This is a genomic window from Haliscomenobacter sp. (genome assembly GCF_033763495.1).
In the GTDB taxonomy this organism is placed as follows: domain Bacteria; phylum Bacteroidota; class Bacteroidia; order Chitinophagales; family Saprospiraceae; genus Haliscomenobacter.
This window is the reverse complement of record NZ_JANRKL010000066.1, coordinates 1-50,297: the sequence shown is the minus strand read 5'-3', so window position 1 is coordinate 50,297 and position 50,297 is coordinate 1. Positions and strand designations below refer to the sequence as shown.

At 47.3% G+C, this 50,297-nt stretch carries 38 protein-coding genes and 1 pseudogene; 17 read left to right on the top strand and 22 right to left on the bottom strand.

The features are described from left to right. Positions 1–124: 124 nt before the first annotated feature. The 4 genes from SFV55_RS07855 to SFV55_RS07840 all read left to right on the top strand — a co-directional run bounded on the left by SFV55_RS07855 (position 125) and on the right by SFV55_RS07840 (position 3,637). Entirely contained in the window at positions 125–418 is a 294-nt protein-coding gene (locus SFV55_RS07855) for a hypothetical protein (RefSeq protein WP_320028934.1), read from the top strand. 27 nt (positions 419–445) lie between these two features. Next, complete coding sequence (locus SFV55_RS07850) at positions 446–1,297, top strand: mechanosensitive ion channel family protein (protein WP_320028933.1); 852 nt, start codon at positions 446–448, stop codon at positions 1,295–1,297. A gap of 14 nt (positions 1,298–1,311) precedes the next feature. Continuing rightward, a complete protein-coding gene (locus SFV55_RS07845; protein WP_320028932.1) occupies positions 1,312–2,346 on the top strand; it encodes a DUF3078 domain-containing protein in 1,035 nt (344 codons plus the stop codon). A gap of 373 nt (positions 2,347–2,719) precedes the next feature. Further along, complete coding sequence (locus SFV55_RS07840; RefSeq protein ID WP_320028931.1) at positions 2,720–3,637, top strand: UDP-3-O-(3-hydroxymyristoyl)glucosamine N-acyltransferase; 918 nt, start codon at positions 2,720–2,722, stop codon at positions 3,635–3,637. A gap of 17 nt (positions 3,638–3,654) precedes the next feature. Here the strand turns inward: SFV55_RS07840 and SFV55_RS07835 are convergent, their stop codons facing one another. Further along, the gene (locus tag SFV55_RS07835) at positions 3,655–4,191 is read right to left on the bottom strand and encodes a hypothetical protein (protein ID WP_320028930.1); all 537 of its coding nucleotides are present in this window, start codon (positions 4,189–4,191) and stop codon (positions 3,655–3,657) included. 117 nt (positions 4,192–4,308) lie between these two features. Between SFV55_RS07835 and SFV55_RS07830 the strand changes: the two genes are divergently transcribed. The 3 genes from SFV55_RS07830 to SFV55_RS07820 all read left to right on the top strand — a co-directional run bounded on the left by SFV55_RS07830 (position 4,309) and on the right by SFV55_RS07820 (position 9,427). After that, positions 4,309–6,189, top strand: a complete 1,881-nt coding sequence (locus tag SFV55_RS07830) for a CBS domain-containing protein (RefSeq protein ID WP_320028929.1) — start codon at positions 4,309–4,311, stop codon at positions 6,187–6,189. A 151-nt stretch (positions 6,190–6,340) separates the two neighbouring features. Further along, complete coding sequence (locus tag SFV55_RS07825; RefSeq protein ID WP_320028928.1) at positions 6,341–7,792, top strand: DUF1800 domain-containing protein; 1,452 nt, start codon at positions 6,341–6,343, stop codon at positions 7,790–7,792. 30 nt (positions 7,793–7,822) lie between these two features. After that, positions 7,823–9,427 carry a DUF1501 domain-containing protein gene (locus tag SFV55_RS07820; RefSeq protein ID WP_320028927.1) on the top strand — a complete coding sequence of 535 codons (1,605 nt, stop codon included), beginning with the start codon at positions 7,823–7,825 and terminating at the stop codon, positions 9,425–9,427. 109 nt (positions 9,428–9,536) lie between these two features. Here SFV55_RS07820 and SFV55_RS07815 read toward each other — a convergent pair whose 3' ends face one another. Both SFV55_RS07815 and metF read right to left on the bottom strand, forming a co-directional pair. Next, positions 9,537–12,062: a M14 family metallopeptidase gene (locus SFV55_RS07815; protein ID WP_320028926.1), complete on the bottom strand. Its 2,526-nt coding sequence runs from the start codon at positions 12,060–12,062 to the stop codon at positions 9,537–9,539. A gap of 147 nt (positions 12,063–12,209) precedes the next feature. Further along, positions 12,210–13,166 (bottom strand): methylenetetrahydrofolate reductase [NAD(P)H], encoded by a 957-nt coding sequence (metF, locus tag SFV55_RS07810; protein ID WP_320028925.1) that lies wholly within the window; start codon positions 13,164–13,166, stop codon positions 12,210–12,212. 303 nt (positions 13,167–13,469) lie between these two features. Here metF and SFV55_RS07805 point away from each other — a divergent pair, with 303 nt between their 5' ends. After that, entirely contained in the window at positions 13,470–15,215 is a 1,746-nt protein-coding gene (locus SFV55_RS07805) for a D-arabinono-1,4-lactone oxidase (protein ID WP_320028924.1), read from the top strand. An 84-nt stretch (positions 15,216–15,299) separates the two neighbouring features. On the opposite strand, the gene SFV55_RS07800 is transcribed toward SFV55_RS07805, so the two are convergent. The 3 genes from SFV55_RS07800 to SFV55_RS07790 all read right to left on the bottom strand — a co-directional run bounded on the left by SFV55_RS07800 (position 15,300) and on the right by SFV55_RS07790 (position 18,375). Continuing rightward, complete coding sequence (locus tag SFV55_RS07800) at positions 15,300–16,541, bottom strand: 3-phosphoshikimate 1-carboxyvinyltransferase (protein ID WP_320028923.1); 1,242 nt, start codon at positions 16,539–16,541, stop codon at positions 15,300–15,302. Between the two features lie 138 nt (positions 16,542–16,679). Further along, a complete protein-coding gene (locus SFV55_RS07795; RefSeq protein WP_320028922.1) occupies positions 16,680–17,093 on the bottom strand; it encodes an OsmC family protein in 414 nt (137 codons plus the stop codon). 262 nt (positions 17,094–17,355) lie between these two features. Next, on the bottom strand, positions 17,356–18,375 hold the full coding sequence (locus SFV55_RS07790; RefSeq protein ID WP_320028921.1) for a PhoH family protein: 1,020 nt from the start codon (positions 18,373–18,375) through the stop codon (positions 17,356–17,358). 310 nt (positions 18,376–18,685) lie between these two features. On the opposite strand from SFV55_RS07790, the gene SFV55_RS07785 reads away from it, so the two are divergent. The 4 genes from SFV55_RS07785 (at position 18,686) to SFV55_RS07775 (ending at position 20,286) form a co-directional block, all read left to right on the top strand. Beyond that, entirely contained in the window at positions 18,686–19,456 is a 771-nt protein-coding gene (locus SFV55_RS07785; protein ID WP_320028920.1) for an SAM-dependent chlorinase/fluorinase, read from the top strand. A 5-nt stretch (positions 19,457–19,461) separates the two neighbouring features. Next, positions 19,462–19,755, top strand: coding sequence for an antibiotic biosynthesis monooxygenase family protein (locus SFV55_RS07780; protein WP_320028919.1), 294 nt, complete (start codon positions 19,462–19,464; stop codon positions 19,753–19,755). A gap of 62 nt (positions 19,756–19,817) precedes the next feature. After that, positions 19,818–20,054 carry an element excision factor XisH family protein gene (locus SFV55_RS30170; RefSeq protein WP_413776695.1) on the top strand — a complete coding sequence of 79 codons (237 nt, stop codon included), beginning with the start codon at positions 19,818–19,820 and terminating at the stop codon, positions 20,052–20,054. Further along, positions 20,023–20,286 carry a XisI protein gene (locus tag SFV55_RS07775; RefSeq protein ID WP_320028918.1) on the top strand — a complete coding sequence of 88 codons (264 nt, stop codon included), beginning with the start codon at positions 20,023–20,025 and terminating at the stop codon, positions 20,284–20,286. Before SFV55_RS30170 ends, SFV55_RS07775 begins: the two co-directional genes overlap by 32 nt. Positions 20,287–20,288: 2 nt before the next feature. On the opposite strand, the gene SFV55_RS07770 is transcribed toward SFV55_RS07775, so the two are convergent. The 6 genes from SFV55_RS07770 to paaE all read right to left on the bottom strand — a co-directional run bounded on the left by SFV55_RS07770 (position 20,289) and on the right by paaE (position 25,112). Beyond that, positions 20,289–21,416 (bottom strand): 3-hydroxyacyl-CoA dehydrogenase NAD-binding domain-containing protein, encoded by a 1,128-nt coding sequence (locus tag SFV55_RS07770; protein ID WP_320028917.1) that lies wholly within the window; start codon positions 21,414–21,416, stop codon positions 20,289–20,291. Between the two features lie 30 nt (positions 21,417–21,446). Further along, on the bottom strand, positions 21,447–21,947 hold the full coding sequence (paaD, locus tag SFV55_RS07765) for a 1,2-phenylacetyl-CoA epoxidase subunit PaaD (RefSeq protein ID WP_320028916.1): 501 nt from the start codon (positions 21,945–21,947) through the stop codon (positions 21,447–21,449). Between the two features lies 1 nt (position 21,948). Next, positions 21,949–22,731 (bottom strand): 1,2-phenylacetyl-CoA epoxidase subunit PaaC, encoded by a 783-nt coding sequence (paaC, locus tag SFV55_RS07760; RefSeq protein ID WP_320028915.1) that lies wholly within the window; start codon positions 22,729–22,731, stop codon positions 21,949–21,951. A gap of 9 nt (positions 22,732–22,740) precedes the next feature. After that, positions 22,741–23,025 carry a 1,2-phenylacetyl-CoA epoxidase subunit PaaB gene (gene paaB, locus SFV55_RS07755; protein WP_320028914.1) on the bottom strand — a complete coding sequence of 95 codons (285 nt, stop codon included), beginning with the start codon at positions 23,023–23,025 and terminating at the stop codon, positions 22,741–22,743. Positions 23,026–23,093: 68 nt separating this feature from the next. Next, positions 23,094–24,041 carry a 1,2-phenylacetyl-CoA epoxidase subunit PaaA gene (paaA, locus tag SFV55_RS07750; protein ID WP_320028913.1) on the bottom strand — a complete coding sequence of 316 codons (948 nt, stop codon included), beginning with the start codon at positions 24,039–24,041 and terminating at the stop codon, positions 23,094–23,096. A 6-nt stretch (positions 24,042–24,047) separates the two neighbouring features. Continuing rightward, on the bottom strand, positions 24,048–25,112 hold the full coding sequence (gene paaE / locus SFV55_RS07745; RefSeq protein ID WP_320028912.1) for a 1,2-phenylacetyl-CoA epoxidase subunit PaaE: 1,065 nt from the start codon (positions 25,110–25,112) through the stop codon (positions 24,048–24,050). A 220-nt stretch (positions 25,113–25,332) separates the two neighbouring features. Between paaE and aroB the strand changes: the two genes are divergently transcribed. From aroB to SFV55_RS07720, 5 genes are all read left to right on the top strand, one after another. Beyond that, a complete protein-coding gene (gene aroB / locus SFV55_RS07740; protein ID WP_320028911.1) occupies positions 25,333–26,397 on the top strand; it encodes a 3-dehydroquinate synthase in 1,065 nt (354 codons plus the stop codon). A 39-nt stretch (positions 26,398–26,436) separates the two neighbouring features. Next, positions 26,437–29,004 (top strand): transglycosylase domain-containing protein, encoded by a 2,568-nt coding sequence (locus SFV55_RS07735; RefSeq protein WP_320028910.1) that lies wholly within the window; start codon positions 26,437–26,439, stop codon positions 29,002–29,004. Between the two features lie 97 nt (positions 29,005–29,101). After that, positions 29,102–31,123, top strand: a complete 2,022-nt coding sequence (locus tag SFV55_RS07730) for a peptidylprolyl isomerase (RefSeq protein ID WP_320028909.1) — start codon at positions 29,102–29,104, stop codon at positions 31,121–31,123. A 72-nt stretch (positions 31,124–31,195) separates the two neighbouring features. Continuing rightward, on the top strand, positions 31,196–32,329 hold the full coding sequence (gene gcvT, locus SFV55_RS07725; RefSeq protein WP_320028908.1) for a glycine cleavage system aminomethyltransferase GcvT: 1,134 nt from the start codon (positions 31,196–31,198) through the stop codon (positions 32,327–32,329). Positions 32,330–32,392: 63 nt separating this feature from the next. Continuing rightward, the gene (locus SFV55_RS07720) at positions 32,393–32,893 is read left to right on the top strand and encodes a GbsR/MarR family transcriptional regulator (protein ID WP_320028907.1); all 501 of its coding nucleotides are present in this window, start codon (positions 32,393–32,395) and stop codon (positions 32,891–32,893) included. A 125-nt stretch (positions 32,894–33,018) separates the two neighbouring features. Here SFV55_RS07720 and SFV55_RS07715 read toward each other — a convergent pair whose 3' ends face one another. The 10 genes and pseudogenes from SFV55_RS07715 to SFV55_RS07670 form a co-directional block, all read right to left on the bottom strand. Beyond that, complete coding sequence (locus SFV55_RS07715) at positions 33,019–34,596, bottom strand: DUF1501 domain-containing protein (protein ID WP_320028906.1); 1,578 nt, start codon at positions 34,594–34,596, stop codon at positions 33,019–33,021. Positions 34,597–34,620: 24 nt separating this feature from the next. Beyond that, complete coding sequence (locus SFV55_RS07710) at positions 34,621–36,309, bottom strand: DUF1800 domain-containing protein (RefSeq protein ID WP_320028905.1); 1,689 nt, start codon at positions 36,307–36,309, stop codon at positions 34,621–34,623. 211 nt (positions 36,310–36,520) lie between these two features. Further along, positions 36,521–36,862, bottom strand: a complete 342-nt coding sequence (locus tag SFV55_RS07705) for a XisI protein (protein WP_320028904.1) — start codon at positions 36,860–36,862, stop codon at positions 36,521–36,523. Next, a pseudogene (locus SFV55_RS07700) lies at positions 36,850–37,265 on the bottom strand (element excision factor XisH family protein). The gene SFV55_RS07705 and the pseudogene SFV55_RS07700 overlap by 13 nt, the downstream one beginning before the upstream one ends. 94 nt (positions 37,266–37,359) lie before the next feature. After that, a complete protein-coding gene (locus tag SFV55_RS07695) occupies positions 37,360–37,779 on the bottom strand; it encodes a hypothetical protein (RefSeq protein ID WP_320028903.1) in 420 nt (139 codons plus the stop codon). Between the two features lie 286 nt (positions 37,780–38,065). Next, a complete protein-coding gene (locus SFV55_RS07690; protein ID WP_320028902.1) occupies positions 38,066–38,284 on the bottom strand; it encodes a heavy-metal-associated domain-containing protein in 219 nt (72 codons plus the stop codon). A 60-nt stretch (positions 38,285–38,344) separates the two neighbouring features. Further along, complete coding sequence (locus SFV55_RS07685) at positions 38,345–38,983, bottom strand: hypothetical protein (RefSeq protein ID WP_320028901.1); 639 nt, start codon at positions 38,981–38,983, stop codon at positions 38,345–38,347. 126 nt (positions 38,984–39,109) lie between these two features. After that, on the bottom strand, positions 39,110–46,039 hold the full coding sequence (locus tag SFV55_RS07680; protein ID WP_320028900.1) for a PKD domain-containing protein: 6,930 nt from the start codon (positions 46,037–46,039) through the stop codon (positions 39,110–39,112). Between the two features lie 24 nt (positions 46,040–46,063). Then, complete coding sequence (locus tag SFV55_RS07675) at positions 46,064–48,538, bottom strand: hypothetical protein (protein WP_320028899.1); 2,475 nt, start codon at positions 48,536–48,538, stop codon at positions 46,064–46,066. Between the two features lie 68 nt (positions 48,539–48,606). Next, positions 48,607–49,710, bottom strand: coding sequence for a PorP/SprF family type IX secretion system membrane protein (locus SFV55_RS07670; protein WP_320028898.1), 1,104 nt, complete (start codon positions 49,708–49,710; stop codon positions 48,607–48,609). Between the last annotated feature and the right edge of the window lie 587 nt (positions 49,711–50,297).

Sequence of the window (50,297 nt, the reverse complement as noted above, 5' to 3'; positions counted from 1 at the left end):
TCAAAGACATTGCCGAAATTTTGAACAAAACCGAAAGCGCGGTGAAAATGCAAATAAAACGTGCCAAAGAAAAGGCCCAAAAGGTCAAGGAAGATCTGATGCCGGCCACAAACTAATTCGGCTTATGAATCCTAATAACTTTCAAAGGATGTTCGATGAGGACGCCAACAACATCCCACCTGAAAAGTACGAGCGAATTCTGCACAATGTGTGGGGAAACCTCGGTTTCTTGAGGATGTTAGGCGACGTCGCCGACTTGTACATGTCCCAAATGGTTGGGGTCATGGTCATGGCCGCTGGCGGTAACGACCCCGATCATTCCCAAAATCCCAACCACATTCCACCCAACACCCCGGACCGCCCAGACAGCACTGGCCCCACTGGTGTAGGCCCTCAAAGTCCTGAAATCATTCGATAATAAATCCTTCAACCTAAGCCATCAATTATGAACCTTTTTTTACTAAACATCTCCGACTGGTTCAATGAACTTTACAACAAATATCAACCCATGTTTGACCAATTCTTCATGGGTATGATTGCTTTTGTTCCCAAATTCATCGGCGCTTTGTTGCTCTTATTTTTGGGCTGGTTTCTGGGTAGAATGATTTCACGCTTTTTCCAAAAACTGTTGGAGCGCATTGGTGCGGATAAATTGGGAGACCGCCTCAATCAAATTGATTTTATTGCTCGTTCTCCAGTAAAACTCAAGCCTTCCGCCATGGTAGGCAAGTTTTTGTACTACCTGATCTTTATTTTCTTCTTTATGGCTGCAACCGATACCATGGGCATTACTGCCGTATCGGATATGATCAGCAAAATATTTGAATACCTTCCACGCATCCTCTCCGCATTGGTGGTTTTTGTGATTGGCATCCTGTTTGCCGATATGCTCAAGAAATTGGTACATACTGCTTGTGCATCACTCAATATTCCAGCGGCAGGCCTGATTGCGAATTTTGTCTTTTACTTTGTTTTCATCAATGTGGCCATGATTACATTGTCGCAGGCTGGTATTGATACAAACTTTATCCAGGACAACCTTTCCATCATTCTAGCGGGTATTGTCGGTGCTTTTGCGGTAGGTTACGGTTATGCTTCCCGGCCTTTAGTGGGCAACTTATTGGCAGCCTATTACAACAAAAATAAAGTGAAAGTGGGCGACATCATTTCTATTGATGGCGTAAAAGGTAAAATTGTTGCCATGGACAATTCCACCATGACACTTGATGCCGATGACCGCAAAATAGTCGTACCCCTTAACAAATTGTCCAGCGAGAAATACGAAATATTCAAATAATCCAAAGAACCACAATGAAACAATCACTACGCTACAAACTGCTTTTCCTGTTTGTATGGATTGCCTTTGCCAGTTATGGACAAGAAGCAGCTGTAAAAGACACTTCTTACTGGAAAAGTGGCGCTGGCCTGGCGCTGGCATTCGATCAGTTGCTCAACATCAACCCCCGGCAAGGTGCTGCACAAGATCGCCTGGGATTTGGCGGCGGTATCAACGTATTTGGGAACTACCAAAAAGGACGGGTAGCCTGGAGCAACCTGGGCCAATGGAACTTTGGCGTACAACGCCTGGGTACTGGGGTGGTGCGCATCAACAACACTGCAGCGAACGTACCTTTCCAAAAATCACTGGACGAATTGGTGGTCAGCTCAAAATTGGGCTTCAAAACTGCTGAAAAATCCAAGGTGTTTTATGCTGCTGACTTCAACTTTTTGAGCCAGCTAACGCCCACTTACCAGGGTGGCAGTAGTTTCCCCGGGCTTTTTCTGAACAATGTTGAAGGTTCTTCCCGCCTGGCGCAGCTGTTTTCACCAGCCATCATCAACCTTGCGCTAGGGGTAGATTATAAGCCTAATGCCAAGTTTTCACTTTTCTACTCGCCATTGGGAGCCAAGTGGGTAATCGTGAGTAGCGATGCCATTGCCCTGCGTGGTGTACATGGTAACCCGGTGACCAAAAATGCCCAGGGCAACATCATTGCTGCCGAGAATGTGGATGCGCAATTGGGTAGCCAACTGCGTGCAGTGTACACCAGCAAATTTTTGGGCGACAAACTGGCTTACACCTCCAACCTTTTGTTGTTCAGCAACTACCTGAAAAACCCCCAAAATGTGGACGTAGATTGGCGCAACAGTTTGTCCTGGACCCTGTTCAAAAACTTCCAATTGGGACTGCTCGTCAACTTCTTCTACGACGACGACATGAATATGTTTACTTCTGACTTCAACGCCATCAACGGCATAGAGGTAGATGGCGGCGGCAAGCCTGTAACCGGGCCGCGGCTGAGTGTTACGCAACAGTTGTTGTTGAAGTACGCGATAACTTTTTAAGCAAAACCAGATTTGGTTAAACAAGAAAAGTCCGATGGGCAATTACGCTGATCGGACTTTTTCATTGGTCGTTTTCCCACTGGCTAACAGGCACATTTATTGATAAGGTCCAACTCGAAAAAGGAAAATATAGTAAAAGGAAAATCAAAATGCTCAGGCTACTCAATTCCTCAAAACCTAGTAACCTGAGCTTACATGTCTACCAACTTCACGAGGAAGCTTGCAGAATGCTAATGAAAGTTCCCCCTATTTACATTTTGAAAAGTCGGTTACAGAAGATATTACGGAGGTAATTCAGGAATTGGATTTTGAATCCTGAAAAAAAATTATTCTTTTTTGATTTTCTTTGCAGCAAGCAGTCAAACCAAGATCCATGACCTTCGACCAACCCATTCCAATCCAGGAAATTGCCAAAAAGATCAATGCCGAAATCATTGGCGATGCCACGGCTATTGCTACTGGCATCAATGAGATTCACCAAGTGCGTCCTGGCGACATCACTTTTGTGGACGTAAAAAAGTACTTTGAAAAATCGCTGAGTTCGGCTGCCACTTTTGTGATCCTGAACGAACGGGTCGAAGCCCCTGCAGGCAAAACCTTATTGCTTTGTGCAGAGCCTTTTACGGCCTACAATAACCTTGTGCTGGAGCATCGCCCCTATCAGCAGCAGCACAACAGCATCAGTCCTTTGGCTGAAATTCATCCGAGTGCCATCATTGAGCCCAATGTGGTGATTGGGCCTCATGTGAAAATTGGTCCCAACAGCCACATCATGTCCAATGTTACCATTGCCGAACATACCTTGATTGGGGAAGGGGTAATCGTTCAACCCGGTGCAATCATCGGCACCGAAGCCTTTTATTTCAAACGCAGTGCTGAAGGATTTTTCAAATGGCGTTCAGGGGGGCGAGTGATTCTGGAAGATCGAGTAGATGTAGGCGCTGGATGTACCATCAACAAAGGAGTTTCCAGTGACACCCTGATTGGTGCAGGGACCAAACTCGATAGCCAGGTGCACATTGGCCACGATGTTGTAGTAGGAAAACGTTGTTTGTTTGCAGCTCAGGTTGGGATTGGGGGCAATTGTGTGATTGGTGACGATGTCATTTTGTACGGACAGGTCGGCATAGCCCAAAACCTGCATATCGGAGACAAGGTGGTAGTTTTGGCGAAAAGCGGGGTCTCCAAAGATCTGGAGGAAGGTAAAGTTTATTTTGGCTATCCTGCACAGGAGGCAAGAAACGCCTACAAAGAACTGGCGATGCTCAGAAGAATCACCAATGAAAAATAAACCTGTTGGCAATAAGCCTATCTCACTGCTTCAAAAATCATGTCTAATCTGGTCGGAATTGCAGTAGGAGATACCGCTCCCGGTTTCAGATAAAACAATATCTCCAGTTTGTACCGATCCCGAATCAGGGTACGTCGCAAGTTGGGTAAGGAAGGATTTAAATTGATGCGGGAACCGATCTTCCGCTCATCGTAATATTCTATATAAAAAGCTTCATCGGTAGCGTTGCATACTGTAGACCCGCTCCGACACACCCGAATGGCCACCTGACTTAAAAAGGAATAATCCGCATTGCCTTGGATGGCTTGCAAGGTAGCAGCACGTGGCCGTATTTCCACAATGGTCGCCGTATCGATACCCGCATTTTTAGCCAGTGCGACTACACTGGAGCTCAAGTTGTCCAAGGCAAATACTCTAGGCAAGCCACCACTCAATCCCGCTGGAATCTCAAAGGTAATGTTGGGGACCAGGATTTCAAAAAGGCGCTCCCGCTTGTCCTTTTTACAAGTGGCTAGGAGTAAAAGAAGCAAGATAAAAAGGCAAATTTTGCGCATGCTGGAAAATGTTTTCATCCCTTGTCAAACGTGGATTGAGGATTAAAATTTTTGCATGAACAAGGAATAACAACAATCCTTATTTTGCAGCAAAACTAATTGGCTAAGTCTACACCAATGCTAAACTTTATGCGGGCCTTACTGGCCGACATTGAGGCCATCGAGTACATGCTGGACCACCATTGGTTCGAAACAGGAGTATCCCGCATCGGTGCCGAACAGGAAATTTGTGTAGTAGATGCCAAGACCTATAAACCCCTACCCCTGGCCGTTGAAATTTTGGAAAGTATGCCCAATTGCCCCTGGCTGGACAACGAACTGGCCCGGTTCAACCTGGAAATCAATCTCCAACCCCAGGATTTCACTGGTAACTGTTTTCAAAACATGGAGCAGGAAATCCTGCAACGCCTACAAGAAATTCGCGACAATCTGGGGCCTTTCGACGCCGAACTCCTGCTCACTGGTATTTTGCCTACCATCCGCAAAAACGACCTAGAGCGCCACAATCTGACCCCGCGTGAGCGCTACAATCTCCTCATCGATGCCATGACCGCCCAGCGCAATGGGCAAGCCTTTGAGTTTCGTTTGCGGGGCATTGATGAACTTCAAGTGCGCCACGATACCCCTTTGCTGGAAGCTTGCAACACCAGCTTCCAGATTCACCTGCAAGTCAACCCCGGGGAATATGCCAAGATGTATAATTTTGCGCTGGCCTTGGCTGGCCCTACTTTGGCCCTGGGAGCCAATTCTCCGATCGTTTTCGGGCGCAGATTGTGGCACGAGAGTCGCATTGCTCTCTTTCAGCAGGCTCTGGATGTGCGCACCACCCATGACCACCTGCGCGAACGCAGTACCCGCGTCAATTTTGGCAACAACTGGGTGGAACACTCCATTTTGGACATTTACCGGGATGATCTGGCCCGATTTCGCACCCTGATCGCCCGCGAAAGTGAAGAAAATGTAGAGGAAAAAATTCGCCGGGGTGAAACCCCTCTACTACTCGCGCTGCGCCTGCACAACTCCTCCATCTATCGTTGGAATCGACCTTACTATGGCATCAGTCCAAATGGGAAGCCCCATCTGCGCATCGAAAACCGAATTTTGCCAGCCGGGCCTAGCGTAGTGGATCAAATGGTGAATACCGCGTTTTGGACGGGAGCGATGATTGGCTGTGAACTCCATTACCCCGATGTGCGCCAAAAAATGAGCTGGGAGGATGCACGTTCCAATTTTGAAAAAGCCGCGGCGTTTGGGCTGGACTCCAAATTTTCCTGGTTTGATGGCCAAAAAATCAGTGCGCGGGACCTGTTGCTGCAAGAGTTGATCCCCTTGGCGCGTTTGGGCTTACAGGCCCGCCAGGTAAGCAGTGCCGACATCGACCAATACCTGGGCATCGCCGAAGCGCGGATGAAAGCACATACCAACGGTGCCATCTGGCAGCTCAATAGCTACACCGCTTTGCGCCGCAAGTTACGCGAGGACGAAGCCCTGGTTACCCTTACTGCTGCTATTCATAACCGTCAAAAACAAAACTTGCCTGTGCACGAATGGACCCCACCAAGCGCTCAGGACTTGCCACATTATCGGGCGAACAGCCTCAAAGTGGAAGAGTTCATGACCACCGATTTGTTTACGGTGCAAAAGGACGATCTGATTCATCTGGTTGCCAAATTGATGGACTGGCGACGTGTCCGCTACCTGCCAGTAGAAGACCAAAAAGGACACTTGTGTGGGTTGATTACGGCTCGCCTGGTTTTGCGGCATCTGGCCAAACAAACCGAGTTGGAAGACCCCAGTCTTCAAAGGGTGCAAGACATAATGATTGCCCAACCCGTTTCGGTACACCCGTCCATGCTGATTCTGGATGCCATTAAATTGATGCGGGATAAAAAAATTGGCTGCCTGCCCGTGGTACAAAATGGAGAACTGGTAGGTATCATTACTGAAAATGACTTTTTAGACATTACTGCACGCTTGATTGAGCAGTGGGAAGTTTAAGCAAGGCTACTTGATGATTTAATAAAATTCTGGTAACTTTTTTCCTGTCGTATCTCGTCTCTTTTTTAATTGAACAATAAAATTAACCGTAAAATACAAAAAGAACCTTTGCCGTTTCTAAATCAATCGATTCAATACCAACCTATTGCCTATGAATACCCTTGTCAATTGTGCGGCGGGAACCCTGAGTGTTTATGCTCCCCGCACAGCCAAGCCCTGGGATCGCCGTCGAGTTCAGCACTTGTACCGCAGAATGGGGTTCGGAGCCCAGCCTTCCGAAATTGAAGCAGCCCTCAAGCGAAAACCCGCCGAACTGGTTGACGAGCTGGTCAGTAGCGCGTTCAACCTCGCCTTACCCCCAGCTCCTGCTTGGGCCAATATGCAATACAGCGACTACCAAAATTTTGATCAACAGATTGGCCCGCAATACATTGAGTGGGCTACCCTCTGGATGCGCGACATGTACAAAAATGGGTTTCGGGAAAAATTGGCGCTGTTTTGGCACAACCATTTTGTAACCCAAGGTGAAACGTACGTGTGCCCCTCTTATTTGTACGCCTACCACAAAATTTTGCAGCAATTCTGCCTCGGCGACTTTAAAGCCTTTGTCAAAGCCATAGGGACCACCCCGGCGATGTTGATTTATTTGAACGGGGTACAAAACAATCGCTTTTCTCCCAATGAAAATTATGCCCGGGAATTGTACGAATTGTTCACCCTGGGGCGAGACAATGGATATACCCAACAGGATATTGTGGAAAGCGCCCGGGCCCTGACTGGCTGGAATGGGTTTACCGCCATCTGTGCGCCGATTGGATTTACGAACCAGGGTTTTGATCCGGGCAATAAAACCATTTTTGGTAAAACGGCAGCTTTCAATTACAATACCCTGCACGACCTGCTCTTTCAGGAGCGAGCCGTGCAAATCTCAACTTACATCTGCCGCAAAATTTACCGTCACTTTGTCCACCCCGAGGCCGATGAAAGTATTGTAGAAGGCCTGGCAAAAACCTTCCGCGACAACAATTTCCAAATCGCCCCGGTCTTCCGCCAACTGCTCAAAAGTGAACATTTTTTTGATGATGAAGTCATTGGTACCATCATCAAAAGCCCCATCGAAATGATGGTCAGCTTTTTCCGGCAGGGGGGCTTCGCTTTTGAAGCGCAGGATACAACCCTGGGAGTGGTTTATTTGGCTGGCGAATTGGGGCAACAAATTTTCCAACCCGTTGATGTAGCCGGTTGGCCGGGCAACCGAGCCTGGATATCGAGCGCAACCCTGACTGGACGCTGGGCCTCCATGGATTTGGGCTTGTATGGTTTGTACAATTCCGAACCGGAAACTTACCGCAACCTGGCCAAGGCGCTCAGCCCCAAACACAATGATCCGGAACTCACCGCGAGGGCTATTGTCGACTTTTGGTTACCACGTGGTTTGTACCGTGATGCGGATTATGCATCAGCCATCAAAACCTTCAAATGGGAAGTGCCCGAAACCTATTATGCCAGCGGCTCCTGGAACCTGGATTGGGAATACGTACCCGCACAAGTCGCCTTGCTGATCCAACACATTTCGAGATTGCCAGAGTTTCAATTGGCCTAAGCGTTTATTAATGCTCTAAAACGAATTCACATGCTCAATTATAAAAAAGGCATTTCGCTGAACGACCCGCAGGCCCATGCCCTTTCTCACGAAGCCTGGAACCGTCGCACTTTCCTGCGTATGTTGGGACTGAGTGGTGCGCGCTCCATACTTTTGGGTGGCAACCCGGTTACGGCTCTGGCAAGTTCCAAACTGGCTTCCCTGATCAGCGCCATGGAAGGAGACCGCATCCTGGTGCTCATTCGCCTCAAAGGTGGGAATGACGGCCTCAACACAATCATCCCCGTGTTTGATTACAGCACTTATAAGGCCCTTCGCCCCGGAATTGCCATTCCCGCCAACCAGATCATCAACCTCAATGCCTCCTTCGGCATTCAAAACCGCATGGGGGCACTGGAAAAAATGTGGAAAGATGGCGACATGAAAGTGGTACACAGCGTGGGTTATCCAGAACAAAACCTCTCGCATTTTCGCTCATCCGATATTTGGGCTACTTCGAGCGACGCTCAGGTAGTGGAAACCAGCGGTTGGTTGGGGCGTTGGCTCGAGGATGTCAACCCGGATTACCTGACCAAACCACCCAAAATGCCTCCGGCCATTCAAATCGGTGGTGCGGGCAACCTGGCCTTTACCAACACCAAAAATGACAATATGGCTGTGGTGGTGAACGACCCGGAGGAATTGGCCAGAATTGCCCAAAATGGCCGCCTGTACGATCCAAGCGATGTGCCTGAATGTTATTACGGTGAACAGTTGACTTACCTGCGCACCCTTACCAATGCGACCTTCACTTACGCGCAAGGCATTGAAACGGCCTATAAAACGGGAAAAAACACCGTCCAATACCCCGCTAACCTGGGCGCACAACTGGCCTTGGTGGCTCGTTTGATCAAAGGTGGATTAGGCACCCGTTTGTACATGGTAACCCTGGATGGTTTTGACAACCATGCCGATCAAAACCAGAACCATCCGGCCCTGCTCGAAAACATTGCCCAATCGGTGAGTTTGTTTTATCAGGACTTACAAGCAGGAGGCTGGGCCGAAAAGGTATTGGCAATGACCATTTCCGAATTTGGTCGCCGCCCCGAGCAGAACGCCTCACAAGGAACGGATCATGGTGCAGCTTCACCTTTGCTATTGTTTGGCCCTGGTTTGAATGGTAATGGTTTTGTGGGCCAAAATCCCAACCTAAAGGACCTCGATCAGGATGGCAACTTGAAATTCTCTACCGATTTTCGGCAAATTTACGCTACTGTTTTGGAAAGCTGGTTGTGCATAGATGGGAGCGAGGTAGACCATGTGATGGGCCGAAAATTCAATCGACTGCCTGCCTTGGGGCTTCAATGTTCGGTAAGCACGGGAACCAATGCCGTGCAAACACGTCGGCTCGCACTTAAAGTCAGTACTGCGCCTCGGGAATTGCGCTTGCAATATGAGTTGCCAGAAAGTAGCAATGTGCAGCTGCGGATCGTGGGTGTGACCGGACAGGTGTTGCAGGAGCAAAGCCTGGGCTTGCAGATGGCGGGCGCGCAACAAAGTGCGCTTAGGTTAAAAGACAATATCTTGCCCGGAATCTATATCGTTCAGCTTGCAGCGGGGAGCTGGATGGGAACGGAGAAGGTCTTTTTGCACTAGATCCCTGAGGTGTACCTTCAGTGCCTGAGGTTTCTTAGGTGGTGAAAGAATATTTTTTTACCACCTAAGAAACCTAAGAAACTGAAGAATCACCTTAGAAGCACTCCGATTACCGCATGAACACCGCGTTCCCCATCACCAGCTTTCCATTTTCCCAGAAAGCCCGGAACAGCGGATTGTCCACCAGGTACACCACTGCCCCCGCGCCCTTTTGCTCCTGCGCAAAAACGACGGTATTTTTCTGTTTTTCCTTCGCTTTTGCACCCGCAAAACCAGAAACCATCAATTGCCCACCAATGGTACCCACGTTGGCTGCCCCTTTGAGTGGCTGGTACGCCAGGTCATTGGTTTTGAGCGAGAAATACGTATCGGACAAGCCAAAACCCAGTGGGTGCGTATTGTCAATTTTTACCTTAAAAATCGCGCCAGGGATATTGCTGCTTTGGGCCCGGCGCTCTTCACCAGCATAATCCAGCAAGCGGGCGGCCATGGTGGCTTCGTCTGCAGCACGTTCAGCTTTTTTCTTGTCATCATCATTCGCAAAACGAGTCAGGGCAAAACCTTTACGCTCCTGCAAGCTACCCAAGGCATCTCCGATGGCAATCAAACGGCCCCCAGCGCTGACCCAAGTGCTGATTTTTTCCAAAACTGCATCGCTCAAACGGTAACGACCTTCTGGCATAATGAGGGTATTGTAGGCACTCAGGTCCAGGCGATCCAGGCGGTTGGCGTCCAGTACGGTGTGTGGGTACTGCAATTCCTGGTCAAAGTAATACCAGACCTGGCCAAATTCGTTGTTGGACGTTTGATCCCCGCTCAGGATGGCCACTTCGGGGCGCTGGATGAAGCTGTAGTTGCTGGAGCCAAAGTCGCTGCCACTGTCAGCAAAACCTGTATTTACGGAGTTTAGCTCCTGATCAAACTGGCGGGCCGCAGCCTCTACAATCTGACGGTAAGCTGGCGACATTTTGCGGTTGTCCCCTTCCGAGATCACCAAGGTACCCCTGCCGTAACTTTTGCCTTCCACACTAAAGGGCGACTGAGCATAACGCACCTTCACGCCTTTTTTCAAAATAGCTGCCAAAAACTTGACGTTGGTGCTGCTGTGCCAGGAGGCCAGGTAGGCGTAAGGTTTGGCGTTGCTTGGAATGGGGTTCGTGGTAAAAGTATAGTTGCCATCGGGATCGAGCCGTTGGGTGCTGGCATATGCTTCCAGCCCATAGGCGTAGGGTAGCGCCCAGGCAGTGATGTCGTAGGTCAAAGAGTCGACCAAATCGGCAGCTGGTTCCAACAGAATTTGGGCGAGGGTGCCTCGGGTCTGGTACGCACTTACGACCAAATCATTGGGTTCAACCTTCAGGGTGACCGTTTTGCCCGTTTGATAATCATAGGCAGTCAGGCTACTGGTTTTGCCTGCCTTACCGTATTTGACCTGATTGCGGTCGAGCAACTCGCAGAAGGTTTTGATCCGCCCTTTCGCGTTGGTGCCTTTGATTACAAAACTTTTGTACTGCCCTGGAGGATTGGTCCGCGCCCGCTGGAAGAACTCAATAAAGTTTTTGTTCAGTTGCGCGGTGTTTTTAGAGGCGGTTTCAATGGTGGCAAGGGAAGCCGTATAGTGGTGCATCACCCGATCTTTCAGCTTAAGGGTGTCGCCATTGCGCAGGGTAAGCGCCAGGCCAGCCCCAATTCCACCTTGCTCGTAAGTCATACCAATAGCACCATTGTACATCGGATAAGTGTCGCCGTAGCTGGGATACAACAGGTCGAACACCTCTTTGGTGAAGTACAACCAACCTTCCTGGTCAAAGTATCTGGCGTTGTTTTTGCCAATTTGCACCTGAAAATCCCGCTGCCACTGGGTAATGTAGCGGTGATAAGGTTGGGCTGCAGGTGCAAAATAATAAGGGCTATTGGGGCCTTGTTCGTGTACGTCAACGTGTACCTGAGGCATCCACTCGTTGTATTTGATGAGGCGTTGGCGGGTTTCCACCTGTGTTTGCCAGGCCCAGTCGCGGTTGAGGTCAAAGTTGTAGTGGTTGACCCGACCACCAGGCCATGGCTCCTGGTGTTCGCGGGCGTTGAAGTTTACGTTGGGCGAAGTACCCACTACGTTGCGGTACCAGTGGGTATAACGGGAGTTTCCATCCGGGTTAATACAAGGATCAATGATGATGAGGGTATTGTTGAGCCAGTCTTTGGTAGAGCGGTTTTGGGGATTGACCAATTCATAAACCACTCTCAAGCAGCTTTCGGCACCAGCAGCTTCATTACCGTGTACAGAATAACTCAACCACACAATGCTGAGATTGTCCAGACTGGGATCGGTATTGCCCTCAAGCAAGCCAGCCCGGCGCAGGTTGTTTTGGCGAATGGCTTCGAGTTTGGCCAGATTGGCCTCAGTAGAAATAAACGCCAATTGCAGCAGGCGCTTTTGGTTGGTATAGCCATAAGGCTGCAGGATGATGTTTTTGCTGTTGGCAGCCACGTGTTGGTAGTAACTGACCTGCATTTCGTGGGGGGTAAAATGTTCACCCCATTTGTGGGGTAAAAACTGGTCGGGAGATTGCAACTGGGCTTTGGATACCTGAAGAAGGCTAAAAAAACAGAGGAGGAGGAGGAGAAGTGGTCTCATACGAATGTTGGTTTTTTAGACCTTCTGATTGGAAAGTCTATTGGTTATGCCACAAATAAAGAAGACACTAAGCAAAGCATTTTTCGCTTTGTTTCTTAGTGTCTTCAAGGTTAAATGTCAAAAATGACAGCTATTTTCCTTTTTCGATTAATACACACTTTCCACAATTTTGCGGATAGTAGGTGCGTCGCCCATCGTATAATAGTGCAAACAAGGCACCCCGGCCGCTTTAAGCTCTTTGGACTGCGCCGAACACCATTCCACGCCCACCTGACGGCGAGCTTCCGGCGTTTCTGCTTTGGAGAACTCTTTCACCAGTGCCTCGGGCAAGTCGATGAAAAAATGCCGGGGGATGGAGCTCAATTGGTACTGCTTGGTGATGGGTTTTAAACCCGGAACAATAGGGATATTGATGCCTGCAGCCCGGCAATTGGCCACATAGTCAAAGTAATGCTTGTTGTCAAAAAACATCTGGGTGACGATGTAATTTGCTCCAGCGTCTACCTTGGCTTTGATCCAGGCCAATTCGGATTCGATATTGGGTGCCTCAAAATGTTTTTCGGGGTAGCCCGCGATGCCAATACAAAAATTGGTGCGTTGCCCATTTTCGATATTGGTATCGAGGTACTTGCCATGATTCATGTCGTCGATTTGTTTGACCAACTCCAGTGCATATTCGTGGCCCCCGGGTTCAGGTTCAAACTTGGTATCGAACTGCCGGGCATCACCACGCAAGGCCAGGACGTTTTGCACATTGAGGAAGTTAAGATCAATGAGCGCGTCTTCCGTTTGCTCGCGGGTGAAACCTCCACAAAGCAGGTGAGGTACAGCATCTACTCCATAACGGTTCATGATGGCCGCACAGATCCCTACGGTACCTGGACGTTTGCGGATGGCCACTTTTTCATAATAACCCGCCGGGTTTTGCTTGTAGACATATTCTTCGCGGTGATAGGTCACATCGATGAAGGGAGGTTTGAATTCCATGAGGGGATCCAGGCCTTTAAAGATGTCCTGCATGCTACCGCCCTTGAGCGGAGGAAGAATTTCAAAAGAGATGAGGGTTTGCCCCTGCGCTTTTTCGAAGTACTCGGTGACTTTCATCGGTGGTACAAGTGTCGGTGATGCCTGACGATACGGTCATTGGCGGAGCAAAACTAGGCAGGTTTGTGGGGAAATGCTAGGTTTAAGGGGAGTTTTTTAGTTATTTATTAAACAATAGGCTATTATCGGTTGAAAACCTTGCAAATTTGTATAGAAAAATTTAATTTTATAGTGCATAAAAATGCACGGTATTGACATAATGCAATGACAATAGTATATACGGACAAAAGCTGAAATATAAAATTTTTGCTGATATTCACTGATACAACTCAACTTATTCATTAATACTAAAACCCAAGTACCATGTCTTTTTTAAACATAGACCCTGGCGTCGATAGCGATGACGCATTCTTCAACGCATTTGATCAGGAAATACAAAAGAAAAAAAAGGAAAAACCTGATCCCGAACCGAGAGATCCACGAAAACAAAAAACCAGACCACACGATCACATTCCCGATGTACAGGTGATTGATGCACCAGCCTTTTCGATTACCAATCCGTCCGAAACCTGGGAAACCACGGTTTCAGAATACTGCTTTCCGCTCACTTTGGAAGCAACGGTGGCATTGGTGAAACTAACCGAAACTGAGAACAAAAAAGTACGGGCAATTGGACAGCGACACTCTTTTTCTCAAACCTGTTTAACCGATGGTGCCTTTATTGACCTCTCCAAGGCACATCCATACAACCCCAAAAAACACAATGATACCGTAGATAAACTCGACCAGTCCAGTTTATCCCTGCTTAAAGACGATGTAGATGCAAGAAACTATTTTGATGTGCCTGGCGGGATGCAGATTTTTATGATCAACAAAATCCTTTGTCCTGAACATAAAGGAGACAAAGTATTAGGCGGCATGCGACGCCGCATGTTTAATATGGGAGGAGGGGATGTTCAATCTTTTGCAGGTGCTTTTTCTACTGGAACCCATGGCTCGGGTGGTATTCACAGTGCTTACCACGATATGGTTCGATCCATTCTTTTGGTGGCTGGAGATGGTAAAGTATACCGGATAGAACCCGAAAATGGCCTTACTGATCCATCCAAACATGCTCAGTTTTATGATAGCAGAATTGAATTAATTCAGAATGACGATAAATTCTACTCCGCACTGGTTAGTTTTGGCTGTTTTGGGGTTATCTATTCCGCAATCATTGAAACAAAACCAATGGTTTTTTTGCACAAAGAAATCATTTATCAATCCGGCGGATGGAGCGAACAGGTGATTAAAACAACAATCGACCTAGTAATGAGTAGCTTAAAGGATCGAGAGGAAATCTTCCATTTCCTCTATTTTAATCCCTATCCCGTTGGGGACAACCTGCACCCTTCCTACTTGACAAAAACATTAACCGTGGTGGAAAACGAGGAAAAAGTGGAAGGAAAAGATGAAAACATCCAAAAATGGCCTGCTGCTTATACCAAGTGGCCTTGGGTGGGAGATTTTATAAGAATTTTGACCAACCATAAATTGTCGCCTCCTCGTCGACTAATTGAGTCCGTACTCAAAATGCAAAGGAAAGATAACGGCAGGCGGGATCTTGCTTACCGAATTTGGAACGCAGGAACCAGTGGTCGCTTGATGACGATTGGAACAGGCATTGAGTTTGCTTTTCCAGTGGAAGAAGTCCCCGAAATCCTTAAATCAATTACCGCGCACTTGAATCAGATAGGCAATCAGGATCGCGGGTTCTATGTAAATGGCCCCATCGCCTTGCGTTTTGTTAGGGCATCCAAAGCCTTTTTGGCCCCCAATTGTGCCAAATTTAAAACCAAGGAATACGATTGGTGGTGTTTCATTGAAATTGTACGCATCAATAGCAGCGATCGGGAAGCCGATAAAAGAGAAATGGAACTATACAAACATTTGCAAAAAATCCAGGCGACAAAAGGAAGGCCGCATTGGGGGCTTAACTTCGAATTTCCTTTCGATCTGAATTTTTTAAAAGAAAATTACCCTGATATCGATAAATGGATTGCTGCCAAGCATTTTTTTGATCCCAAGGGGGCTTTTGAAAGCAGGTTTGTTGAGTTGTGCTTGGAGTAAGGAAGGTTGTTTGGGCAATTTTCTTGCTTCATAAGGTTGAGGAAGGTTGATTATCAATTGCCGAATAATCAACCCTCCTTAAATCTACCCAACTATTTCAAATCCAACCTCTTGTAAGTCTCGCCAAAAATCCGGGTACGACTTCACTACCACTTCCGGTTCATGGATTTTTATTTCCCCCAAATAAGCCAGAGGAGCAAAAGCCATGGCCATACGGTGGTCTTCATAGGTGGCAAACTCCGGAGCAGGGCCAGGGATCTGAGCCTGACCTTCAATGCGGAAATACTCTTTACCGTCGCTTGCTACACCTTCTTCTACTACTTTAACCCCCACCTTTGCCAATTCTTGATTCAGGGCAGCAATCCGATCCGTTTCTTTGATGCGCAGGGTTTCCAAACCAGTAAAACGGCCAGTTACACCCAAGCCAGCACAAACAACAGCAATGGATTGAGCCAAATCGGGGCAAAGCAAAAAATCGTATTCAAAAACGCTTGGCAATGGCAGACCACTTTTACTCAGGTGAACGCCTTTGTCATTAAAAGTTGTTTTTACTCCCAGATGCGCCATAATTTCAGTCAAAACGGCATCTCCCTGCAAACTTTCGGCAAACAGACCATTGAGTTGCAAATCCACTTCTTTCGCAAAAGCAGCCATGATGTAATAATATGAAGCAGCCGACCAATCGGCTTCCACAACAAATGGCCGTGCCTGGTATTGCTGGGGTGCTACCCAAATGTACTGCCCGTCCCATTCGTGTTCTACCCCAAAATAAGCCATCTGGGCCAGGGTCATCTCGATGTAAGGCCGCGATACTATTTTTCCTACCAATTCCAGCTCAAGGCCGTTAGGTAAAGTAGGCGCAATCATCAGCAATGCCGAGATGTATTGGCTACTGGTGCCTGCCGAAATCTGTACTTTATTGTTGACCCCAAAATTATCTGGTGGCCCAATGAGCAAAGGCGGATAACCTTCATTCTCCAGGTATTCAATATGGGCTCCTAATGACCGCAGCGCATTGACCAGAACACCGATAGGGCGTTGCTTCATCCGCTCGGTACCGGTCAGGGTTTGTGTGCCGGGCTGGGTAGCCAGGTACGCGGTCATGAAGCGAAAGGTAGTGCCTGCAGCACCTGCGTCCCGAACCGGGTCGGTGCTGGCCAATAGGCTTTGCAAAAGGTCGGTGTCTTTGGCGTTAGCCAGGAGGACAATAGGGAAATCTTCGCCGCACAATGCCCGAATAATCAGGCTGCGGTTGCTGATGCTTTTGGAACCAGCAAGAGTGATTTCGCCAGATAAAGTAGTGTTGGTTTTGCGTATAGCGTACATGATGCTTGGGTATTCTAGCTCAGCACCCACGATTAAAGTCTGTAGGGTGAGGCAAAGTGTGGACTCCCACAACCCACGATTTAAAGTGTGGGATTCCCGTGGGTTGGCGGTATTCCATGACCATAGCCATTTAACAGATTAGGCTGAAGGCCAGATAAAGGTGATGGCCTGCTCGATATCAGGATGCAAACTTTTGGCAACGGGACAATTGTAGCCAATTTGCTCTAAAATTTGCTTTTGTTTTTCATCATAGGTTTTGCCCTCAGGAAAAGTGATGGTCATTTCAATTTTAGAAATGCGCCGAGGGTTGGCAGCCATATGTTTGGTGATGCTGGCGTGTGCACCATCCATGTCGATGCCACGCTCCCGCGCCCCGATGCCCATCACCGTGAGGGCACAATTGGCCAGTGCGGTAGCAACCAGGTCGGTTGGAGAAAAAGCCTCTCCTTTGCCGTGGTTGTCCACTGGTGCATCGGTGATGATGCTGTTGGATGAAGCCAGGTGGGTGGCAGTGGTGCGTAGCTCACCCAGATAGGTAACTGTTGAAGTCATGCTGCTATTTTTTAAGGCAAATTGACTATCAGGCAATTGAAATAATGCCTAATGATTTTGACATAAGACTCTTTCGAGTTACGAGTTCCGAATACATGAGTTTAGAGATTAGAAGTGAGCTGCCGCAGCGACTCAGGCAAGCTCTAGTCAAAGTCGCTGCGGCAGCTCGCCTCTAATCTCTAAAACTCATGTACTCTAAACTCGTTACTCAAAAAAGAAAATCATTAATTGCTTGATAAACACCTCGCCTCAAGTCTATTAGTTACTCCTCTTCACTGGGTTGTTGTTCTTTCTGCGCGGCTTTTTCTTCCCGCTCGGCTTTTTCCCGCAATGCCTTGTCCGATTTTTCGTAGGCATTGATGATTTCTTTAACCAGGCGGTGGCGAACTACGTCGTCGGCATTGAGCTCCACTTCGGCAATACCATCTACATGGCGCAGAATATGGAGTGCCCGGTACAAACCCGATTTTTGGTTAAAAGGCAAATCGATCTGTGACAAGTCCCCCGTGATGATGCATTGAGCACTCGGCCCCAAGCGCGTCAGGAACATTTTGAGCTGAAGCGTGGAGCAGTTTTGGGCCTCATCCAGAATGATGAAAGCATTGTCGAGGGTCCGCCCACGCATGAAGGCCAAAGGTGCAATCTCGATGATGCGATTGGTCATGAATTGGGCCAGTTTGTCTGGTGCAATCATGTCATCCAAGGCATCGTAAAGTGGGCGCAGATAAGGATCGATTTTTTCCTTGAGGTCGCCTGGCAAAAAGCCCAGACTTTCTCCTGCTTCTACCGCCGGGCGGGTCAGGATGATCTTTTTAACCTTACGGTTTTTGAGTGCCCGCACCGCCAGAGCTACTGCGGTATAGGTCTTACCCGTACCTGCAGGACCTACTGCAAACACGATATCGTTGTGCTCTGTAGCCTCAACCAGCTTTCGCTGATTCACCGTTTTTGCCTTGATGGGTTTGCCATCCCGGGTATGCAGGATGGTTCGATTGTTGTCCGACTCGGGCAAGCGGGTTTCCCACAGGTTTTCACCCATCAATAGATCTTCGACTGCTTGTGTTGAAAGGGCATGTTGTTCTTTGAGCAACTTGACCATCATTTCGAATTTGGCTTTAGCAGCCTGGGTGAATTTCTTTTCGCCAGCCAGTTTCAGGTTATTACCCCGGGAGGTAATGGTGATTTCCGGAAATGCCTTGCGCAAGAGGTTCAGTTTTGCGTTGTTTTCCCCGAAAAGTTCCAGTGGATCAACGCCGTCTACGGTTAAAATGATTTCGCTCAATAGTCCCTCCGTCGTTTTAGTGAATGAGCAAAAAGGTTTTGAAATAGGATTTATATACAAGCAAAGGTTTGAAACAATATTTTTGTTCCCGTACTCGCTCAAATCTTGGGTAAAATTAAGATTTTAGCGCAGATCGAACTAGGATACGGGGCGATAAAAAAATAAGTGCTCATTTTGCCAAAGGATTAGATAAGTAAACGTTTCATTTCAAGTGCCTTATCTAATCCTTTGGCTCAAGAAAAATGAGCACTTATTTTTGCCCCACTACCAATATCATTTTTGTGCCTAAATAAATGGAAAACGCTATAGAATGGCTATTGTAACTTTGACCACCGATTTTGGCTTGCAAGACTACTACTCCGCACTGGTCAAAGGTGCCTTGTTGTGTGCTAAACCTGACCTGCTGATTGTGGATGTGTCGCACAACATCAACAATTACGACATTGTTCAGGCTGCTTTTATTCTGCGTAACACCTGGAAAAATTTCCCTGAAGGCAGTATCCATTTGATTGGAGTCAATGACCTGGCCAGCACCCAACAACGCTTTTTAGGCCTGGAGCAAGCCGGACATTTTTTTGTTGCCCCGGATAATGGCTTACTTGCCCTTTTGTTTGATCAATTGGAGAGCCCCGTTTATTCCTTACCTGTGCCTGAGGCTAGTGTTTTCCCCATCAAGGATGTATTTGCCCAAACGGTTTGGTACCTGACTCAAGGTCAAAAATTGGAAGAGTTCGCCGAGCCGATCAGTGATATGGTTCAACGCATCACCTTCCAACCCGTGATCAGCCCTAACCGTATCCGGGGGGCAGTCATTTACATCGATCAGTACGAAAATGTAATCAGCAACATCAACCGCGAGTTGTTTGAGCGGGTAGGCAAAAACCGCGAGTTCGAGTTGTACTTCAAGCGCCATGACCCCATCCTCAAACTGAGTCGCAACTATTTCGATGTAGCCGTAGGAGAAACCCTCTGCCTGATCAATTCTGCTGATTACCTTGAATTGGCCATCAACATGGGTAAAGCGAGCAGCATGTTGGGCTTAAAATTGGAAGATACCATCCAAATAGATTTTAAAAACTAGCCTTTATGTTGAAAAGAATGGTAAAAATGACCTTCCAAAAGGACCGTATCCCGGACTTCCTGGCCATTTTTGAAGAAAGTAAACACCTGATCCGCAATTTCCCCGGCTGCCAACATTTGGAGCTTTTGCACCTCGAAGGCCAGCCGGAGGTGATGTTTACTTTTAGCATCTGGGATGGGCCGGAGGCATTGGAGACTTATCGGCAGTCGAACTTGTTTCAAAGTACCTGGAGCAAGACGAAGGTTTTATTTGCAGGAAAACCGGAGGCCTGGAGTATGGGAGTAGTGTCTGAGGTGTGAAATCAAGACGGACCTTGTTTCTTTACTTTATTTCCAGTATTTTTGAATTCTAAGATTTGTAAATACCAAAAAGAGACTTCTATCATAACGAGATTCGTAAAACTTTTGAAAAGGAGGGGTGGATTGTTACTGATGATCCTTTGCAGTTGTTTTGGGAAGATAAATTGCACTATCCAGACCTTGAAGTTGAGCGAGTTATTGCAATTGAAAAAGGAACTGAAAAATTGGCAGTAGAAATTAAAAGTTTCTTAGGCCAAAACTTTTCTCATGATTTTTATGAAGCAATGGGGCGCAGATAAAGAGCGTAATCATTTTCAACTGCTTACGGTGGGTTGGCAACAAAATGCTAAATTCGTTTATGCAATTGCTTTTCACCTTGATATCAAAGATGGCAAGATTTGGGTATATCAAAACAACACTGATGCGATGATAGGCGATGAATTAATGGAACGAGGAGTTGCTAAAGAAGATATTGTTTTAGCCTTTCATGCGCCAAGCGAACGAGCTTTTACAGGGTTTGCCGTGGCCTAGCCCTATCTCATTCTTCTTAGCCCTGCGCTACAACGATACCGCTCTTCATGATAATAGGCAAATAAATCATCCATCGATTTTACGCAACGGTTGATTCCCCATTCCTCCGCCCATGCCAGTGGCCCTTTAGGAAAATTCATCCCTTTCATCATAGCCAGATCAATGTCTTCCCGAGAGGCAATATTCCAGTGCAATGCGTCTGCTGCTTCATTAAAAAGCATAATAAGGATACGCTCAAAAATCTGTTGCAACAAAGCCTCATCGGTGCTCGCTTTTGGCATATCCCGATGATAATCATAAAAGCCCCGGCCCGTTTTTTTGCCCCAGTATCCCGCTTCGAACAAACGTTTTTGAGTGAAAGAAGGTCGATAACGCGACTCTTGGTAACAACCCTGGTACAAACTCTCAGTCACCCTAAAATTCACATCATGGCCAATGAAGTCCATCAATTGGAAAGGCCCCATGCGAAAGCCACCCAGACTGGTCATGGCTACATCAATGCTTGCACAATCCGCAATGCCCTCATCCAGAATCCTCAATGCTTCTGTATAAAAGGGTCTGGCAATACGATTGACAATAAAACCCGGGGTGTCTTTGGCCACAACCGGCAATTTCCCCCAACGTTCCAGTTCCTTTTTTACCAAATCCAGCCATTGTCCATTCGTTTGAACCGCCGGGACTACCTCCACCAACTGCATCAAAGGAACCGGATTAAAAAAATGAATGCCCAGTACCCGTTCGGGTCGCTCACAACTGGCGGCAATTGCACTCACGGATAAGGAGGAGGTGTTTGTTGCCAAAAGGCAGCCTGGGTTGACCACTTTTTCCAAACGGCTGAACAATTCTTTTTTTATGGCCAAATCTTCCACAATGGCTTCGATGACCCAATTGCAGGAGCGGAATTTTTCAAGGTGATCTACCCAGGCGATGCGTTGCAAGGTAGCCATAACCGCAGTGGCACTGGAACGGCCTTTTTCAACTTCTTTTTGCAAACTCTGGTCAATTCGCGCCAAGGCTTGCTGGCCTGCCATGGGTTGTGCATCGTACAAAAACACCTCATGGCCTGCCTGAGCAGCCACTTGAGCTATCCCCGCCCCCATGGTCCCGGTTCCAACAATTCCTATTTTCATCTTTTAGGTTTAAACGAGCTTTTATACGGCTTAGCGCAAGCATTTGAAATAATCGAAAGGCTCCAGACACTCCTCGCAGCGATACAAGGCTTTACAGGCGGTGGAGCCGAAGCGGCTCAGCATAGTGGTTTGTTGAGAGCCACACTGTGGGCAAGATACGATTGGCTCCGCACCAAACAAAGCTTTGGTACTGTTGAGTGGTTCAACCGGGGGGGCAATGCCATAAGCCAGGAGTTTTTGTTTGCCTGCTTCCGAAAGCCAATCTGTCGTCCAGGCTGGTTGCAGCACCAGGTTTACTTTCACGGATGGATACCCTGCCTGTTCCATAGCCAGTTTTATGTCCAGCGCAATGGTATCCATCGCCGGACAACCAGAGTAGGTAGGGGTAATCTGAATTTCCACGCTGCTTTCACCTTGCGTTATGCTGCGCACCACACCCAGGTCTACAACACTGAGAACGGGGATTTCCGGGTCATGGACGGATTCGAGGATTTGCCAGATGTGGTGATTGTTTTGCATTTGGTTTTCCATTTCACCATTCACAATTGGGGTAAGCCCGTTGTAAAAATTGCATTTCGGCCAATAAATACCCCAGGTGTTCAGTGTGCACCCCATTTTTTCCTCCTTTTTGCATCCAGCTCCGCTTGGGCACATCGAGGGTAGCTTCGGCCAAAACGTTTTGAACCTCTTGTTCCCACAAAGGACGAATCAATCCCAAATCAGGTGTAAGCCCCATGATGCACAATAAGTGATCAGTTGCGTTGGGCGTGGTCAGTTCTCCGGTAAATTCCCAGAGTTCGTGCAAAGCCTTTTCCATCCGATGGTGGCTTTCCTCTGTGCCGTCGCCTAGGCGAATCACCCATTCTGAAGACCATTTCAGGTGATAGCTTGCTTCCTTGAGGGACTTGACGGCGATGTTGGCTACATTTTCATCGCCAGAGTCGGTAAGGGCTTTCAAAAAGTGGTAATGAAAGGCGTCGAAAAAAAACTGACGCAGCACGGTTTGGCCAAAATCACCATTGGGCAGTTCCACCAGCAAAACATTGCGGTACTGGTCTGCATCACGGAGGTAGGCTAAATCATCTTCACTCTGTCCTTGACCAAGTTGTACTGCTGCCAATTGATACCAGTTGCGCGCTTGCCCGATGAGGTCCAGGGCCAGGTTGGATAGCGCAATGTCTTGTTCCAGAATCGGCCCATGCCCACACCATTCCGAGAGGCGATGCCCCAACACCAAACTGGTGTCCGCCATGCGCAGTAAAAAATCACTCAGCGCGGTATTTACTTCTGCTGGATAAGGATTGGCAACGAACATAATCCAGTTTTAAATATGGGTGAGTGAATCAGGCACTTCGTAAAAAGTCGGATGCCGGTAGGCTTTGTCGTCCGCAGGGTCAAAAAAAGCTTCTTGCTCATCGGGGTTCGATGCGTGGATGTGCTTCGACTCCACGACCCAAATGCTCACCCCTTCCCGACGGCGGGTATACACATCTCTGGCATTTTCCATTGCCATTTGTGCGTCGGCAGCATGCAGGCTTCCCACGTGTTTGTGGTCAAGGCCTTGTTTGCTGCGGATGAAGACTTCCCAAAGGGGCCATTGTGTGTCCATGTCTACTGATTATAATGACGAATAATTCGAATGACGAATGACGAATTTTAGGCAACCCGCCAAATTCGTCATTCGTCATTCGAATTATTCGTCATTCTTTTTTTAGCAAAAGCTGCTGCTGCCTCCCTCACCCAAGCCCCTTCCTCATGCGCCTTGCGTCGGGCTTCGAGGCGTTGGCGATTACAGGGGCCATTGCCTTTGACTACTTCCCAAAATTCCTCCCAGTTGATGGGGCCAAAATCGTAGTGGCCGCGTGTTTCGTTCCATTTCAGGTCGGGATCGGGAATGCTCAGTCCGAGGTATTCAGCCTGGGGAACAGTGGCATCCACAAATTTTTGACGCAACTCATCATTGGTAAAACGTTTGATTTTCCACTGCATCGATAAGGCTGTATTGGGCGATTCATCGTCTTTGGGGCCAAACATCATCAGTACCGGCCACCACCAGCGGTTGAGGGCATCCTGAGCCATAGCACGTTGCGCTTCCGAACCCTTGGCGAGGGTCATCATGATCTCGTACCCCTGCCGTTGGTGAAAACTCTCTTCTTTACAAATCCTTACCATGGCTCGGGCGTAAGGGCCATAGGAGGTGCGGCACAAGGGGACCTGATTCATAATGGCTGCGCCATCGACCAGCCAACCAATTGCCCCCATATCGGCCCAGGAGAGGGTGGGGTAATTAAAAATACTGGAATATTTGGCCTTACCACTGTGCAGGTCATCGATCATTTGTTCCCGGCTGGTGCCCAGGGTTTCGGCGGCACTGTAAAGGTAAAGGCCATGCCCGGCTTCATCTTGCACTTTGGCCAATAGCACTGCTTTGCGCCGCAAGGATGGCGCTCGGGTAATCCAGTTGCCTTCCGGCAGCATTCCCACAATTTCTGAATGAGCATGTTGGGAAATTTGCCGTACGAGGGTACGCCGATAGGACTCGGGCATCCAATCTTTGGGCTCGATGCGCTGGTCTTCGGCAATCCGCAGGTCGAACTGGGTTTGTAAATCTGGGAGAGCTACCATGGTCATTTATTTTGCATCAAAATCCAGTGTCACTTGCGCCGAACGGGGATGACTTTGACAGGTCAGGACGTACCCCGCTGCAAGCTCATCCGCTTCAAGGGCATAGTTGACTTGCATTTTTACATTTCCTGACAACACCTTGGCCCGACAGGTACAACAAACGCCACCCTTGCAGGCAAAGGGCAAATCAGCACCACTACGTAAAGCGACATCCAATACACTTTCCCCATCGTAGGCCACAGGGATTTCAAAGGTGCTGCCGTCTAGGTGGATTTTGACTTTACTTAAAGGGCCTTTAATTTCGTTGTCAAGAGCTGGTTTTGGAGCTTTGTTTTTTAAACCAAATAACTCAAAGTGAATTTTTTGGGGATCAAAAGCTGCTTCAATCAAAATCTGTTTTACGGTATGGATCATGTCCTCCGGGCCACAGATAAAACATTGATCGATGCGTTCTACAGGGATGAGTTTTTGTAAAAAAGAACGACATTTTTCGGCATCGATTCGCCCGTGGAATAAGGACGCATCTACCATTTCCCGGCTCAAAATGTGGTAAATGCTTAACCGCCCCATATGACGATTCTTCAAAGCTTCCAACTCGGCTTTGAAAAGAATGGAATGCCGGTTTTGATTGCCGTACAGCAAAATAAAACGGCTATACGGCTGGGTAGCCAGCACCGTTTTGACGATGGCTAAAATAGGGGTAATCCCACTTCCTGCGGCGAAGGCAAGGTAAGTTTGAGCGCCCTGGCTTTCAATTTGCTGCCCAAATCTGCCCATCGGCGGCATTACCTCAATGGTGTCTCCTACTTTTAAGTGCTCATTGGCGAAAGTGGAAAATACACCTCCAGGGACTTTTTTGATGGCCACCCGCCATTCCTGCTCCAAAGGGCTACTACAAATGGAATAAGAGCGCCGGATTTCCTGGCCTTGCAAATTCACCCTAAAAGTCAGGTATTGCCCGGCTGAAAACCGAAACTGTTGCTGCAATTCAGCAGGCATTTGCAGCGCAACCGAGACACAATCCTTGGCCTCAGGGCGGATATCGGCAACTTTTAAGGGATGAAATTTCATGTTTCTTTTTCCTGATGCAACAAAGGTAGAGGGATTTCGTAAACTAACAAACGTTAGTACGTTTTTGTTTTTAGTAAAAAAAAGATGATCGGGTGTGTGAAAATGGGAGAATGGCCTACTTTTGGCAAGTAAAGTTGAGGTGATTTAGATGGTTGAGGAAGGTAAAAGTTACGTTTACTCAACCTTCTAAACTTCCCTCAACCTCCTCAACTCAATATACATGCAAACAATAGCCCTCAGCGACTACAACATTTACGTTGGCCCGATTGAAACGGGATGGCAGCGTTTTTTGGCACAAAAAAAATACAGCCAAGTCTTGGTCATTGCTGACGAAAACACTGCCCAATATTGCCTGCCACGTTTGGTTGATGCCCTTGGAAATCAGCATTATCTATTGATCAAAATCCCGGCGGGAGAGCAACACAAACACATCGGGACTTGCCAGGAAATCTGGCAGCAAATGTTGGATGCCGGACTGGATCGGAAAGCTTTGGTCATCAATTTGGGAGGTGGCGTGATTGGTGACATGGGTGGCTTTTGTGCGAGCACCTACAAAAGAGGCGTGGATTTTGTACAAGTACCCACGACCTTGCTTTCGCAAGTAGATGCATCGATCGGAGGCAAGTTGGGCATTGATTTTGGCATGGTCAAAAACAGCATCGGCGTGTTTTGTAACCCCCAAGCGGTTTTTGTCGATCCAGCATTTTTGACGACCCTATCGGCTCGCGAAATCCAGAGTGGATTTGCCGAAATCATCAAACATGGCCTGATCCAGGATGTAGAGCAATGGAATAAAATCAAAAATATCAACGATTTAAGTGGAGTCAACTGGGCAGAGCTGATTGTGCCCTCTTTGCTCATCAAAAAACACGTGGTTGAGGAAGACCCCTTTGAACGGGGCTTGCGCAAGGCGCTCAACTATGGCCATACCATCGGTCATGCGGTGGAGGGATTTGCGCTGGAAACGGATCGTCCCCTCTTGCACGGTGAAGCCATCGCCATAGGGATGATTACGGAGGCCTGGTTGTCCCAACAACAAGGATACCTCAGTGAGGCAGATTTGGCGGAAATCAGTACTTTTTTCATCAAAATTTATGGCCATTACGCCCTGCATGAAGAAAATTTTCCAGCCTATTTGCGTTTAATGGGAAATGACAAAAAGAACGAAAACCAAAAGATCAACTTTTCCCTGATTGGTGCCCCTGGGCAGGTGCACATCAATTGCCATGCGGATGCTGCTGCGATTGCAGCTAGCCTAAGCTATTACCAGCAATTGAGTCATTGAAAATAATTTGTATCTTTGGGTATATATTAGCCAAAGCTTATGCGCACAATCATCGAATATCTTTTTAGTGGAGCCAACCATTCTACCCATTTAGTCATCGTAAAATGGATGTGGCGCCTGACCTTGTACGGGTTGCTTTTTGGATTTTTGTTTTTTGTGCTGTTGTCTTTCACCAATTTGCCCTCCTTGCAGCAATTGGAGAACCCGCGCAGTGAGTTAGCCACTCAGATTTTGGCCGACAACGGGGAAATGTTAGGGGTTTATGCCGCTGAAAACCGCATTCCAATTACCTACGATTCCCTCTCACCTTACCTTGTTCATGCCCTGATTGCTACGGAAGATAAGCGCTACTATGAACACGCAGGCATCGACTTTGAAGCCTTAGGCCGGGTATTGTTCAAAACGGTATTGCTGCAAAAACGCAGTTCGGGGGGAGCTAGTACCATTACCCAACAGTTGGCCAAATTGTTGTTCACCCAAAAACCAGGCTCTGGTTTGGCGCGGGTGATGCAAAAATTTAAGGAGTGGATCATTGCGGTACGTTTGGAGCGAAAATACACCAAAGAGGAAATTTTGTCGATGTACCTGAACAAGGCAGAATTTGTCAACAATGCCTACGGCATCAAGGCTGCAGCCGATACCTATTTCAGCAAAACGCCAAAAAATCTGGAGCTTCAGGAAGCCGCCATGCTGATTGGGATGCTGCAAAACCCTTCCTACTTCAATCCTATCCGTCGGCCTGAACTGTGTAAAAAACGCCGGGAAATCGTATTGAACCAAATGGTAAAAAATGGCTCACTCACTGAAACCCGTTACAACGAATTGCGGACTACCGAACTGGGAATCAAATTTCGCCGCAAATCTCATATCGATGGCATTGCTACCTACTTCCGGGAGGAATTGCGCCAGGACCTTAAGGCGATTTTAGCCAGTAAAGAATGCCAAAAACGCTCCGATGGCACTCCTTATGATTTGTACCGGGATGGTTTGAAAATTTATACCACCATCGACGGGGAAGTACAAAGGCTGGCCGAGCGGGCGATGATCAAACACATGTCCAGCCTACAAAAGGCCTTTTGGAATGAATGGCGAGGCAAAGACCCCTGGCTTTACAAAGGAGGTTCGGATGCCAATATTCCCCAGGTACCTACTCGTCTGGCCGCATTGGAAAACAATATTCGGGCAACTGATCGTTATCAGGTGCTTCGCGATTTGTACCTGGGCGAGATCACCCGGCGCATTGAGTCTGATGCAGTTGGGGAAGGTTTTTTCCATGAAGACGATCGTGAAGTGGACCGCATGGAAAAGGAAAATCAGAAAGCTGGCTACCTAAATCAATTGGTAGAGCAACAGATTATAGGCATAAATCTGGCGGCCCAATACCGCAAAGTGATGAACCATCAGGATTTTCCCGAATTGCTCACCCAATGGCGGCGTTTGCAGGAGGTGGTCAAACGGGATTTTCGTCGCCCTGTGCGGATGAAGGTTTTCACCTATGAACCAGGGAAAAATTTTGAAAAAGACACAGTAATGTCGCCACTGGATTCCATTAAATACCACCGCATGTTTTTGCAAACCGGTATTTTGGCAGTGGAACCCCGCAGCGGATACGTCAAAGCCTGGGTAGGCGGCATCAATTCCAAATATTTCCAGTACGACCATACTAGAATCAGTAGGCAGGTGGGTTCTACCTTCAAGCCATTTGTATATGCTGCGGCCATAGCGCTCAATCGACTCTCGCCATGTTATACCGTTTACGATGTTCAACAAACCATCGAACCAGGTGACGGGGATTTCAATTTGTACAGCCGGTGGGCCCCCCGCAACTTTAACAATGAATATTCCGGTCGTTTGATCAATTTGAAAGAAGGGCTGCGCAAGTCCAAAAACTCGGTATCGGTCCAACTGGTTAAAGAACTCAAGAGTACGCTACCCATCCGCACCCTTGTGCATGCAATGGGCATCGACAGCAGTACCCGTTACCCCAATGGTCAGTACCGGGTGCCTAAAAGCCCGGCAATTTGTCTTGGAGCTGCTGATTTGAGTGTGATGGAAATGACGGGTGCATTTTCCACTTTCGCCAATAACGGACTTTTTGTGCGCCCCACCACCGTTTTGCGCATTGAGGACAAAAATGGCAAGGTGATCTACGAGGCCGAAATACGGGAGGAACAAGCCATTCAGGCTGCCCCCAACTATGTGATGGTCGAACTATTGCGTTATGCAGCCAACATCAGTGGGATCAAAAGTGACGTGGGGGGTAAAACCGGTACCACCAACGACTTCGTGGACGGTTGGTTTATGGGCATGACGCCCAATCTGGTGGTTGGCACCTGGGTAGGGGGCGAAGATCGCTGGATTCATTTCCGTTCTTCCACCTATGGCCAGGGCGCGCGGATGGCTAAGCCGTTTTTTGTAGAATTCATCCGCCAATTGGAAAGCGCCAAAGACTTACGTTTCGACGCTTCGAAACGTTTTTATCGCCCCCCCGGGGATTTAGGTATCGAACTGGATTGTTCAAAGTACACTCAGGGTGGTTTAAATTTGAATGATCCAGGCGTAGGGGCTGGTAAAGAAGATCAGTTTGGGGATGAGTTGAATAATTAAGCAAGGTCTTTAAATCAAATTTTGAGGCAACACCAAAAGCATTCCTTTTTTTTTACTTTTGCACTAGTGTTTCTCACTAGATTAAATGACCGCGCTAATGCCATACCAACGCATCGCTTACTTTGTTTTCATCGGAATTTTCTTGGGATTGCAGGCTTGTACACCTCCTTCCGACAAAAAAGTTTCCACCGTAGTGCGCACCAATATTTTTGAAGACGCTACAGCCCAGGAAATTTACCAATTGCAGGATACCCGCAACGTTGATAGTTTGCTCTTTTACTTGCGCGATGCAGATCCCAGCTACCGTTACGCCGCAGCGATGGCTTTTGCCTCCATCAAGGACAGTACCATTGTAGAGCAATTGGGTGAATTGCTCAAAGACGAATCACCCGATGTACGCTATGCTGTGGCCTATGCTTTGGGGCAAACCCAGGCCAAGGCGGCAGAGCCCTTGCTGATTGCCGGCTTTGATCGTTTTGACAGCACGGGCCTTTCCATGAAAGTCAATGCTGCCATTTTGGAAGCCATTGGTAAATGTGGTTCCAAAAAAGCGCTGCAACAAATGAGTGCCGTAAGCACTTACAAACCCAGTGATTCAACCCTCGTAGAAGGTTTAGCCTGGGGGATTTACCGCTTTGCCCTTCGGGGAATCACGGATAGCACAGCTACCAAACGGATGGTGGAAATGCTCCTGAACCAACAATTCACCCCACGCATTCATTACATCGCTGCTTATTTTTTGGCCAGAGCCAATGTGCGACTGGATACATTTGCGGCTCAATTGGCCCCACTCGCCCCTAAAGCCAATAGCCCATACCTGCGAATGGCACTGGCCAGTAGCCTCGGCAAAACCTACAAACCGTATGCAGCTGATACCCTGGCCCATTGGTTGCCCAAGGAGCCTGATTACCGGGTGCGCGTCAACATCGTACAAGCACTGGGAAAACTGGATTATAAGCTTACCCGTGTTGCTTTGTTTAATGCCTTACGGGACCCCAATAGCCATGTGGCAGCAAGCGCAGCCAGAACCTTGGCCAGCTATGGACAAGGACGCGATGCCACCTATTATTGGCGATTGGCCAAAGATTCAACCCTCAATTGGGCCGTACAGGCCAACTTGTATGCCGCAGCCCAACGTTTGTTGCCACCTTTGTATGCTGACTACCGGGAAATGATGAACTTCCAGTGCCGCCGGCGTTACGAACGGAGCCAGAGTGCTGAAGAAAGAGCAGCATTCCTGGATGCACTCAGCGAGTTTGGTTGGAACTACCGCTACATCCAACAACAGGCGGTTGCAGTAAAAAGCCCAGTAGTGCGGATGGCTGCCTGGAATGGTTTGAAAAAAATCGCCACCCGCCCGGATTTTGAACGTTTCTTTGGCCTGGGCTGGCGGAAAGTAGGCAAGGAATTGTCAATTTTTTTCAAACAGGCTTCCCTGAGTAAAGACGCGGGTCTGATTGCAGTTGCTGCTGAGGCCCTACGGGTCCCTCAGCGAAATTTTGGCCAATATTTTACCCAGGTAGGATTTTTAGATACTGCATTGGCGAGCCTAAAATTGCCCCGCGACATTGAGACCCAGTTTGAAGTCCAAAAAACGATCAACTTCCTGAAAGGCCAGCCGGAGCCGAAACCAGCTAAAATTGATCCCAGGAAACACCTCATCAATTGGGAAACTCTGGCTAGTTTGCGCGAACGGCCAGTAGCCATCATCAGCACCAGCAAGGGCACGATTCGGGTACAGTTGATGCCGGAGTTAGCTCCAGGTTCGGTAGCCATGTTTGTGGAACAGGCACGTAAAGGGTATTACAATGGCAAATCTTTCCATCGGGTGGTTCCCAATTTTGTCGCACAGGGCGGTTGCCCTCGTGGCGATGGTTACGGTAGCCTCGATTTCACTTTACGCACCGAAGTACCTGCTCCAATGCGTTATGACAACGAGGGTTTGGTAGGTTTGGCCTCAGCCGGCCAGGACACTGAAAGTGTGCAGTTTTTCATCACCCATTCCCCTGCACCTCATCTTGATGGAAATTACACTATCTTCGCGACTGTAATCGATGGCATGAGTGTGGTTCACGATCTGCACGTCGGCGATGTAATCAATAAAATCAGCATTCAATAGTGATACAAGTTTGTAGCGTTTAATCAAAAAACTACAATCTTGCAACCCAGGGACCTTTTCAAATAAGCACACATGAAAAATACGCCACTCACTGAAAAACACATAGCGCTTGGTGCCAAGATGGCCCCATTTGCAGGTTACAATATGCCGATTTCCTACACGGGAATTCAGGAAGAGCACCATACTGTACGCAATGGAGTGGGTGTATTTGATGTGTCGCACATGGGCGAATTCATTGTAAAAGGCAAACAAGCTCTGGAGTTGATCCAACACCTCACCACCAATGATGCTTCTAAATTAGGTGTTGGCCAGGCCCAATATTCCGCTTTACCCAATGACAAAGGTGGAATTATTGACGATTTGTTGGTTTACCGCTTGCCAGAAGACAACTGTGCGGAAGGTGAGCGTGCTTACATGCTGGTGGTGAATGCTTCCAATATAGAAAAAGACTGGAATTGGGTCAATGCCCATTTGGAGCCAACTGCTGAGTTTGTACGGGGGTTTGATACCCGGGTGATCAATATTTCTGATCAAACTTCACTTATCGCAGTACAGGGTCCCAAAGCCTTACAAACCTTACAACCCTTGACCGGCATCGATTTGGGGCGCATCAAGTATTACAACTTCGCTAAAGGTAAATTTGCAGGATTTGACAATGTTATCGTTTCGGCTACTGGGTACACTGGCGCAGGTGGTTTTGAAATTTATGTGGACAGTAGTCATGCTGCTGCGATTTGGGACGCCATTTTCGAATCTGGCAAAGCGCTGGGGATTGCCCCCATTGGTTTGGGTGCCAGAGATACCCTCCGCTTGGAAATGGGCTTTTGTTTGTACGGAAATGACATCGACGATACCACTTCTCCACTTGAAGCGGGCTTGGGTTGGATCACCAAACTAGCCAAACCCAGTTTCATTGGAAAAAATATCTTTGAAGCCCAAAAGGCCGCTGGCGTCAGCCGCAAGCTGGTTGGTTTTGTGCTGGAAGACCGCCGCATTCCCCGTCACGATTACGAAATTCTGGATGCTCAAGGCCAGGTAATCGGTAAAGTGACTTCGGGTTCACAATCCCCAACATTGGGCAAACCCATTGGTATGGGCTACGTCAAAACTGAATTCGCAGCACCGGGAACTGAAATTTTCATCTCAATTAGTGGCAAAAGCCTGGCAGCCACCGTGGTTAAAACACCATTTTTGGGACATGTTTAAACAAAAGTGCCTGCGTTTACATTTAATTGTGTACTTTCAGGAAATTTTGAAACTATTGGACAAATGAACCTGCCCGAAGGAAAGGATAAATTTTTACAGTCTTGGGGAGCTTTTGGCTCCAGTTGGGGTGTCAACCGCACCATGGCCCAAATCCATGCCCTGTTGATGATTGCGCCACAAGCGCTTAGTGCCGATGACATCATGGAGGAGTTAAAGATTTCTCGCGGCAATGCCAACATGAATTTGCGGGCTTTGATCGACTGGGGTCTAGTGTTCAAAGAGCTCAAAGCCGGAGAGCGCAAGGAGTTTTTCGTGGCAGAAAAAGACATGTGGAAGGTGGTCAAAAACATCATCATCCAGCGCAAAAAGAAAGAGCTGGAACCCATGCTCAAGGTTTTGGACGAATTGTCCAGTGTAGAAGGGAACGACCCGGAAGCCGAAGAATTTGTCCGAATGATCAAGGAAATTAAACTTTTTTCCAGCAAAGCCGATTCTACTCTCGACACTTTGGTGAAGGCGGACTCCAATTGGTTTGTGGGGACATTTATGAAAATGATAAAGTGAAAAGCGAATAGCTAAAAGCGAATAGCAGTTACACCATTTGACTTTCAACTTTTTCCAATTTTTTGCTGCCCCTAAATTTTGAGGTGTGGAACTGGCACACTAAATTTCGCTATTCGCTATTCGCTTTACATCGCTATTACCTTGCGTACCCCAATCGTTCCATTGACATTCACCTGGCAATAATACTGACCCATCGGAAGGTTTTGGCGCTGTAGCACAAACTGATGGGTTCCCGCAGGATAATACCCTTCAGCCACAGTTTGAACAACCTTACCCAAGCCATCCAACACGCGTATGGTAACCTGGCCACCATTGGTTTGCAAGTTTATGGTACTGCTTTCACGGAAGGGGTTGGGCCTGAGGTTTAGGTCAAATGATTCTACTGTCTGCAAATCACGAGTGGGGGTGGAAATGGATTTGAAGATGGGTAAAATGGGGAATTTTTGTCCCAAAATAGATTCTGGCTGCTCTAGCCCAAACCAATCCTTTAGTATCGTCATGTAGATGGCGCGAAAATCGTGCTCCATGGGCAAGTCATCGGATTCTCCCAAATCGCTAGGAACCAGCGGATTTTTGCCAATAATGCCCGGATTGACCGCCTTGCCAAAAACGAACAAAGGAGCCGCCGCTCCGTGATCCGTGCCAAAACTGCCATTGGAACCGATGGTGCGGCCGAATTCAGAAAAAGTCATTCCGGCTACCCGATCATCAATACCCATGAGTTTGAGGTCATCCTGAAAAGCATAAATGGCTTCTGACAACATCTGCAACAATTCAGCGTGGTTGCCCTCCAGGGGGTTCCCCGATGGATTGATTTGCTCACTATGCGTATCAAAACCATGTAAGGTGCAAATGTAAATGGGTGTTTTTAGTCCTCCTTTAATCAGCTGCGCCACGATTTTGAGCTGGTCGGCCAGGTAGTTTTTTTCTTCAGGAGGATAGAGTGTGGATTGGTTGCGGCCTTTGTCGGCTGCACCTTTTACGGATTTAAAGTATTGTTGCGCTTGTTGAGTAACCAGCCGAATGTACTCCAGCTCGTCGCCAAAAGGGCCATCAGGTGCGGGTTCTACCACACTGTTTACAAACTCATAATATGCCTTGGGGTCAGTAATCGCCATCCCCATGGGCCATTGACTGCCAACTAAGGCCAAAGACATCACTGCACCCAATTGGATGGCCAAGGGGTCGGGATTGGCGTCGCTTGGATAACCCGTGGGAAAGCCCGGGTAGCGCTGCTCCAGGTAGCGTCCAGCCCAGCCATTTTCAAGGTTCACATCCGCATCGGAAGCAGACATCCAAATATCAGAGGAGCGAAAATGGGAGTAGTCTTGCTCGGGGTATCCCACGTTTTGTACTACGGACACCAAACCGTCATTGTACATTTTTTGAAAAAGGGCCATCGAAGGGTGCAAGCCACTGGCCCGAGTACCTTGTAAGCGCAGTACATTGCGCTCGGGGATCAAGAGGTTGCGCCTGAATTTGCTCAAATTGGAGTACTGATCCAGTGGGATAAACGTATTGATCCCATCATTGCCGCCATTTAGTTCAATGAGTACCAATACGCGGTTTTCGGGATTGCCATTAAAACTTAGGGCTTCTAGAAAGGATTTTTGTGGTGCCGTATTCAAGGGCATGCCCTTTAAAGAGAAGGAAGCCCCTGCTGCAGCGGCACAACTATGATAGAGGAATGATCTGCGTTCCATAAAGCATTGATTTTGGGAGAAGGATTAAATCAACTGGTATTCAGGTTGGCCCATCAGGTACTTGTGCAAGGCCGCCAGGCGATACCACACCGTATCCCGAGCAGCTTTATCCCGGGGATTGGCCGTGTAGTTTTTCCAGGCCACGGTCCAGTAATAGTCCTGGGCTTGCCCCGACAGCAAAATGCCCTTCAATACTTGTTTTTTTGCGGTGGAAAAAGGCATGGGCATCAATACTTGTAAGATGCCGTCGATCAGTAAATTTGGATCATCGGGGCGTGGAAACTGGTTGGCAAAAGCAATGTGATCGATAAAAACCTTATACCCTGAATCCGTTTCATAACGCCAATAGGTCATTACATCGGAGTAAATGTTGCGGTTGCGCAAAGTATCACTGTTGATCCAGGCTCGGTAATACTTGGGGGCTTGCCGAAAAGCTGGCCAGCCCGCTACATTGGGCGGATCGCCGGGCAACATTTGTAAGTCGTTGCAAGTCCAGCCCAAACTGGTCAGGATTTGGTACTGGTCGTACAAAGTAGGACCGTTGATGTAAACGTTGAAATTGCGCAACACCCCAATGACCAAATCCAGAGGTGTTTTGATGAAACACCCCTTGTTTACTGCATCAAAAAAATGTTCGCTGCGCAACAAGGCCGAGATAACGGGTAAAATTTGATACTTGTTCTGGCGCAGGATCGCTGCCAAAGGCTCAATCACGTTTTTTTCTACCTCTTCGTCAATCTGGTAATACACAAAAAAACGGTACAACTTCCGGCAGATGTAGAGGGATACCTCATCCTTTTGGAAGATCATGTCTATTAACTCCTTGATTTCTCGCTCCGCATCAGTTCCACCTTTGATTATGCGGTTGTTGTAGAAGGCCGAGAATTTTTTATCCGTTTGGTCATGTGAAGCCAGGTCAAGGAATACTCGGTTCGTGTTGTAGTCCAGTCGCCAGCCCGTCAACACTTTTGCGGCAGCTACTACATCGGCCTCGGTGTAGTGGTCGGGATTGTCCTTGCCAATGGTGAAAAGCTCCTGCAATTCACGGGCGTAGTTTTCGTCAGGAGCATCGACTCCATTGTACAAGCCATTGAGGAAAAAAAGCATGTGGGGGTCTAACGTGACGTCGTAAACCAACTGCTTAAAATCACCCAGAGCATGTTTGCGCAGGATCATGTAATGTTTGTAACAAGCCTGGCCACTAAAAGAAATGTCCGTACGGGTGGCAAAATGATTGTGCCAAAACAGAATGAGTTTTTCCAGGATATTGGCTTCGGAAGTGATCATCCGTTCCATCCACCAGCTGCGCCAGGAAGTGATGCGAAAAAATTCTCCGTCGTTGTTGCGTTGGGCTTTTACCCAGGTTTTGCCCAAAGGGACATCCGGGTCGGTAAATTCTTCATTGTTGTAATTGTTGACGGGAGGAGCGGGCTCTGCTTTGGGGATGGTCAAAATATAGTCCACTGCTTTTTGGGCACCACCCAGGTAATAGAGTTGATCAATTTGTACCTGACTGCAGCCAAAAGTAGCACGCCGCAGCAAATGAGCGGCTTGCTCTCGGCCCCAGATGCCTGTATATGGAGTTAACCCTCCTTGAAGGGTAAATGCGGGTGGAGCAGTAGGGATTTCTGGTTCAATGTAGGGCGTTTCCACCAGTGGCCCCTCAGTCGGGAGTTGGAGGAAAGTCCGGCGGGAAGAGGAGAACTCGGCCATAAGGGATTGATTTGCTTAGAGTATTAACGAAAATAAGCAAGATCAATTTTGTGGGCGGCTGCCCATTTTCCAGCGCTTGAAAAATAGATCAAAAAAATTGGTGGAAATACGGGGTTATCGATTAAGTCAAAGGTATTGCTGGTGGTTTGGCCCCGGCGCTGCTAGATTATGTACATGCTGAAGGCGTCGGCGAGGTTGCCGCCTGCCTGGATTATTCAACCGCATATTCCTCCATCAAGGCTCTGGCATGAGGGGCTTGAAAGCCAATCACAATATTGTTTCTTGGAATACCTTTTTCAACCATCATGTCCGCAATTTTTAAATCTGTCCCATCATGCTGCAGCCATACTCGCCCATTCGGTTTGACGTCGATATGTACAAAGGTGGCATAAACCCAACGTGTTTTTTCCCATCCTACTGAAAAAAGCAGGTAGTGGCCGTTTTCATCATCCAGTATTTTTTGTGTTTCAACCTCTGCTGTAGAAGGCGAAATTGCTGCAATGGATTCGACCAACTCGCGTACAATTGCTTTGTATTTGTTTACGGTATCCATTCTAAGATTCTATTTTCAGTTTCATGAAATACGATGAGTTTTACACTGTACCGCTTCTCTAAACGCTGAAAGAACGGATCATCAAAGAAACGCTCATGAAAGGAAAGCGGAATAGCAAGATATAATGCTCGATCTTCCTCTTTTTCTTCTAACACCATCAAATAAATCAGAAACTGCCCAAGAGCTTCTTCAAAACTATCCAGATCAGACGGACTAACAAAGCTTTTTACTTCAACGGCGATTTTCTCCAAGTCTTTCTCCGCGGCAATTATTGATTTTTCCGCACCGAGATCAATGTATCCCCTTCTTTTCCCGACTGTATAAAATAGGGATCATCAGTGATCTTCCATCCGTCAGACTCAAGCGCTTTACGAACAGCAAAGTGGTATTTATCTTTAGCCATAAAGATGATTTCGATAGGCAATTTAAGGCTTTTTTGCTTTATCAACAAATACCCTGAAAGGTCAGTAAATGATCCCTTTTTAATCAACATCGTTTCAAACGCCTATATTGAAGGACACCTCCTTGGGTGTGAAGCCGAGGGGGCGATTGGCTACAGGGGCCAGGTCGACGACCCGGATGAGGCGATCAGGGATATTGGTATCGTAGAAATAGACGAGGTTATCGATCAGGTCAAAGGTATTGCTGGTGGTTTGGCCCCGGCGTTGGTAGGTGGTGATGTTGCCATTGAGGTTGTAGTTCACCAGAGGTTCGGAGTATTTGTCTGTTATGGTAGGTGCTCCGCTGCTGCGCTCCCAAAAAGTGGCACCGCGCAGGCGATTGACCCCGTCATAACTGAAATGGTAGCCTTGGATGTCGCGACAAGTGCCCAGTGGTGCCCGCCAGCTCAGGCTGGCAATGTTGCCATTGTACTGTGGGGTTTCGGTGTAATCGGCGCTTTGGTAGGTCATGCGCATGCTGAAGGCGTCGGCTAGGTTGTCGCCTGCCAGAAAAATACGAGGATACCCTCCTCAAAAAAAGAAAATTGACTCAAACCAACTGGGATTTTTTTAAACAAAACCCAGCAGGGTTTAAACCCTTTTTTCCTCCCTATTTAGTGAAACTGAAGAAAGAGGAGTAAAATCATTAAAACGTATTACAAAATGGACCGAACTAGACATAAAATGATATTTCTAAACGACCAGAAGCTCTGCCGCTGGTCGTTGATTCTAAGTCTATTTAATTTACTGAGCCTCAATTCTATCAACACTCCACCAATTCAACTATCTCAAACCCCGCATCTTTCACTGCTTCCAGCACCAATTCCGCTTCCACTCCCTCTCCTTCTACACTGAGGATTTTATCAGGATTTTGCGTATCAACAGCCCAATTGCTGATGCCCGGAACCTCATTAATAAATCCAGTAACTGCCTTTACACAGCCACCACAATTGATATTGGTTTTAAATTTCAGGGACTCCATACTTTGTTTTTTTTGCAAAAATAGGTTCAGGCTTACGTTCTGCCAGTGACAATCGTCACTTTAAGGTTTGATTGGAAACAGCTTCATGGCCTCCGCCACACATTGTACCGCTTTTTTGATGGCTGCTTGTTGATCTTTATTGAGGGTTATGGTGTGGCGGCTATTTTTATAGTTGATGCGAATTTTTTCAATGCCGGAATAGGATAAAGTAAAGACATGGTCAAGAGGCACGAGACAAGTAAGGGTGTAAAGCCGCATGTTGGTGTTCTTGTCAAAATTGCCCCGATCGGGTACCGTATAAAGGCCAATCAGGTCGGAACCCTTGGTATCATCGCCAGGATCAACTTTGGGTAAATCTTTGCCCAAATCCACAGTATCTTTTAAAGATTCCACTTTCAAAATTACACTAAAACCTTCTTCGATGGTCAAAAACTCTCGCTCGGCGAGCCCCAAAACCAGAAAAAAAGCATTCATGGTATCGTTTTGGGAAAAAGTAAACATGGCTTTTGCCTCTTCGATCATTTTGTACCCATCAGCGGTTTGAAAATTACTGGGAATCATATAGCCGATATTGATGGCTTTGGTGACCACACTGTGGGTACTGTCGAAATCATCCACTTCATTGATAGCAAAATCACATTGGGCATTCAGGTTGTACAATCCTATACAGAAGAGGAAGAAAAGAAACAAATGCTTCATAATTACGGATACTGATGAAGCGCAAAAATAGGGTAATATCCACTAAAAAGAAACCCCCTGAACGGATTACTCCAGCCAGGGGGGTGATTAGATCATGATGTCGAGGCCATCGTGACCCAAAACGTGTTAACGTATCAAAGTCACGTTGCCTTGTTTGCGGTACGTGGTACCATCAATACAATTGGCAAGTAAATAAAATCCATATACATCAGGAGGCAGTGGTTTGCCCCGGAAGGTACCATCCCAACCCACTTTGGGGTCACTGGTTTCAAACATTTTTTGCCCCCAGCGATTGTAAATAATAAAGGTCATTCTGTCGATGCCCCGGCCACGTACATACAGGATGTCGTTCACGCCATCTCGGTTAGGAGTGAAGGCAGTTGGTACAAAAATGTAGGGTTCTATACAGTATGGTCCCGCTACATTGATGGTGATTTTGAGTTCAGCCATACAACCATTGCTGGTCACTTTTACGGTGTACTCGGTAGTATCCGTTGGTGAGGCAATTACGGTGCTACCAGTTGTTGTATTCAATCCGGTAGCAGGGCTCCAGGAATAGGTACAATCCGGGCAGTTTTCCACCCGAATGGTAGTCGACTCTCCATTTTCGATGGTCGTCGGATTCGCTGTTACCCGTACTTTGTTCTCCAAATCTACCACGTTCACAGTAGTGCGCAAGGTGGCTGTACATCCAAACTGGTTGGTCAGCAAAACTTGCGGCTGGGCGCCATTTTGAGCGATAATCGTTGCCGAAGGCCCGGTGCGTACATTCGTGATGAACAAATTGGCAGGTGACCACAGGTATGTCAAAGTCTGGCGTGGATCGTTATTGGTCACAATGAGCGTCACCTCATCTCCATTTTCGCAGGCATTGACCGTAGCTGGCAGGGAAGCTCTAACTGGACGGGCAATGACCGTCACAGAATCGATCTCTACACAACCTGCAGCGTTGGTAATGCGTACGTAATAGGTTTTTGCTACGGTATCCGGTGTAATGGCGAACTGTGCTCCTTGTCCCAGAATCGGGCTGAAATTGCGGTTGTTGGACCATTCAAAGATAGCAGCCCCATTGCCACTGGCAACCAGGTTAAATGGATTCAAAGAACACAATGTCGTATCCTTACCTGCATTAGCATTGATGGGGTCTGCGGCCATGACCACTACTTGCCGTACGATACTACATGCTCCAAATGGGTCAGAAATGGTGACCGTGTAAGTTGTTGGCACTGTAACAATGGTAGTTGGGGTAGCCGAAGTAGAATCATTCAATCCTGTTGCAGGAGACCAACGGTAAACCAGGTTGGGCAAGCCATTCGGGTTGATCGGAGTAGGCCGGCCAGCACAAGTTGTAATCATACTTGGTGGCGCGCCTTTGGTAATATCTACCACATCAACTACTGCCGAATCCAAAGGAGCACCTGCAAATGGTCCACCTTTGCCGATGCTAGGACCACCGCCCGTTCCAGTGCCTCCCCCATTTCTAGCCGAGTCGATTTGGGCGCGGATACATACATCGTTTGTATCGGTAGCCACGGCATAAAAAACTGTTTTGCCTGCTGCTACATTGACACTGATCCGGTTTCCGGTGCCGATCTGGTTTTTCAAAGCAGCATCACTAAACCAGGTAATTGGTGTTGGCCGTGAGGTGTTAGCTCGCAAAGTCAAACGCCCAGGCTCGCAAAGGGAAGTATCTGGTAACGCAATTACAGTGACAGGCTGTGTAACATTGACCACAATAGTTTTGGTCGCTGAACAGCCGCTTGCCGGATCGCTTACCGTTACCGTATAAGTTGTTGTATTTGTTGGTGATGCAATTGGATTGTAAGGCTTGCTCAAATCCAGGCCAGTGGTTGGCGACCAGGTATAAGTATACGCAGGATTGCCATTTGGATTCAACTCCACAGAAGTACCAATACAAATGTTTTGTGGTGACTTCAAATCACCTGGTTTGAAGTCGTTGAGGCGAATCCGCGCTGTATCTCTTTTGGTACAAGTACCCAAAGTCGCTTCTACAATGTACAAATTAAGCCCTACTGCAGGAGTAACCGAAAGGTTTCTACCATTGAAAATAACTTGTCCACTGGCATCCAACCAACGAATAGTGGCCCCTTGTGCACCCCTCGCAGTAAGCAACACGAAAGCAGGTTGGCAAAGAATTGTTTCGGATGGAATGGCCTCCAGATCACTCAGGTCGGTCACATTGACCCGGATTTCTTTTTCCAACCTACAGCCGCTCACCGGATCTGTAACAGTAACAGTAAAGGTAACAGAGGCATTCAATGTAGCAACTGGATTGTGTGGATTGGTCAAATCGAGCCCAGTGGTTGGCAACCAGGTATAGGTATATGCCGGATTGCCATTGGGATTCAAAGCCAAGGGGTCACCAGCACACGCCGATTGGGGAGAAGTGAGGTCACCAGGTTTGAAGTCGGCAAGGGTCACTTTTACGGTGTCCTTCTGGGTACAAGTGCCATTGTTTGCCTCTACAATATAAAGGTTTACCCCAACAGCCGGAGTGACATTTATGGTTTTCCCTGTGCCAATTTGCGTGCCCGCAGCATTCAACCAGCGGAAGGTAACATTGTTTCCATTTGCATCTGCGCGCAGGGTTAATCCACCCGTAGCTGTACAAATGCTCGTATCATTGCTGGCTTTGAAACCTTCTATTGAATTAACATTCACTACAATCGCTCTTTCCTTAATACATCCCGTGACCGGGTCGGTGATGGTGATACCAAACCGGGTAGTTTGACTCAGGATAGCTATCGGATTGTAGGGTTTGCGCAAATCCAGTCCAGCACTTGGTGACCACTGGTATTGGAATGCAGGGTTACCGGTCGGGTGCAATTCGATGGTATCCCCTTTGCAAATGCTCAGTGGGGAGCTGAATTGGCCAGGATCAAAGTCGACAAAACGAACCCGGATGCCCGAAATGGTATCTGTACAACCGAATTCATTTCGGCCAATTACGGTATAGCGGATGTCACTGCCTTGGGTAGCAGATAGTGATAACCCTCCATCAGGTTGGAATGGTGGTGTCAGAGGGGTCCCGTCGAACAACCATGTATATCCACTCGCACCTGTTGCAGTTAGGACTAAAGTAGTGCCGACACAAGCCGAGGTGTCCAGAGTAGAAACCTTGAGCTCAGGCTTCGAGCCAATGGTAACAACTACGGTATCTACGACCTGGCAGGAAATTCCGCCGCTGTTTTTGGTCACCGTTACCAAATAGGTTGCAGGAGCTGTCCCGGTAAAACTTGGGTTGCGCACATTGGTAGCCGACAAGTTTGTGCCCGGCGACCATTGGTAAGTAAATTCTGCACTGGCATTGGGGGCTAGTGGTGTTGCCACTCCAGGGCAAACTTGCACTGTATCAGGTAAGCCGGAATCCAAAGCACCCAGGTTAATGGTCACAGTCAAAGTATCTTCACATTCAAATTGATTGCTGACAATACCAGTGATAACATTGACACCAATATCAGTTGGTCGTAAAACAGGTGTAGCGGTATTTCCACCAGATACAACATTGAAAACAGGTGTCCAAGTATATTTCAATTGTTGACCTGGTGCGTTGTTGCGCACTTCTACCTGTACACTTTCAGCATCACATTGATCAATTCGGTTGCTTCCCGATGGGGTAATGAGGGTAACATCCACTCCATTATCTGTAACACTCACACTGTCGGTTTCTGTACAACCCGGTGCTTTGGTAGCAGTAACATAATATACCGTAGTTCCCGGAGGCGGGTTAACACTTATGGATGCATCTGAACTCAACAATTGGCCTTGTTTTGTCGTCCATTTGAAGCTGGTGCCGGGGTTCCCTTCCGCAGTAAGTGTCACGGTTTCTCCACAGGTGGTCAAGTTATTGGGTACTTTAAGCCCGATGGACGTCCCAGTGGTGATGTTGATTGTTTTACTCACCGTTTTACGACAGCTTACATTATAACTTAAAGTAAGCGTTACGGTATAATCACCAGCTGTTGCATATTTATGGGTGGGGTTTTCTTCGGTAGAAGTCGTCCCGTCTCCAAAGTTCCACAGGTACCCAAAGGCATTGGTGCTGGTATTGCGGAAAATCACGGTGTTGCCATCGCATTGAATTTCAGGAGTGAAATCCAAATTGTGGTTGGCATCGATGATGATTACCTGTACCGAATCACTCAATATACAGCCTGAGGCATTGCGCACCTGCACAAAAACCTCTTTGATACCCGGTGTTGCTGCCAATACAGGGTTTGCAGTCAGTGCGCCCGATTCAAAAGCACCAAGTGGCGTCCAGCTGTAAGTAAGCACTTGGCCGGGCCCTTGGGTGGTGTTGATGCGCAACGATTCATTGGTACACAGAATGACCGAATCGGGTGCAGCAAAAACGATGGGTTCCCCGACCAAACTTATTTCCAGTTTTTCTTTGCAGCCATTTTCATCAGTGGCTTCTACCGCCAAATTGCGTTGAGTTGCCACGGTAGCTGTAAACATAGCCCCTTTGCCCAATTCATTACCATTGGCATCCAACCAACGGAAGGTAGCCGGACGATTAGCTGAGGCGGTCAGTGTGGTTTGAGGTGTACATACGGGTGTGCCATCCGCTCCTGCGCCAAGCACGGTAAGGTTCATACTCCCTGGTACCACTGTCATCATCGTATCGTTGATTTGGCAGGTGGGAATGCCCGGAATGGAGATATTAACCGTGTATAACGTGCTTTGCTGTGGTGAAAAAATAGGATTGCCAATGGTTGGGTCATCCAATCCAGTCTCGGGCAACCACATGTACTGCAAGTTGGGATTGTTGTTGCCAGGGATTTGCAGCGGCATTCCTCTACATACAACAATGGTATCTGGAAACTCCACCCCGGTAATTGGTGCTTTGACAATGCTTTGCGAAGCAGAATCCAGACAACCTTGGGCAGTTCGAATCACCAAAGTGATGGTAACCCGCCCCGTATCAGTAAAACTAAAGCTTGGAGAATCTTCCGTAGAGGTACGGCCATCTGATAATTTCCAGGTACGGCCAGCGATTTGAACGCCAGGATTATTTGATACATCCACCAATTTGATGGTGGACCCATTCAGGATACAACTGGTATAGTTGAAGGTGAAATCGACATCGGTTTCCAATTTGACCAGGCGGATGTTTTTTTGCAAGGTATCGTTGCAGTCCCCATAAGCGATCAAGGTCAGGGTATAAGTCCCGGTATCCCCCAAAGTCAGGGTTGGATTGTTTTCTTTTGACACCAAAAGCGGGTTGTTGATGTCCCCGATGATCCATTTGACCGAATCTGCATTGCTTGATTTGTTGATCAAACTCAGTGTACGGCCATCGCAACTACTGGCCACTCCATTCCCCCCATCATTACCAAGCCCGAAATCTGCCACTGCCTGAGGGAGGACTAAAATGGTAATGGTTTTGGTGAAGGTACAGGTTTGTTCAGAATTGGCGGTCAGGGTCAAGGTGACAACTCCATTTTGGGTTACCCTGTAATTGGGGTTTACCGCATTGGGGTTATCTATCAAATTTGCGGGCTCCCAGCGATAAGAATATGCTGATGTTGCCGTACCATCAGGATTGAGCGGAACGATGGTGCCTGCACAAGCACGAATAGTGTCTGGAATAGTTGATGGAGGAAACGGGTCCGCCGTAGCCGGGAAGTTTTCCACAATTGTTTTTTCACAACCATTGGAGTTGACTACCGTTAGCATGACGGTGAATGCCGTGTTTGAAGGTATACGTACCAGCGTATCTGCACCCGTTGCGTTGATCAAACTACTGTCCCCAAAAGTTATTTTCCACATTCGTTTGACAATGGTTGCACTTGAATCCATAGACAAATCTTGCAGTCGAACGATGGTTTCGGCGCCACAAGGCAGTACTTCCGCCTTAAAATTGGCTTTGATGCCTGATTTGATTAGTTTCACTTGCCGCGTCGAGGTATCTGCACAAGTAGTATTAGGTTCAGCAATCAAACTTACGCTATAGGTGTCGTAGGCTGGAAAGGTATACATCGGGTTTGCTGCCGTAGAATTCGGCGTTGTACGGGGGGCATCAAATAGCCAGAGGTAATTTCTGGCGCCCATACTTTCATTGCGAAAACTCACTTTTAGAGAATCACATTGGCTTTCCGGTGCAAAAAATTCCGCGACCACCTCTTCACAATTCTGAACATTGTACTGAAAATCCCGACGAGTAGAAGATATGAGTTGTTTCGTATTGCGGTCATATTCATCCACACAAATCCCTACTACAAATTGTCCCAATATACCTGGTCGGGCAGTCAACAAGCCAGAAGAGGAGTTGATGCGCAATGGCTCACCAACTGTACCCAGCATATTGTAAAGATTGTACAGCGGCTTTACCCAAATCAAGGTATCGTAAGGTGGGAAATTGGGGGGCTGTGGTCTTGGGTTGGCAAATGTCGCACCTTGCAAGGGAGTACACAGGCGATATACCAAAGAATCCCCATCCACATCAAATGCTGAGTGGTCAAAATCCAATGGCCGATTGTTACAAATGTAAATGTCTGGCCAACGGCGGAAAGTAGCACTATTGTTACGGCGACGCATGGCCGCTTCAGTTAGCCAGATATCGTAAGTTGCCCCAGTTTCCAGAGGGCTTACAATGTTTTTTATGGTCGCATTGCGGCAACAACGTTGGTATACGATCTGATACCCCCCTGTTCGGAATGGCAAGACCACAGTGGCTTTATAGGTCATGGTTTCTACACAAACCTTGGTCTGAGCCAGGATACAAGCGTCGAGGTTATTGTCAAGAGGAATAGCTGAGGTAGCGTCAATGCGCACATCCTGGAGCAATATGCCACTACGGTCAAAAATCCCTACCGAGGCTACTGGGTCAAACGGCTCAGTTTTGGGTGCACAGTCACGATAAAGCCTAACGATTATTTCATAGCGGTCGTTGCCTAGGCTAAGATAGCCTACCTCTCCCCCAACGATATGTGTGGCGTAACTTAAACTTGGCGCACCGAGCAGCACCAGAATCAGGCGCCACAAATTGAGCTGCTGGGTACAAAAATGATGGAATTTGTTGTAGCTGTTCATAAGATATTTCATTGGGAGTGAGGATTACTTGAATGGTTTTGTGCTGACGTCAATTCGGAAAATTTGCACCTTCCGATCCAGTGAAGGCTGGATACCGAAAATTTCGCCTTTGACATTTGACAGAGCAGTGGGGATATCAGGCTTATTGGGATCTTCACCAACGGCTTCAAGGTTAAAGGATAGTTGCCCCGAGTCGATGTATTTTTTCATGATCCCATTTTGTGCCAACTTTAAATGGTTGATCACTGAAACCATCCTCCGCTCTCCAAGTCTTTTATTGTAATCAGCATTACCAAGTGGACTTGCAAAACCAGCCATATAAATCTTGATGTAGGATCCGCTTTCAAGTTCTCTGATGATTCCGGGAATCCGTCGTTCAAGGCTATCGTACCCTAGTTTCACGGTGTTTTGGAAAAATGAACGCATTACTTGTCCCGCAAAACCTGAAAATTCAGGCTCACGTTTGATGTAATTGTTGTAAAGATTTCCATAGTTTTCAGTAGTAGTGACCAGGTTTCCAGGCCCAGGCTTGGCGTTGTCAAAAAACAAATTGATGGCCAACCTAACCGGCGTCAAATATAAGTCAACCGACACATCGTAGCCGTATTCTTTCACCGTGGCTTCATTGATAGCAACTTCAAGCGTATCTGTAGTATGCCCAGGCTTGGTGGCTTTTACAAAGTAAGTTTTCCCAAGATCAACAGCATAATTGTATTCGTTTCCATTGGGATCGTTTTTTGTCTCCAACAAGGTTCTTCTGCCGTCAGCCCCTATTTCATAAAAGCTCACTTCACAATCATTAAGCGGTGGGTTTCTACTGGGATCTTGTTCGTTTAAAGGTCCAAGCAGGGTAAATACGTCCAGTCGTAAATTGGGCAGGTACAAGTTGACTACCATGGTATCCACCTCTTCACCCAGATCAGCCAATACCAGTGAATCTACAGCAATAAAGCCTTGTTTCTGCGCCTGAATGTAGTATTTTTTGTAGCGCTCAATCTGTGTTGAGAAGTGATTGGTACCTTCTTCAGTTTTTGCAGATAATTCCTTACGGTTACCGTCAGGAGCTTCCTCAAATATTTTAACCGTAGGATTGTTTAGTGCCAGTGAATCCCGCAATTTAAAAGTATTGACCTTCAAATTGATGAATTTGTAAATCCCTGCTTTGTAGAGGTCATGACAACATACTTCTACTTCCTGGGCATCTTTTTTCGCGTTTTCTTTTTCTGTTAACAATCTGATTGAACCAACGCGATTCGAACTAAAAACCAAAGTATCTCCTTTGGAGTCGCGGATATAACCAAAATCATCGTAAGAGGAATTGATATTGACTCCCAGATTGTAAGGTTCAATCCAGCGCTTTGCCTGATTCAAACGGGTGCCATAAATGTCAATCCCACCAAATGTTTTTCGACCATCGGTAGCAAAAAACAACAACTGTGCTTTTCCCGGGATTTCCTGGTAAAAGGGGCTGATGTCATTTTCAATGGTATTGAGTTCTGCAACAGGGGTAGCATTAGTTACATTGCCATCCGCTTGGATAACACCCATCCAGATGTCGAGTTTTCCTTTGCCCCCCGGGCGGTCGGAAGCAAAATACAGCACGGTTTCCCCTTTGGTATTTTTACCTAAAGCAGGTGAAGTGCTGGTATAATCGGGCAGGTTTATGCCTAATTTTATGGGAGTAGTACCCGGCGCAATCAAAGGGCGATAAAAAATATCACAACGCAGATCTGCCGCATTTTTAGCCACACAATTGCAATAATAGACCCCTTTATTGTCGGGCGTAAAAACGGAATAAGCCGTATGTTGATCAGTGGCATTAAATGAATTAGGCAGGAGGTCTTTGGCTTTGCCCGGATAAGTCCTGACTACTTTATTGAGCCGACCAGCTTTGTTTTTTGGATCCGGAAACTCATAAGAAGTATGGTATAAGGTGTCACCATGGAAGGATGCTCCATAGTCCGTGTAAGGCCCATTGACTTCAGGGCCCATGTTGACCGGCTGGGGGTAATAGTTGGCATTCCGTTGTGCACTGGCATCATTTTGGATACTTTTCAGGGCAAAATCACAATCCTCAGCCCCTTTCTTGGCCAACTGCAACAACTCTGGGGCAATTCCCTGCCCTTCCTGGTTTTCCAGAATAAATTGCTGATAAGCTGATTTTGCATTCCGATAATCCGCCAATTTATGTAAACATTCTCCCAAACGAAGGCGGGCATCCGGGTACTGGTTTTTTTCCTTACTCCCCAATACTCTTAAATAAGCCCTTGCTGCTGATGCATAAGAATTAAACTGCCGGGCGGATTCCCCAATTTTGTATTGGATATCGGTACGGGTGGTATCCAGTTTTAGGGCATCGCGATAAGCGGTTAGGGCAGTATAAAAATCTTTTTTTGCGTATGTACTGTCAGCAATCTTCAAAATTTGTTTTAAAGATTGGCCATAACTCTGTTGAAACAGCGCTATAAATAAGGCCAGTATAAGCAATGTTTTTCTCATGGTAAATTACTTTGGCTGATTGGAGTTACAATACCCTCAAGGCACTCAATGGATTTGTTCCACTGCGTTTAAATCAAAGGGCAATTGGGTTTAAAACTTACCGGTTTGTAAGATTTAAAGATGTAGTGGATAAACAATTCGGGGCCACCGACTCCACCCTCTACACTTGTATTAAATTTGGATAGGTTCACATCGTAACTGAATCCCGCACGTATTTTTTTATAACGTGCCTCTACTGCTGGATAGATTGCGGAATCATTGGTTAGGGCATCAAAACGCATCGTACCTCCCAATTGGATGGAAAATTCTTCATTGCGTTTTGGATTGATGTAGTATCGTAGCCCCAAACCACCTAAATACTGGCGGTATGAACTTTGGAATTGAGCTGCAACATTGGCGATTAGATCCAACCGTTTACTGATCTGCAAATCTGCCAAAATATAGGGTGTAAGCCGCATGGGGAGTTTAATCGGCCCCAAGGAAGTAAAAAATTGATTGGGCCGATTGAGGTGAAACAACCCCATTCCAAAATCAAGTTTAGTGCGCTGCCCTGTAGAGGTATCGATCTGTTCATAGGACTCTTTGACCTGGTACCGCAGGTTAAAACCCACGCCAAAGTCACCGAAGTTCAATTTTTGCTTGGCGGTAGCTTCGCCGCTAGGATTGTCCGGATTAAAAGTCCCCTGCTGGGCATCGTACTGATTGTCGTAAGTCACCTGATCGGCTTCCCATTTGCGCGAACCGAAGCCAAGCTGCCCCCCTAAGGAGCCGTAAAAGCGATTGCTTAATCTTTTGGTATAGGCACCATTTAAATTAAAATTGCTCAAGCGAAGATCTGCAAATCCCGCTTGGTCATGGTTGTAACCAATGCCAAGTGCAGCAAAACCATCCGACACATTTTTGTTAAAAAACTTGACGTCTACAGCACCAGTAAAAGTTGTATACCCCACCGGAACTTGTGCCCACTGGTTGCGGTACTGTCCCATCAGGCGGACATCCCCGTCAAAGATCCCGGTTAATGACGGATTGAGGTGAAGAGGAGCTCCATAAAATTGGGAATAGTGCAAATCCTGGGCGAGTCCGGCTACGCCTGGTAAAAAAAGTGCCACCAAAACAAAGATGTTTCGGCTCCACAACAGGAATTTGGCTTTGGGTAGATGGTCTCGATTCATTTGGAATGAAGTTATTTAAGGTTGTATGTTGCCGAAAAATAAGCATTCTTTTGCTTAGAGTCGGTTCGTAGCTTTCTTTAATTTTGTAGATAACTCCAAAAATCGTGGATTGGTACTGTGGCCAACACAATAATGAGCTCTTTTGAATGTGATATGAGCCTACTATGAGCTTAAACATACCCAAAGGGGGAGGAGAATTTGTGAAGGGACCGCGCAAGATAACATTTTTTCATCAATTGTGTCAATTCTAGGTAAAATACACCTAAAAAAAGACAAATGAGAAAAAAAATCAAGTACTCCTTGTTTGGTTCAGATAATTTGTATTACCTTGTGCTAAGTTTTGACAAAGTATCCTAATGCAAATGTTTCCGGTTGTGTGCCGGAGATCCCATTATCCAAAATTTGTTACGTTCGTTTGGCACACCTGAGGTGTGACCAAGCGTGAAGCTCGGTTGCACTCGCTGAAGTACAGATATTTTCTGATCTTACAAATGCGGGCAACGTGAAAAGGGCAATTTTTACAACTTTAGTTTTGGCAGGTTTTTTCCTGCAGATGAACGCACAGCAGATTCTGTTCGTGAAGAAGG

What these genes read in the sequence shown, in the direction of transcription:
- SFV55_RS07855 (WP_320028934.1), top strand. Translation starts at nt 125, where the DNA reads ATGAATCCTAATAACTTTCAAAGGATGTTCGATGAGGACGCCAACAAC.
- SFV55_RS07850 (WP_320028933.1), top strand. Translation starts at nt 446, where the DNA reads ATGAACCTTTTTTTACTAAACATCTCCGACTGGTTCAATGAACTTTAC.
- SFV55_RS07845 (WP_320028932.1), top strand. Translation starts at nt 1,312, where the DNA reads ATGAAACAATCACTACGCTACAAACTGCTTTTCCTGTTTGTATGGATT.
- SFV55_RS07840 (WP_320028931.1), top strand. Translation starts at nt 2,720, where the DNA reads ATGACCTTCGACCAACCCATTCCAATCCAGGAAATTGCCAAAAAGATC.
- SFV55_RS07835 (WP_320028930.1), bottom strand. Translation starts at nt 4,191, where the DNA reads ATGCGCAAAATTTGCCTTTTTATCTTGCTTCTTTTACTCCTAGCCACT.
- SFV55_RS07830 (WP_320028929.1), top strand. Translation starts at nt 4,309, where the DNA reads ATGCTAAACTTTATGCGGGCCTTACTGGCCGACATTGAGGCCATCGAG.
- SFV55_RS07825 (WP_320028928.1), top strand. Translation starts at nt 6,341, where the DNA reads ATGAATACCCTTGTCAATTGTGCGGCGGGAACCCTGAGTGTTTATGCT.
- SFV55_RS07820 (WP_320028927.1), top strand. Translation starts at nt 7,823, where the DNA reads ATGCTCAATTATAAAAAAGGCATTTCGCTGAACGACCCGCAGGCCCAT.
- SFV55_RS07815 (WP_320028926.1), bottom strand. Translation starts at nt 12,062, where the DNA reads ATGAGACCACTTCTCCTCCTCCTCCTCTGTTTTTTTAGCCTTCTTCAG.
- metF (WP_320028925.1), bottom strand. Translation starts at nt 13,166, where the DNA reads ATGAAAGTCACCGAGTACTTCGAAAAAGCGCAGGGGCAAACCCTCATC.
- SFV55_RS07805 (WP_320028924.1), top strand. Translation starts at nt 13,470, where the DNA reads ATGTCTTTTTTAAACATAGACCCTGGCGTCGATAGCGATGACGCATTC.
- SFV55_RS07800 (WP_320028923.1), bottom strand. Translation starts at nt 16,541, where the DNA reads ATGTACGCTATACGCAAAACCAACACTACTTTATCTGGCGAAATCACT.
- SFV55_RS07795 (WP_320028922.1), bottom strand. Translation starts at nt 17,093, where the DNA reads ATGACTTCAACAGTTACCTATCTGGGTGAGCTACGCACCACTGCCACC.
- SFV55_RS07785 (WP_320028920.1), top strand. Translation starts at nt 18,686, where the DNA reads ATGGCTATTGTAACTTTGACCACCGATTTTGGCTTGCAAGACTACTAC.
- SFV55_RS07780 (WP_320028919.1), top strand. Translation starts at nt 19,462, where the DNA reads ATGTTGAAAAGAATGGTAAAAATGACCTTCCAAAAGGACCGTATCCCG.
- SFV55_RS07775 (WP_320028918.1), top strand. Translation starts at nt 20,023, where the DNA reads ATGATTTTTATGAAGCAATGGGGCGCAGATAAAGAGCGTAATCATTTT.
- SFV55_RS07770 (WP_320028917.1), bottom strand. Translation starts at nt 21,416, where the DNA reads ATGAAAATAGGAATTGTTGGAACCGGGACCATGGGGGCGGGGATAGCT.
- paaD (WP_320028916.1), bottom strand. Translation starts at nt 21,947, where the DNA reads ATGGAAAACCAAATGCAAAACAATCACCACATCTGGCAAATCCTCGAA.
- paaC (WP_320028915.1), bottom strand. Translation starts at nt 22,731, where the DNA reads ATGTTCGTTGCCAATCCTTATCCAGCAGAAGTAAATACCGCGCTGAGT.
- paaB (WP_320028914.1), bottom strand. Translation starts at nt 23,025, where the DNA reads ATGGACACACAATGGCCCCTTTGGGAAGTCTTCATCCGCAGCAAACAA.
- paaA (WP_320028913.1), bottom strand. Translation starts at nt 24,041, where the DNA reads ATGGTAGCTCTCCCAGATTTACAAACCCAGTTCGACCTGCGGATTGCC.
- paaE (WP_320028912.1), bottom strand. Translation starts at nt 25,112, where the DNA reads ATGAAATTTCATCCCTTAAAAGTTGCCGATATCCGCCCTGAGGCCAAG.
- aroB (WP_320028911.1), top strand. Translation starts at nt 25,333, where the DNA reads ATGCAAACAATAGCCCTCAGCGACTACAACATTTACGTTGGCCCGATT.
- SFV55_RS07735 (WP_320028910.1), top strand. Translation starts at nt 26,437, where the DNA reads ATGCGCACAATCATCGAATATCTTTTTAGTGGAGCCAACCATTCTACC.
- SFV55_RS07730 (WP_320028909.1), top strand. Translation starts at nt 29,102, where the DNA reads ATGCCATACCAACGCATCGCTTACTTTGTTTTCATCGGAATTTTCTTG.
- gcvT (WP_320028908.1), top strand. Translation starts at nt 31,196, where the DNA reads ATGAAAAATACGCCACTCACTGAAAAACACATAGCGCTTGGTGCCAAG.
- SFV55_RS07720 (WP_320028907.1), top strand. Translation starts at nt 32,393, where the DNA reads ATGAACCTGCCCGAAGGAAAGGATAAATTTTTACAGTCTTGGGGAGCT.
- SFV55_RS07715 (WP_320028906.1), bottom strand. Translation starts at nt 34,596, where the DNA reads ATGGAACGCAGATCATTCCTCTATCATAGTTGTGCCGCTGCAGCAGGG.
- SFV55_RS07710 (WP_320028905.1), bottom strand. Translation starts at nt 36,309, where the DNA reads ATGGCCGAGTTCTCCTCTTCCCGCCGGACTTTCCTCCAACTCCCGACT.
- SFV55_RS07705 (WP_320028904.1), bottom strand. Translation starts at nt 36,862, where the DNA reads ATGGATACCGTAAACAAATACAAAGCAATTGTACGCGAGTTGGTCGAA.
- SFV55_RS07695 (WP_320028903.1), bottom strand. Translation starts at nt 37,779, where the DNA reads ATGCGCATGACCTACCAAAGCGCCGATTACACCGAAACCCCACAGTAC.
- SFV55_RS07690 (WP_320028902.1), bottom strand. Translation starts at nt 38,284, where the DNA reads ATGGAGTCCCTGAAATTTAAAACCAATATCAATTGTGGTGGCTGTGTA.
- SFV55_RS07685 (WP_320028901.1), bottom strand. Translation starts at nt 38,983, where the DNA reads ATGAAGCATTTGTTTCTTTTCTTCCTCTTCTGTATAGGATTGTACAAC.
- SFV55_RS07680 (WP_320028900.1), bottom strand. Translation starts at nt 46,039, where the DNA reads ATGAACAGCTACAACAAATTCCATCATTTTTGTACCCAGCAGCTCAAT.
- SFV55_RS07675 (WP_320028899.1), bottom strand. Translation starts at nt 48,538, where the DNA reads ATGAGAAAAACATTGCTTATACTGGCCTTATTTATAGCGCTGTTTCAA.
- SFV55_RS07670 (WP_320028898.1), bottom strand. Translation starts at nt 49,710, where the DNA reads ATGAATCGAGACCATCTACCCAAAGCCAAATTCCTGTTGTGGAGCCGA.